This is a genomic window from Paenibacillus sp. S02, assembly GCF_019454065.1.
GTDB classification, from domain to species: domain Bacteria; phylum Bacillota; class Bacilli; order Paenibacillales; family Paenibacillaceae; genus Paenibacillus; species Paenibacillus polymyxa_B.
Genome location: NZ_CP073682.1, coordinates 4,625,269 through 4,682,939 on the forward strand (window position 1 = coordinate 4,625,269; position 57,671 = coordinate 4,682,939).

General features: G+C 45.9%; 44 protein-coding genes, 1 tRNA gene and 3 riboswitches (2 of these 48 only partly in view). Of the genes, 18 read left to right on the forward strand and 27 right to left on the reverse strand.

Features of this window, described 5'->3' with window-relative positions; all coding sequences use genetic code 11:
* The 3 genes from clpP to KAI36_RS20505 all read right to left on the reverse strand — a co-directional run.
* On the reverse strand, window positions 1–118 hold the 5' portion of the coding sequence (clpP, locus tag KAI36_RS20495) for an ATP-dependent Clp endopeptidase proteolytic subunit ClpP (RefSeq protein WP_016324659.1). It extends 473 nt beyond the left edge of the window; the window shows 118 of its 591 coding nt (coding positions 1–118); the start codon lies at window positions 116–118; its stop codon lies off the left edge, out of view.
* A gap of 411 nt (window positions 119–529) precedes the next feature.
* Window positions 530–1,843: a trigger factor gene (tig, locus tag KAI36_RS20500; protein WP_028541569.1), complete on the reverse strand. Its 1,314-nt coding sequence runs from the start codon at window positions 1,841–1,843 to the stop codon at window positions 530–532.
* Between the two features lie 143 nt (window positions 1,844–1,986).
* Window positions 1,987–2,895 (reverse strand): hypothetical protein, encoded by a 909-nt coding sequence (locus KAI36_RS20505; protein ID WP_220025863.1) that lies wholly within the window; start codon window positions 2,893–2,895, stop codon window positions 1,987–1,989.
* A gap of 257 nt (window positions 2,896–3,152) precedes the next feature.
* Here KAI36_RS20505 and KAI36_RS20510 point away from each other — a divergent pair.
* From KAI36_RS20510 to KAI36_RS20520, 3 genes are all read left to right on the forward strand, one after another.
* A tRNA-Arg gene (locus KAI36_RS20510) sits at window positions 3,153–3,226 on the forward strand.
* Window positions 3,227–3,539: 313 nt separating this feature from the next.
* A complete protein-coding gene (locus tag KAI36_RS20515; protein WP_220025864.1) occupies window positions 3,540–4,619 on the forward strand; it encodes a hypothetical protein in 1,080 nt (359 codons plus the stop codon).
* A gap of 16 nt (window positions 4,620–4,635) precedes the next feature.
* Window positions 4,636–5,400: an exodeoxyribonuclease III gene (locus tag KAI36_RS20520; RefSeq protein WP_220025865.1), complete on the forward strand. Its 765-nt coding sequence runs from the start codon at window positions 4,636–4,638 to the stop codon at window positions 5,398–5,400.
* An 85-nt stretch (window positions 5,401–5,485) separates the two neighbouring features.
* Here the strand turns inward: KAI36_RS20520 and KAI36_RS20525 are convergent, their stop codons facing one another.
* From KAI36_RS20525 to KAI36_RS20545, 5 genes are all read right to left on the reverse strand, one after another.
* Window positions 5,486–8,719: a cellobiose phosphorylase gene (locus KAI36_RS20525; RefSeq protein ID WP_220025866.1), complete on the reverse strand. Its 3,234-nt coding sequence runs from the start codon at window positions 8,717–8,719 to the stop codon at window positions 5,486–5,488.
* 18 nt (window positions 8,720–8,737) lie between these two features.
* Window positions 8,738–10,084, reverse strand: coding sequence for a GH1 family beta-glucosidase (locus KAI36_RS20530; RefSeq protein ID WP_220025867.1), 1,347 nt, complete (start codon window positions 10,082–10,084; stop codon window positions 8,738–8,740).
* A 23-nt stretch (window positions 10,085–10,107) separates the two neighbouring features.
* A complete protein-coding gene (locus KAI36_RS20535) occupies window positions 10,108–10,926 on the reverse strand; it encodes a carbohydrate ABC transporter permease (protein WP_220025868.1) in 819 nt (272 codons plus the stop codon).
* Window positions 10,926–11,819 carry a carbohydrate ABC transporter permease gene (locus KAI36_RS20540; protein WP_025721484.1) on the reverse strand — a complete coding sequence of 298 codons (894 nt, stop codon included), beginning with the start codon at window positions 11,817–11,819 and terminating at the stop codon, window positions 10,926–10,928. Before KAI36_RS20540 ends, KAI36_RS20535 begins: the two co-directional genes overlap by 1 nt.
* Window positions 11,820–11,892: 73 nt before the next feature.
* The gene (locus KAI36_RS20545; RefSeq protein WP_220025869.1) at window positions 11,893–13,221 is read right to left on the reverse strand and encodes an ABC transporter substrate-binding protein; all 1,329 of its coding nucleotides are present in this window, start codon (window positions 13,219–13,221) and stop codon (window positions 11,893–11,895) included.
* Between the two features lie 285 nt (window positions 13,222–13,506).
* Here KAI36_RS20545 and KAI36_RS20550 point away from each other — a divergent pair, with 285 nt between their 5' ends.
* On the forward strand, window positions 13,507–14,547 hold the full coding sequence (locus tag KAI36_RS20550; RefSeq protein WP_023989982.1) for a LacI family DNA-binding transcriptional regulator: 1,041 nt from the start codon (window positions 13,507–13,509) through the stop codon (window positions 14,545–14,547).
* A gap of 85 nt (window positions 14,548–14,632) precedes the next feature.
* Here KAI36_RS20550 and glpK read toward each other — a convergent pair whose 3' ends face one another.
* Both glpK and KAI36_RS20560 read right to left on the reverse strand, forming a co-directional pair.
* Window positions 14,633–16,126, reverse strand: coding sequence for a glycerol kinase GlpK (glpK, locus tag KAI36_RS20555; protein WP_025721477.1), 1,494 nt, complete (start codon window positions 16,124–16,126; stop codon window positions 14,633–14,635).
* 32 nt (window positions 16,127–16,158) lie between these two features.
* Window positions 16,159–16,983 carry an MIP/aquaporin family protein gene (locus KAI36_RS20560; RefSeq protein ID WP_220025870.1) on the reverse strand — a complete coding sequence of 275 codons (825 nt, stop codon included), beginning with the start codon at window positions 16,981–16,983 and terminating at the stop codon, window positions 16,159–16,161.
* 316 nt (window positions 16,984–17,299) lie between these two features.
* On the opposite strand from KAI36_RS20560, the gene KAI36_RS20565 reads away from it, so the two are divergent.
* Window positions 17,300–18,778, forward strand: a complete 1,479-nt coding sequence (locus tag KAI36_RS20565; protein ID WP_220025871.1) for a PTS transporter subunit EIIC — start codon at window positions 17,300–17,302, stop codon at window positions 18,776–18,778.
* Window positions 18,779–18,912: 134 nt separating this feature from the next.
* On the opposite strand, the gene KAI36_RS20570 is transcribed toward KAI36_RS20565, so the two are convergent.
* The 7 genes from KAI36_RS20570 to KAI36_RS20600 all read right to left on the reverse strand — a co-directional run bounded on the left by KAI36_RS20570 (window position 18,913) and on the right by KAI36_RS20600 (window position 26,078).
* The gene (locus KAI36_RS20570) at window positions 18,913–20,058 is read right to left on the reverse strand and encodes an acyltransferase (protein WP_220025872.1); all 1,146 of its coding nucleotides are present in this window, start codon (window positions 20,056–20,058) and stop codon (window positions 18,913–18,915) included.
* 79 nt (window positions 20,059–20,137) lie between these two features.
* On the reverse strand, window positions 20,138–20,758 hold the full coding sequence (locus KAI36_RS20575; protein WP_220025873.1) for a malonate decarboxylase holo-ACP synthase: 621 nt from the start codon (window positions 20,756–20,758) through the stop codon (window positions 20,138–20,140).
* Window positions 20,752–22,425, reverse strand: coding sequence for a biotin-independent malonate decarboxylase subunit beta (gene mdcD, locus KAI36_RS20580; RefSeq protein ID WP_220025874.1), 1,674 nt, complete (start codon window positions 22,423–22,425; stop codon window positions 20,752–20,754). The genes KAI36_RS20575 and mdcD overlap by 7 nt, the downstream gene beginning before the upstream one ends.
* Window positions 22,415–22,714 (reverse strand): malonate decarboxylase subunit delta, encoded by a 300-nt coding sequence (locus tag KAI36_RS20585; protein WP_220025875.1) that lies wholly within the window; start codon window positions 22,712–22,714, stop codon window positions 22,415–22,417. Before KAI36_RS20585 ends, mdcD begins: the two co-directional genes overlap by 11 nt.
* 28 nt (window positions 22,715–22,742) lie before the next feature.
* Complete coding sequence (locus tag KAI36_RS20590; protein ID WP_220025876.1) at window positions 22,743–23,567, reverse strand: triphosphoribosyl-dephospho-CoA synthase; 825 nt, start codon at window positions 23,565–23,567, stop codon at window positions 22,743–22,745.
* A gap of 4 nt (window positions 23,568–23,571) precedes the next feature.
* The gene (gene mdcA, locus KAI36_RS20595; RefSeq protein WP_025721461.1) at window positions 23,572–25,218 is read right to left on the reverse strand and encodes a malonate decarboxylase subunit alpha; all 1,647 of its coding nucleotides are present in this window, start codon (window positions 25,216–25,218) and stop codon (window positions 23,572–23,574) included.
* A complete protein-coding gene (locus KAI36_RS20600) occupies window positions 25,215–26,078 on the reverse strand; it encodes an ACP S-malonyltransferase (protein ID WP_220025877.1) in 864 nt (287 codons plus the stop codon). Before KAI36_RS20600 ends, mdcA begins: the two co-directional genes overlap by 4 nt.
* A gap of 173 nt (window positions 26,079–26,251) precedes the next feature.
* Between KAI36_RS20600 and KAI36_RS20605 the strand changes: the two genes are divergently transcribed.
* The 5 genes from KAI36_RS20605 (at window position 26,252) to KAI36_RS20625 (ending at window position 31,715) form a co-directional block, all read left to right on the forward strand.
* Window positions 26,252–27,124, forward strand: a complete 873-nt coding sequence (locus KAI36_RS20605) for a LysR family transcriptional regulator (RefSeq protein WP_220025878.1) — start codon at window positions 26,252–26,254, stop codon at window positions 27,122–27,124.
* Window positions 27,125–27,353: 229 nt separating this feature from the next.
* Window positions 27,354–28,637: an ABC transporter substrate-binding protein gene (locus KAI36_RS20610; RefSeq protein WP_104497860.1), complete on the forward strand. Its 1,284-nt coding sequence runs from the start codon at window positions 27,354–27,356 to the stop codon at window positions 28,635–28,637.
* Between the two features lie 31 nt (window positions 28,638–28,668).
* Window positions 28,669–29,544: a carbohydrate ABC transporter permease gene (locus KAI36_RS20615; RefSeq protein ID WP_220028176.1), complete on the forward strand. Its 876-nt coding sequence runs from the start codon at window positions 28,669–28,671 to the stop codon at window positions 29,542–29,544.
* 22 nt (window positions 29,545–29,566) lie between these two features.
* Window positions 29,567–30,394, forward strand: coding sequence for a carbohydrate ABC transporter permease (locus tag KAI36_RS20620; RefSeq protein WP_023989996.1), 828 nt, complete (start codon window positions 29,567–29,569; stop codon window positions 30,392–30,394).
* 148 nt (window positions 30,395–30,542) lie between these two features.
* On the forward strand, window positions 30,543–31,715 hold the full coding sequence (locus tag KAI36_RS20625) for an iron-containing alcohol dehydrogenase (RefSeq protein WP_220025879.1): 1,173 nt from the start codon (window positions 30,543–30,545) through the stop codon (window positions 31,713–31,715).
* A gap of 57 nt (window positions 31,716–31,772) precedes the next feature.
* On the opposite strand, the gene KAI36_RS20630 is transcribed toward KAI36_RS20625, so the two are convergent.
* Together KAI36_RS20630 and KAI36_RS20635 are read right to left on the reverse strand one after the other, a co-directional pair.
* Window positions 31,773–33,191, reverse strand: coding sequence for an alanine/glycine:cation symporter family protein (locus KAI36_RS20630; RefSeq protein WP_346730190.1), 1,419 nt, complete (start codon window positions 33,189–33,191; stop codon window positions 31,773–31,775).
* 159 nt (window positions 33,192–33,350) lie between these two features.
* Window positions 33,351–33,445, reverse strand: a riboswitch (glycine riboswitch).
* 18 nt (window positions 33,446–33,463) lie between these two features.
* Window positions 33,464–33,540, reverse strand: a riboswitch (glycine riboswitch).
* Window positions 33,541–33,708: 168 nt separating this feature from the next.
* A complete protein-coding gene (locus KAI36_RS20635) occupies window positions 33,709–35,166 on the reverse strand; it encodes a glycoside hydrolase family 1 protein (RefSeq protein WP_069079901.1) in 1,458 nt (485 codons plus the stop codon).
* 211 nt (window positions 35,167–35,377) lie between these two features.
* On the opposite strand from KAI36_RS20635, the gene KAI36_RS20640 reads away from it, so the two are divergent.
* The 4 genes from KAI36_RS20640 to KAI36_RS20655 all read left to right on the forward strand — a co-directional run bounded on the left by KAI36_RS20640 (window position 35,378) and on the right by KAI36_RS20655 (window position 40,164).
* Complete coding sequence (locus KAI36_RS20640) at window positions 35,378–36,349, forward strand: LacI family DNA-binding transcriptional regulator (protein WP_025722860.1); 972 nt, start codon at window positions 35,378–35,380, stop codon at window positions 36,347–36,349.
* A 233-nt stretch (window positions 36,350–36,582) separates the two neighbouring features.
* A complete protein-coding gene (gene licT, locus KAI36_RS20645; protein WP_023990001.1) occupies window positions 36,583–37,425 on the forward strand; it encodes a BglG family transcription antiterminator LicT in 843 nt (280 codons plus the stop codon).
* Window positions 37,426–37,656: 231 nt separating this feature from the next.
* Entirely contained in the window at window positions 37,657–39,513 is a 1,857-nt protein-coding gene (locus KAI36_RS20650) for a beta-glucoside-specific PTS transporter subunit IIABC (protein ID WP_220025881.1), read from the forward strand.
* A 135-nt stretch (window positions 39,514–39,648) separates the two neighbouring features.
* Entirely contained in the window at window positions 39,649–40,164 is a 516-nt protein-coding gene (locus tag KAI36_RS20655) for a thioredoxin family protein (protein WP_220025882.1), read from the forward strand.
* Between the two features lie 191 nt (window positions 40,165–40,355).
* Here the strand turns inward: KAI36_RS20655 and KAI36_RS20660 are convergent, their stop codons facing one another.
* Window positions 40,356–41,714, reverse strand: coding sequence for a sugar phosphate nucleotidyltransferase (locus KAI36_RS20660; protein WP_220025883.1), 1,359 nt, complete (start codon window positions 41,712–41,714; stop codon window positions 40,356–40,358).
* A gap of 160 nt (window positions 41,715–41,874) precedes the next feature.
* On the opposite strand from KAI36_RS20660, the gene KAI36_RS20665 reads away from it, so the two are divergent.
* Window positions 41,875–42,570 (forward strand): response regulator transcription factor, encoded by a 696-nt coding sequence (locus tag KAI36_RS20665; RefSeq protein ID WP_023990005.1) that lies wholly within the window; start codon window positions 41,875–41,877, stop codon window positions 42,568–42,570.
* A 41-nt stretch (window positions 42,571–42,611) separates the two neighbouring features.
* On the opposite strand, the gene KAI36_RS20670 is transcribed toward KAI36_RS20665, so the two are convergent.
* From KAI36_RS20670 to KAI36_RS20680, 3 genes are read right to left on the reverse strand one after another with little or no spacing between them, the layout of a single operon-like run.
* Window positions 42,612–47,039 (reverse strand): polysaccharide biosynthesis protein, encoded by a 4,428-nt coding sequence (locus KAI36_RS20670; protein ID WP_220025884.1) that lies wholly within the window; start codon window positions 47,037–47,039, stop codon window positions 42,612–42,614.
* Between the two features lie 50 nt (window positions 47,040–47,089).
* Entirely contained in the window at window positions 47,090–48,826 is a 1,737-nt protein-coding gene (locus tag KAI36_RS20675; RefSeq protein WP_220025885.1) for an ATP-binding protein, read from the reverse strand.
* The gene (locus tag KAI36_RS20680; protein WP_023990008.1) at window positions 48,823–49,272 is read right to left on the reverse strand and encodes a hypothetical protein; all 450 of its coding nucleotides are present in this window, start codon (window positions 49,270–49,272) and stop codon (window positions 48,823–48,825) included. The genes KAI36_RS20675 and KAI36_RS20680 overlap by 4 nt, the downstream gene beginning before the upstream one ends.
* Window positions 49,273–49,317: 45 nt before the next feature.
* Between KAI36_RS20680 and KAI36_RS20685 the strand changes: the two genes are divergently transcribed.
* Window positions 49,318–50,022 carry a response regulator gene (locus tag KAI36_RS20685; protein ID WP_220025886.1) on the forward strand — a complete coding sequence of 235 codons (705 nt, stop codon included), beginning with the start codon at window positions 49,318–49,320 and terminating at the stop codon, window positions 50,020–50,022.
* Here KAI36_RS20685 and KAI36_RS20690 read toward each other — a convergent pair.
* From KAI36_RS20690 to KAI36_RS20705, 4 genes are read right to left on the reverse strand one after another with little or no spacing between them, the layout of a single operon-like run.
* Window positions 49,990–50,901: a glycosyltransferase family 2 protein gene (locus tag KAI36_RS20690; protein WP_025720380.1), complete on the reverse strand. Its 912-nt coding sequence runs from the start codon at window positions 50,899–50,901 to the stop codon at window positions 49,990–49,992. The two genes, KAI36_RS20685 and KAI36_RS20690, sit on opposite strands and share 33 nt — an antisense overlap.
* Entirely contained in the window at window positions 50,861–52,087 is a 1,227-nt protein-coding gene (locus KAI36_RS20695; protein ID WP_013311660.1) for a glycosyltransferase family 4 protein, read from the reverse strand. Before KAI36_RS20695 ends, KAI36_RS20690 begins: the two co-directional genes overlap by 41 nt.
* Window positions 52,071–53,336: a polysaccharide biosynthesis protein gene (locus KAI36_RS20700; protein WP_220025887.1), complete on the reverse strand. Its 1,266-nt coding sequence runs from the start codon at window positions 53,334–53,336 to the stop codon at window positions 52,071–52,073. Before KAI36_RS20700 ends, KAI36_RS20695 begins: the two co-directional genes overlap by 17 nt.
* Before the next feature lie 4 nt (window positions 53,337–53,340).
* The gene (locus tag KAI36_RS20705) at window positions 53,341–54,462 is read right to left on the reverse strand and encodes a glycosyltransferase (protein ID WP_028541542.1); all 1,122 of its coding nucleotides are present in this window, start codon (window positions 54,460–54,462) and stop codon (window positions 53,341–53,343) included.
* A 505-nt stretch (window positions 54,463–54,967) separates the two neighbouring features.
* On the opposite strand from KAI36_RS20705, the gene KAI36_RS20710 reads away from it, so the two are divergent.
* Together KAI36_RS20710 and tenA are read left to right on the forward strand one after the other, a co-directional pair.
* Window positions 54,968–56,689, forward strand: a complete 1,722-nt coding sequence (locus KAI36_RS20710; RefSeq protein WP_220025888.1) for an NAD-dependent malic enzyme — start codon at window positions 54,968–54,970, stop codon at window positions 56,687–56,689.
* Between the two features lie 171 nt (window positions 56,690–56,860).
* Window positions 56,861–56,963, forward strand: a riboswitch (TPP riboswitch).
* A 134-nt stretch (window positions 56,964–57,097) separates the two neighbouring features.
* Window positions 57,098–57,671 carry the 5' portion of a thiaminase II gene (gene tenA, locus KAI36_RS20715; protein ID WP_220025889.1) on the forward strand. It continues 116 nt past the right edge of the window, so the window shows 574 of its 690 coding nt (coding positions 1–574); its start codon is at window positions 57,098–57,100; its stop codon lies beyond the right edge, outside the window.

Below are 57,671 nucleotides of genomic sequence, written 5' to 3' on the forward strand. Positions count from 1 at the left end.
CATCGTCATCAATCGGGCCACTTAGGAAAATAATACGATCCTTAAGCAACCGCGAGTAAATATCGTAAGATCGTTCTCCTCGATTCGTTTGTTCCACAACCATAGGGACGAGACTCATCACGACCAACCTCTTTTCTTTATTAAAATGAACACCTGTATTCATCCGCTTCCTTATGTCCCATTAAAACGGAAGCAGCAAGCATGAAACGTGAACACCTTACAAAATATTTTAACATGTTCAGAGTCTCGTGTCATATTTGCATGCGCTCATATATGCAGTGCGGGCTGTTTACAGTACACTCTGCCGAGACCTTCTCATATTTAACCATGTTTCGTATGTATGTGCAAATATACGGTAGTGACTTATGTAAAACAAGAAAACACGACTCACAGCACTTTCCATAAACGACTAAAATTTGGGTTACCTAAGGTAAAAATAAGGCACGTAACTTTCACTACGTGCCTTATCCCTATCTAATTGCTACGTTGCAGCTTGTTACAGCATACTCCGTATATTTTATCGTCTGAATTATTCAGCAGCTTCAACTGGCGCTTCTACTTCTTTGCTGTTTTCCACCAACAAAGCAATTGTTTTGCGCAGTGAAATTTCTTCTTTCAGGTTAGCGAACGATCCGTTACCTTCCAGAATGCTGCGGATTTCCTCAACTGAACGTTTGTAAGCTTCAGCCATGTTTTTCAGTTCTTCATCAATTTCCGCTTCGGAAACTTCGATGTTTTCTGCTTTAGCCACTTGCTCCAGCACGAGGTTGTTACGTACGCGCTTCTCAGCATCAGCTTTCATTTGCTCTTCCAGGTCTTCCTTGCTTTGACCAGAGAATCCGAGGAACATTTCAAGGTTCATACCTTGGCTACGCAAACGGTTGTCGAAATCGCGAACCATGTTTTGCACTTCGCTCTTCACCATTGCTTCAGGAATGTCGATTGTTGCATTTTCAGCAACTTTCTCCACTACAGCACCCTCGCGGGCTGCTTTAGCTTCGTTTTCCTTACGATCCAACAATTGCTTTTTCAAGTCTTCCTTGAATTCAGCCAGTGTGTCAAATTCGCTTACATCTTTAGCAAATTCATCGTCCAGTTCAGGAAGAACTTTGCGTTTCAGTTCGTGAACTTTCACTTTGAATACCGCTTGTTTGCCAGCGAGGTCAGCAGAATGGTAGTTCTCAGGGAACGTTACTTCAACGTCCTTGGAATCGCCAGTGTGCAAACCAACCACTTGCTCTTCAAAACCAGGGATAAATGTGTTAGAGCCCAGTTCCAAAGAATACTTCTCAGCTTGTCCGCCTTCGAACGGTACACCGTCCACGGAACCGTCGAAGTCAATAATAGCTGTATCACCGGATTGAGCAGCATCTTCATCAACGACAACCAATTCAGCATGACGTTGTTGCAGGCGCTCCAGTTCTTGAGCCAGTTCTTCGTCGCTTACTTCGAGTTTGCTTACAGGCACTTCTACGCCTTTGTAATCGCCCAAAGTTACTTCAGGTTTAACAGTAACCTTCGCTTTGAACTTGAAAGATTCGCCTTTAGCAAATTGATCAATTTCAACGTCAGGGCTGTCAACCGGGAAGATGTCCGTTTGCTCTACAGCTTGGCTGTAAGCTTCTGGCAACAGGATGTCAATTGCATCCTGGTACAGACTTTCAATACCATAGCGTTTTTCAAAAATAGGACGTGGTACTTTACCTTTACGGAATCCTGGTACACTTACTTGTTTTGCCACTTTATTAAAAGCTTTGTCGAGTGCAGCGGCTACACGATCCGCGTCAACCTCAACTTCAAGAACCCCAAGGTTCTTCTCTATTTTCTCCCAAGTTGCTTTCATTTTATGCTTTCCCCTCCAACAAAATCTTCACTTAGTTTTCATTACAATCAACGCACACAAAATAACCACTATAGTATATCTAACATTACTGTCTTTTTCAAGAGCAGCCCTTTGAATGCTTCACAGGTAAACGTTTCCGGTCATTAAGGAGTGTTCATTCCCGCCGCTACGAATAGTCGCATCGACCGATACGCCTGCTCAAAACGGAAGCGCAACGCATCTGTAATGCCATATATAGCACGGGTTTCTTCCTCATTATTATTTCCGTTCAAACTTTCCGAAACTGTCTGATGGAGTGCTGCAGCCCAAATATCCGGCATTCCGTCCTCTTCCACCAACATTGATCTATAATCTTTCGTACCGTATACTGCCATCACAAACTGTGACCACAGCTCCTGTGCAAAATAGAATAGTGTAGGCTCGTGCACCTCAGTCTGATCGGCCACCCGTTCTAAAATACGCATAATCGACTCTGGAAAATCACCTGGCTGTAACGGAACCGTTTCAATGTCGATTTCCGCTTGTTCATCACCCCGTATGATTTCTATCGTCCCTTCCGTTCCGCGTCGTCGCATGGTCTGTAGAACACGGAATTGAAGTAAAGGATGGATTTCCCGTTCCGTAATCCAGCGAAGCAAGGCATCGTCGATTTCTGGCAGTTCCAGATAGGACAACTGCTCCAATGCTAAAATCGTCTGTTCGGATAAGGGTTCATCCATAGCCATCCGCAACAGCTTGTTGCCGTAGCCTGCATCCTGCTCCTGCTTAAAGCGTGCATGACGGCGAGCTAACTCTACTTCACTGACTTCTTCTTCCACAGCGTCCGTTACCGCCCCGCTGTCAGCGTACTGTGGAAATGCAGCTTCCAGCCATTGTAATAGAGCGTTCCATTCATCGTATTGCTTCTGCTCCTGTCCCTGACACTGCATTAAAAAACGCAGCATCGCCATCGCCTCTCCGTAACGTTCGTTTTCAAGCATCACAGTAAGTTGAATTTGATAATAGTCCAGTGTCTTCGGAAACAATACAATATTATTTTCTTTTGTCGTCACCTTGGAGTCCTTTATTCAAGGCACCCCCTCTCCTTCGCAAGCTCAAGTATTTGTAGATTATATGAGAAACAGTAGCCGAAGTCCAACCACTCGTCTTACACATATTCACCTGTATTCTAACATACCCTTTTATAAGGCAAAAAAAACTACTTCTACTCAGAATTTATGCTGTATAAAGCCTAAATAAGCGATATATGCAAAATAAGACTTGAATTTCTTTTGTCCATATGATATATTAATATTCGCTTGAATTTTATGTCCCAGTAGCTCAGCTGGATAGAGCAACGGCCTTCTAAGCCGTCGGTCGGGGGTTCGAATCCCTCCTGGGACGTCATAACAAGATGCTTCCATAATGGAGGCTTTTTTTGTTTTCATAAGGTAACCCACGGGGGAACGTCGGGCTATCGGCATCATTTAGCCTATACTTCGCATCTACCATAGGGAGAGTATCTCTCTTGATAAATTACACCAAAAAATGCTTCCGCAAGGGAGCTTTTTTTCATTATAGATAATGTAGAAAGAATAGTCTGCCCAACGCTACTTTAGGCGTTGGTTTCAAGTCTCTACTCTTTCAAAAAAACGCAGAAATTGCTATCATCTATCATGTTGCACCATTTTTAAGTAAAGGAGGTAGGCTGACTCCCTTGACTACGAATAAACTCCAAAAGTCGCGGGAAATTCATCGTTTTGTTGCCACTTTGCTTTCCATATTAGGTACTGGATTGGGTATGTTTTATCTCGCCATTCCTTCCTATATGATTGAAGGAGCGGCTCTTATCATCACACAGGGAATTCTGATCTATTTTACAATGTTTTCTCTCGGATACCTGCTTATTATCTCGGGACCGTTGGCCATTTTTTTTCACATTATAGGCATTGTTTTTACAGTACGATCTTTTCAAATTCCACACCATGCGGAGAGAGCACCGACGGGTGTATCCTTGCCTTCCAAATGGCGCACTTTACTCAGTCTCGCTTTGGGAGCTACACTTCTACTTCTTGCAGTCACAATGAAATACGTAGATATTATCGAGCCTTTTACACAAACAGGTGAAAATAAACGCAACGTAGCCGCAGAATCAGAGCAATATCTGGAGCAGAAATACGGAGAGGACTTTCAAATTCAAAATATTAGCTATCATAGTATTCCCTCCACTGAATATACCATGGAGGCGATCTCTAATCGTCATCCTTCCGTCCTCTTTAACATGACTAAGCGTCCTTATGAGGATGTCCCATTTAGAGAAAATTATCTTAACACCCTTTGGGAGAGCCAACTGGACATGAAACTCAAACCCGTTATACAGAAGCTTTACGATGATTCAGCCGCTGTTCATTCTGGGGTGCAAGAAGGGACTACGGATAAAATGATCAAAGAATACGACGATTTTAAACTGAATCCCGAAGCGGTCGGCGATCAGTATATTCGTATAATTGTATTCGAGGATCTAACTGACTCAGGATTGCCATTGGAAAAAGAACGGGTATTACAAACCGCGAAAGTTCTCAAGACAGTGTTGGCCGGAAATAAAACCTCATTAGATATCGAATACTTCCCTTCGACTATGAATACCAAACGAAACCTTAAGGCAATAGAAATAAACGATTATATGTTTGGTCAGGACCATTTTGATGAAAAGACCTATGAAGTCCAGATAGAAGACATTTATAAACTTATGTCAACAAAGGATATACAAATCACATCGCTTGACCGCGTGAATTAGCAAGGAGATTAATCAAATGAAATTAATATCTTGGAATGTAAATGGCTTAAGAGCCTGTGTGACCAAAGGGTTTTATACTTATCTAAAAGAAACAAATGCCGATATTTTTTGCGTACAGGAAACGAAGCTTCAAGAAGGTCAAATCCTTATGGAGAACATGGAGGAATACACACAATACTGGAATTATGCTGAGAAAAAAGGATATTCCGGCACGGCTATTTTCACCAAAATCAAGCCGCTCTCTGTGCATTATGGACTTGAGGAAAATGAAGAACCGGAGGGCCGAACCATTACTCTGGAATTCGAAAAATTTTATCTCGTCAATGTGTACACACCAAATACCAAACGGGACTTATCCCGACTGCCCTACAGACTGGAATGGGAAGACCGTTTTCGCAGCTACCTGCAACAACTGGATGCTTTGAAGCCTGTCATCGTTTGTGGAGACTTGAACGTAGCTCATCAGGAGATCGACCTCAAAAATGCCAAAGCTAACTACGGAAATGCCGGATTTACGCCTGAGGAACGGGAACGCATGTCACAGCTACTAGACGCCGGATTTATAGATACCTTTAGATACTTTTATCCTGATCGGACGGATGTTTATTCCTGGTGGTCCTACATGCCAAAGGTGAGAGAACGGAATATCGGCTGGCGGATTGATTACTTCCTCGTCTCGGAGAGACTTCGTCCGCTATTGATGGATGCGAGCATTGATTGTCATATTACAGGCAGTGACCACTGCCCTGTGATATTGGATTTGCAAGATATTTCAGCATAGTCCCCCTGCCTGACACAATAATTTATGAAGTCTTAAAAAGCCGTCATGCTCTGTTATTGCAGCATGACGGCTTTAATTAATGGAGCTATGTCCCCAAATATACCTCGATACGGGAAATCAAGCGATCTCTCACATCTTGTGCCTCTTTTTGATCTAATACAGCCTGGCTTATCGTCTTCTTTTCGCCACTGGCGTAATGCAGTACATACTGGGTCACTATGCATTCCGGTGCATAAGTATCCTTGCGATCCGTATTAAAATAAGTCACCTGGCAGCTTCCGAGAAAACAGAAAGATAACTCACCTGTAGCTGTGAATAGCCAGCCTGGCAGCTTGGGCTCCAGTCTCAAGGATAGGCCCCTATGATCATAGCCAAACGGCTGCCCGCCGGTCATCATCCATATCCACATATGAATAAATTCTGCCGTAGATCCGCTCAGCCTCGCAATATATCCCGTTCCATGCAAACTTGCATCAGGATTAGCCATACTAGCAATAAAGGAGCTATTCTCCAGCGTGCTTCTTCCGTAGACCTCTGGGTCCATAAAAGGCGGTAACGCTTTTTTAATGTCTGAAAAAAATTCAGTGTATAGCCCCGCCCTTAAGCATTCAAGTAAATATTTAAATTCCATATGCATAAATATAGATTCATTTTCCAGCCAACCCGGCGTAAAAGCTCTGGAACGACCGAGTTCGAATGGCTGCCCCGCCAGACTTTCATTCACCTTATACATGCCCAGCTTCCTGTCGTAAAGTCCACTCTGCCTGATTTGCCGATACAGCTTCTGCCCATTTACAATGTCACCAACCACTTTCATAGCCCGGGTCGGTCCCTCCAGAAAATATGGTGTATCCTTACGTTCGAAGGAATGTATGTTTACGAGCTTGCCCCCGGAGTCATCCTCCTGTACCTCGAATTCTCTGGCTTCATAATAAAAGAAGGTTGGGTATATCCCCTCACCGATAAGCAGAGCCTTATCCATCCCCTGTTGGAGCTTACGTTCAGCCTGGCGCAAAAACACCAGCACATCATCAAACGCTAGTGGTGTTTCTACCCCTTCAAATCCAAAACGAACTGTTTCTCGATACGCTTCTCTAGCATCCGAAATTCGTGACCAGAAGCTGTAATCCTTGCTTTCATTCCTGTAATCAGCCTCATCAGAAGCGTGGTAGTATTCCTCCATTGTGAGCCTCAGCTGTTGGATCAACTTAGCAACTTCTCGCGGCAGCCGTAGCACAGAATCGCCCGAAAGCTTCACCTGTGCATTTATTAAAAATCTTACGAGTCGCTGTAATTCACACAGTTCACTGAATCCAGAAGCAAACAGCCCCGGAAGTCCGTTCATGGAATCATTCCATCCCGGCTTGCCCGCCTCCATCTCAATTCCCAAGCCCTCCGGGTCCAGCGTGGACAGCTTGATGGCTGCCAATGACAGCAGCTTTTCATATAAATTAGACTTATAAATCTCTCCGCTTCCATGTTCGGTTCGAACCCAATGAACATCACGATCCCGGGCGTGCAGCTGAGCTTCTTTCTCCTTGCTCTCTACGACCGCCCCGTACTGACGGATACGTCCGTCCTTCATCTGCACGTATTTGTTTCGACGTGGCTGTACCCATGCGGGACTGTCGTAATACATGTACTCTCGGGTCGCGAGCAAGAGTTCCTCTTGTTTGTCCGGATAGATACTTAGATAACTTTCGATTAGATCCATGTTATAAGTCCAATGGTCGATCCAGAAACCTTCACCAAAATCAGCCTCATAGCATTGTTCGGAATGCTTGAGAGCTTCGGTTACAAACGTCTCAACCGTTTGCTTTAGCGCGATGTTGTCATGAATGATATGTTGAATCAGCTCACCCGGGGTGAACGACGATTGGAAAAAAGCACGCAAAGACGAATGATCTGCCACCTCCACCTGTCCTAGCAACGGTTCCAACTCTCGTATTTGAAAGCTACACCCCTTTACAACAAGCGGATTATAGCCGTCTGGCTGAATCAGGCTCATAAACAAACGGATATTGAAATCTCCTATGCCGGGGTTAAACCACACATCATTTCTCCGGTTCTGGTTCGCATCGCGAAAATTACCATTTCCTTGAGAATAATATCCCGCCTGGAGCTTAAAGAAATTATAGTCCCGTTCCAGATCCCCATGCTTGCGCGAAAATACATGATATACAAATGGTTGCTCGGTGCCGTTGTCCAGCAGCAATGGATAACCACCGCGCAAAAGGTTATCCAGATAGTTCTGACGGCAGTATTCGTCAAATAACGGAATGGATGTCCGCGTTGCCATTTCATCCGTCAACTCTTCGATCAACGCTTTGGCTTCCTCCGTCTTCCGCTCAATATAAGACATGGTTGCAATTTCCGTAATCCGTTCATTGATAGAGTGAATATCATTCACATGCCCAATGATCGTACAGTGATTGACGGCAGTACCTGCCGCTAGTCGTGCTGTGTAGCCGCTAAACCCACAAGGCACTTTATTCGTCGTCACAGCCTGCTGTGAAACCAAGTCTTCGACGCGTGTATGGATAAAGCGATCCGGGAAGGTGAGTGCCGTATTTTGACCAAATATTACGGACGGATCAACAATTGGACTCAATAGCCTGGTCTTGCCCTCCTTCTCCACAAAGCTGTACATAAAATGTCCCGCTTCAATTTGATGAATCTCACTTGTATCCGCTGTACTTCCACGTATCTTATAGTAAGGAATGCTATTGTTGAGATTATACACATCCATCCAGCTTTTCAGTGTATGTCCAAGCTCCTTGTATGCCGCATTATCAATACCGAAGGGCAGCACGGCAGGCATGCCGTCTAGCACCTCCAGTTCAAGCTCTTGAGCGGAATGATTGACAATCTCCACCTTGCGCACCAAAGCAGCGTAACTTTCATGAGGAAGCGTGAAATATTGCACACGTACCTCAAGCCCTATGTCTGGATTGGAGCTATGTATTTCCAGCATGTGGCGGGATATCAGCATTTTTTGCTGTTCACGCTCCATAGGATGCACAGCCGAAAATGGCTCCACATAGCTCCACTCATCCTGCATCTTCACCTTTAAAAACGTTCGAAAGCCATGTATCGGCACGAGACTATAGCTGCGGTTGGCCGGAAAAAACTCCATGATTGCTCCATTTTTATCCTCCACACCAAAGCTCGCAATTCCTTGTCCACGATTAACATAATACGCCCACAGAGGAATCCCCTGAACCCCAGCAATACCGGGTAGAAAACTGGAAAAGGGCTTGGCCTGCGCATAATTCTCAATCACAAAACGTCCTTGATCGTCAAAATAATACTGCTGCATCGTATCCCCCTTTTCTATTTAAAACCCGTTATTCGCCATCACTTGTTTGAACCACAGCGCACTTTGTTTGGGTATCCGTTCCTGTGTGTCGTAATTGATGTGTATAATACCGAAACGTTTGCTGTATCCCCAGGCCCATTCAAAGTTATCGAGGAATGACCAGACAAAATAGCCCTTAAGCTGACCTCCCTCCCCAATAAAGCGATGGCATGCCTTTAAATGTTCCTCAATGTAATGCTGACGCCCAATGTCCTCAATCTTTCCATTCACCAGTTCGTCCTTCATCGCTGCTCCGTTTTCCGTAATCAGGATAGGTAATCCCTTGGTAAAATCCTTCTCAATCCGCGTTAGCAGCTTATAAAAGGATTCAGGGTGAATCTCCCATCCCATATCCGTTACCGGTTCCTCTATGGAAATCTGCTCGACCTGAAGCAACGAAGCGTCTGTAGTCGCTCGAATGATACTGCGGGCGTAGTAGTTGATGCCAAAAAAATCCCCTGGCTGCTGAATCAGCTCCATATCACCAGGCTGTACAAAATCCAATCCGTTCAAGTGCCCCCCGTACCATTCCACCATATCCTCAGGGTATTTCCCGTTAAACAATGGCTCGGCAAACCAACGATTAATAAAGCCATCCCGCCGGAGAGCAGCGGCTACATCTTCGGGGTGTTCAGAGGCTGCATCAACATGCTCCATGTTTAGCGTAATACCGATGTTGCCCGTCAGGCCCTTTTCCTTGTGTAAGTTCATGGCTATCCCGTGACACATCAGAATATGATGAGCGGCAGTAAAGGCTTCCCTCCAGTTCTCATGGCCGGGGGCATGCTCGCCTGTGCCATAGCCCAAAATAGAGGCGCAATAGGGCTCATTTATCGTATTCCACCAGCTTATACGCTGTCCAAATCGATCCATGATTACAGAGGCATACGTTTTAAAATGTTGGATAATCTCTCGCTGCGTCCAACCGCCCTCGTCCTCAATCCACTGCGGTAGATCCCAATGATACAGCGTCAGCATTGGAATTAGCCCGGCCGACTCAATCTCATCCAGCAGACGCTCATAGAAGAGTAGCCCCTGTTCGTTAACCACGCCGGGTGCGGGAATAATGCGCGGCCAGGCTACGGAAAAACGGTAATGTAAAAAGCCAAGTTGCTTCATTAATTGCACGTCTTCCTTAAAGCGGTGAAAATGGTCACAAGCCACATCTCCGCAGTCCCCTCCTATCACCTTCCCGGGTGCTCGACAGAAAGTATCCCAAATAGAAGGCGTTCTCCCTTCCTCATCCACGCCACCTTCAATTTGATAAGAAGAGGTCGAAGTTCCCCACATAAACGTGGTGGGGAATGTATAGGTATTCTCACTCATACTCGGTATCATCCTTTCAGGAATCAAGACTTCACAGCTCCGGCCATTGCACCGCCGACAATAAAGCGCTGGAGGAAAATATACAAAATAACGAGCGGTAGTGTAACAATCAGAATGCCGCAAGCGAGCAGCGGCCAGTTGTTCATGTATTGTCCGTAGAAGGAGAACAATCCCTTGGTCACTGGCTGATAAGCAGGATCAGACAAATAAATAGTAGGACCTATAATGTCGTTCCACGCCCCAATAGCTGTCAAAATAATGCCTGTCGCCAACACCGGCTTCATCAGCGGGACAAGAATCGTAAACAAATATCGTGAATATCCGCACCCGTCCATTGCAGCCGCTTCATCCAGCTCTCGGGAGACAGACTTGATATATCCCACAAACATCAGGAAAGCGATGCCGGTACCTGTTGTTTTCAGTAAGATAAAACCAAGCTGGGTATTGTAAAGTCCCAGGCTATTAATGAGAGCAAACTGCGGAATCAGCGGATTCGGGAGATACATGGATATCAGGAAAAACACATAAAAGAAGGTGCTGAACTTAACATATCCCCGTGCCAGCGGAAAAGCCGCAAACACGGATATAATCAGCGTTAATAACGTAGATACGCCTGTATACAAAATGCTGTTCCACATGTATTGAGAGAAATCCCCTTTTTCCCAAGCATCCATAAAATTCTCCAAGCGTATACTCTTGGCTAGAGCTACAGGATCCATCAGATACTCACTTTGAGTCTTCATCGATACATTAAAAAGGTAGAAAAGCGGGAATACATACAACGAAAGCATGAGCAGTACGATGATGTAGCTCAGTATTTTGGCTCCTTTGGTACTGCTCATTACATTTCCACCTCTCTTCTACGTAAGTAATACAGGGCAATCATCGATACCGTAAACACGAACACGAACTGGATCATAGCAACTGCGGAAGCAAGGCCGTAATCTGATGTCCCAGAGCCAAAGGCTGTGGCATATACATCAAACGCAAGTGTCGTCGTGTTGAATTTACCACCTGTCAGCACATAAATAATGTCAAAGGTCTGCAATGCGCCGATAATGGACAGCAGCATATTGACGGTAAAGGACGGGGCAATCATCGGAAAGGTAATATTTTTGAACGCTTTCCATCCAGAGGCACCGTCCATGTACCCTGCTTCATATAAGTCACTGGGGATGGATTGGAGTCCGGCTAAGAAAATAGTCATCGAGTAACCCATGTACATCCAAATTTGCACAAAAATAATCAACTCAAATGCAATATCATAATCCCCGAAGAAGTTGGAGCTGGTTCCAAAAAAGTTCATCAAGGCTTGCGCAGGTCCCCCAAGCGGATTGGCAAGCAGCTGCCAGATCAGGCCGGATACCGTTACCCCGAGCACAACGGGTAGGAAAAATACAGAGCGATATAACACATCCCCTTTGAGCTTCTTATTAATAAGGATGGCCATGAACAGCCCCACTGCATTTTGAATCACAACCACCGCTACGGCAAAATATAAGGAACGGCCAATGGAAGCGATGCGATCTCCAGAATCGGAGGAGGTGAAAAAGGTCGTGTAATTCTCGAATCCTATAAAATTCCACGTCTGTCCCGGAACCCCGGTAGCATCTGTAAAGGAAAAAAGCACGGTTACCATAGAGGGTCCAAAACCAAGAAGCAAATAGAGCAGCACCGGAATACTTAGCAAAAGATAGGGCATTATCCGGGCCGCACCCTTTCCGAAGGGATACATGGGTCTCACACCTTTTTACATTATTATGGGAGCTTTGCAGTTGCCCATTTGTTTTCCTGTAAAATCTATAGATTTATTTAGGGGCTGCCGCATCCCAGTCTGCCTGAGATTTCTGGGCAAGCTCCAAAGGCGTCTTTAGCGGACCAGCAGGCGCCAAAAATTCCGCATGTACGCTGGCTTCCTTAATGTACTGTCCAACATTCTTACGATTGATAAATAGCTGATCCCAAGAGAGCTTGAAGTTTTCCAGTGAAGGTTGGATTTCATTAACAAAGTCGCTGCTTATCTTCACATCAGACTGTGTTGGCAAAAATCCAGCAGCGTTCACAAAATCCGTGTAGTTCTGCTTCTCGGAGAGCATTTCAAGCCATTTGATTGCATAATCCTTGTTTGGTGATTTTTCCAATACCATCCAGGTCATATCATACTTGCCTGCAAGGTTTTTATTTTGGGCCGGATCGTTACTGCCCGGAATCGGGAAATAACCAAATTTCAGCTCTGGATTGGCTGTCTGGATCGTAGTTGCATCCCACGTACCATCCGCAATCATAGCTACACGCCCTGAGGCAAACAAACTTGGCAAGGTTCCATAGTCAATCCCCATAAATCCACCAATGGCGTTGTTCATCAAAACTTGTGTTTTTTCCAGCACTTCAAGCTGGACGGGGTCTGTCAGCTTCGTCTTACCTGTCCACAGCCCTTTGATATATTCCAGCTGATCATCATGGATAGAGGCTTGAAGCCCTTGGACAGCAAGGTTAATAGGCCATACATCCTTACCGCCAAAACCAAGCGGTTCTACACCATTATCCTTGAGCACCTTCATCACATTCACCAGTTCGTCCCATGTCGTCGGCACAGTAAGATTATATTTTTCAAAAATATCTTTGTTGTAAAACAGACCTGTCAGGGCCACCTTTCCCATGTTTACACCATATACTTTGTCGTTGTAGGTCATGGCATTTTTGACATCTGTAGGATTATAGTTTTTGATAAAAGCTTGATCCGACAGATCTGCAATGAGTCCTCCCTCAATCCACTGCTTCCACATCGGATCAGCCGCTCCCTTAGACCATTCCTGCGGTGCGCCTACGAAGCTGAATTTCAAAGGAATAATGTCTGCATCACCGGTTGAACCAGCATTCATACGCGTTTGCATCAGTTGATCATAAGTTGAATCAGCAGGAACCGTCGTGTACTCCACCTGAACATCGGGATACTTCTCTTCAAACTTTTTATTAAATTCCTTTATATAGTTATTAATGTTTTCTTGCTGCCAATGAATAATCTTTAACGTGACCTTTTTATTCCCGTTCTGTCCAGCTTCACCACCTTTGCCGCAAGCAGCCAATACCACTATTAAAGCGGTTACAAGAAGTAAAGAAAAACACTTTTTCAGCATTGCAAAATTCCCCCCTGTAATCTTAGAATAAATGCATTCACTTTTACGAAAGCGGTTTAGTTAATTACAGCTACTATTATGTATCGGATAGCCTGTATTTGTAAATAGAGATTTGTAAATTATCAAAAAAAACACAAATTATCGTTATTACTCTTTAAAATATTAGGCAACATCCTTTATTAGTACTGTTGACTCACTTCTATGAGGTAGCATAGAATACGAGTAATCATTAAGTTTGAAAAGCAAAGTCAATTTAACTAAATCAGTTTAGTTACGGAGGATTCCATGAATATAAAAACAATAGCTAGCATGGCAGGCGTTTCAGTGGCAACGGTTTCGAAAATCATTAACAATTACACGGACATCAGTGAGGAAACCCGGCAGCGGGTACTTAAAATCATGGAGGAGACAGGCTATAGACCCTCCTCCTCGGCTAAAACGCTTGCTACCAAAAAATCTAATCTGGTAGGCGTTATATTTGCCGGCAAGCTGAATGTTGATTTTAGTCATCCTTTTTTTGTAGATATCATTAATGTCTTCAAAAAACAGATTGGCCTGCTCGGTTACGATCTGCTGTTTTTTTCAAATGAGAAATTTCTGGATAATGGAGAGGACTATTTGGCTCGATCGAAATATTTTTCAGTGGACGGGTGCATTATTATTGCTGGAGATGAGGTGGAGAAGAGTGTTTTTGATCTCGACGCCAGCCCTATCCCCTGCATCGGTGTCGATATTGAACTAACCGGAGCTAGTTCCTGCTATATCATGTCCGACAATCAGAAGATTTCAATGAAGGTTGTTGAGCACTTTTACATGAATGGATACCGCGAAATGGGTTTTATAGGCATTGAACGCCCCTCCTTGGTTATTAAAGAGAGAGAGGAGGCCTTTATCGCTTCACTAAAACGGTTTAGTCTTGATGTCAGACCTGAATGGATCGTGTATGGTAAGGACTACGCGGCAGAAGATGGATACCAGATCGCGAAGGCGTGGATACAGCAAGGAAATTTACCAAAAGCTATTTTTGCGGCTACCGACTTACTTGCTTTTGGTGCCATACGTGCTTTCAAGGAAAGCGGCTTGAGGGTACCCGAGGATATTGCTGTAGTGGGATGTGATGATATAGAAGCCTGTCGTTATACCGAGCCTCCACTGACGACTGTAAAACAAGACAAGCAAAAAATAGGCCGTCTAGCCGCTATGGTGCTGTTTGACCTGATGAATAAACAAATGGATACGAAATGTATTAAAGTAGAGCCGGAACTGGTCATTCGTAGCTCCTGCGGAGCCCGGCAACATTGGAACCATACGAAGGTCAAGAGTTAGCACATGCCTTAAAAAAGATGACTTCTGATAAATTCAGAAGTCATCTTTTTGCAGTTTAATATTCAGAGACCCATCGCTTAATCTATTACTTGTAGGCCATCGTCGCATTCACAGCCTTTTTCCAGCCTTCATACAAATTTTCACGTGTTGATTCATCCATATCCGGGGCAAAAGAGGTTTCCACCCTCACCCGCTTGCGAAGTTCATCCGTGCTCTTCCAATATCCAATAGCCAAACCTGCCAGACATGCAGCTCCCAGTGCCGTCGTCTCATGGATAACTGGCCGCTCCACTGTTGCATCCAAAATATCGCTCTGGAATTGCATCAGAAAATTGTTCAATACAGCTCCTCCATCCACCCGCAGCGTCTTCACTGCAATACCTGAATCAATCTCCATGGCTGTAAGCACATCCTTGGTCTGATAAGCGAGTGACTCCAATGTGGCGCGGATAAAATGCTCCTTCGTGGTCCCGCGTGTCAGGCCGAACATCGCTCCGCGCACCTCGCTATCCCAGTAGGGGCTGCCCAGTCCGACAAAAGCGGGTACAAGATACACTCCTTCTGTAGACGAAACACGGGCGGCATAAGGCTCACTGTCCTTCGCTTCACGGAACATGCGCAGCCCGTCTCGCAGCCACTGGATCGCCGACCCCGCTACAAACACACTCCCCTCGAGTGCGTATTGTACTTTGCCTTCCTCCAGTCCCCAAGCGATGGTCGTAATCAGACCGTGCTTGGATTCAACAGGCTGATCCCCCGTATTCATCAGCATGAAGCAGCCTGTGCCGTAAGTATTTTTGATCATCCCTTTTTCGTAACATGCCTGACCAAACAAAGCTGCCTGCTGGTCACCTGCTGCACCGGCGATCGGTACATTCTGACCAAAGAAATGATAATCCACGGTGTGCGCATATACCTCGGAAGAAGGTCTTACCTCAGGTAGCATGATTTTCGGAACACCCAGAATGTCCAGCAGCTCTTCGTCCCACTTTAGTTCATAAATGTTGTACATCAGCGTCCTGGCTGCATTGGAGTAGTCTGTTACATGTGCCGTTCCGCCGGATAATTTCCAGATCAGCCACGAGTCAATCGTACCGAATAACAGGTCACCTCGTTCTGCCTTTTCCCGAGCGCCCTCCACATGGTCCAGTATCCACTTTACTTTAGTGCCTGAAAAATACGGGTCGATCAACAGCCCTGTTTTGCTGTGAAACAGCTCCTCGTGCCCTTGCCGCTTCAATTCTTCACAGATGTCCGAGGTTTGGCGTGATTGCCATACGAGTACGTTATACACAGGCACTCCTGTATTTTTGTCCCACACAGCCACCGATTCTCGCTGATTGGTAATGCCGATGGCAGCCACTTGATTTGCTTTTACACCGGATTCGGAAAGACAGGAAGCAATGACTCCGAGAATAGAGCTCCAGATTTCATTCGCATTCTGCTCCACCCAGCCGGGATGAGGAAAATATTGCGGAAATTCTCGCTGAGCCGAGTACACTACATCTCCTTCGCTATTGAACAAAATCGCTCTTGAGCTTGTCGTTCCCTGATCTAGTGACAGAATATATTTTCCCATTGTTCATCTCTCCCCGTGTAAATCCATCGTTTTTACGCTGTAAGTTTGTGATCCGTTTTATGACTTTTATAAGTACGACTCATACGGAAGGTAATCAAGAGTACAATCACGATGATCCCTAGTAAAATCCAGAAAGCCGGAGTTACACTCCCCTTAAAAACAGCCTGATAAAATAGCCCTGCGAAAGATCCACCCAACAGCGGCCCTACAATGGGCACCCAGGCATATTTCCAATTGGATGCTCCTTTACCGGGAATCGGTAGTAAATAATACATCAGACGCGGCCCAAAATCTCTCGCTGGATTGATGGCATAGCCCGTTGTGCCTCCAAAGGATAAACCGATACTGACAACCAAAAAACCCACAATCAGCGGTTTCAATCCCCCTGTAAATGAATTGGCACCAAATGACTGCAGAGCAAGAACAAAGATGAAAGTACCTATCATTTCACTAAGCACGTTGGCAAACGGATGATCAATAGCCGGTCCTGTCGCAAACACACTGAGTTTGGTTGCTGTGTCCTCCGTCTCTTTCCAGTGAGGCCAATAATGCAAAACGACGATTATCGCACCCGCCATGGCCCCGAGAAGCTGAGCCACAATATAGCCAGGAACGTCCTGCCATGGAAAAATGCCCTGAAATGCCAACGCCAGTGTCACTGCCGGATTCAAATGCGCTCCGCTGATTTCACCCACTGCATACACCCCAATAGCAACCGCGAGCCCCCATCCCATTCCAATCACAATCCAGCCGGAAGCGTGAGCAAATGACTTTTTCAGGGACACCCCTGCGCACACTCCGCCACCTAGGGCAATAAGAATCATTGTCCCTATGAATTCGGCTGCGTATGGCGACATATAACCTACCTCCTCAATAGATCATCCGATTTCGATCGCTTTCATCGCGCAAAAAAAGAAAAGCCATCACAAACTAACCCTGTGCTGTACCATGGGTGTCTGCGTGGCTCTCTTGTCTCCGTCACGATTATTAACTTAAATTTGATACTATATAAGCATGTAAGCGATGTCAACTTCGGATTTACGTCTTTTCATAGCTTAAAATAATCGTTGACCATGTTAGATTATCCGATTTATGATGTAAAAAAATGGTTTAATGTAAGGGTTTCAGGATGAATACGACACTCCCAAACTCGGTGAAGAAGGGAAGAATGTTATGCTGAAATTTCTGCAAAAAATCGGCAAGTCGCTAATGCTTCCAGTAGCCACTCTACCCGCCGCAGGGATTTTGCAAGGATTAGCACTGATTAATTATGAAACGGATATACCACTTGGTCCCGGAGTTGGCGGATTTCTGAATCATTATGTCACTCCTTTTCTGAACGAGGGGGCGGGGGCCATCTTCGGTAACCTGGCGCTCATTTTCTCCATCGGTGTTGCCATTGGTCTGGCAGGCGACGCAGTAGCCGCATTATCGGCAGTCATTGCCTATATGGTGCTGACCCGTATTTTGGCGGCAGTGCCGGGTATATTTGCATATATTCCAGACGACGTCAAGCTGGACATGGGCGTATTGGGTGGTATTTTTATCGGTGGTTGGTCTGCTTTTCTGTTTAAAAAATATCACAATATTCAGCTCCCAGATTGGCTTGGCTTCTTCTCGGGCAAACGTTTTGTCCCCATGATCACCGCCTTCACGACCATGATTCTGGCCATTCTGCTCGGTATGATCTGGAGTCCGATACAAGATGGGATTGCAGTCTTCGGCAACTGGATTGTCGGCTTTGGCGGAATCGGATCAATGGTATTCATGATTGCCAATCGGCTGCTGATCCCGCTCGGTTTGCATCATGTGTTGAACTCGATCGCATGGTTTCAAATTGGTGACTACACCAATGCTGCCGGTGAGGTCGTTCATGGTGACCTGACGCGTTTTTTCGCAGGCGATACATCGGCGGGTATATTCATGTCCGGCTTCTTCCCCATTATGATGTTCGCTCTCCCAGCAGCAGCCCTCGCATTCATCCATACGGCCAAACCGGAAAAACGTAAAGCCGTCGCTTCCATTTTCATCGGTTCTGCGCTGGCATCGTTCCTGACCGGAATTACCGAGCCCCTCGAATTTTCGTTTATGTTCATTGCACCATTGCTTTACGGCGTTCATGCTCTGCTGACAGGCCTGAGTGGCCTGGTCGTATACCTATTGGATGTCAAACTCGGCTTTTCTTTTTCAGCAGGGCTCATTGACTATCTGGTCAATATGAAACTCTCCACCCACCCATTGCGAATGATCCCGGTCGGGCTTGTCTTCGCCCTCATTTATTACTTTCTGTTCCGATTTATCATTCTCAAATTCAACCTAAAAACTCCTGGGCGTGAAGATGATGTGGAAGACAGTCTCCTGTCTGAGGTTAACGAAACTATACCCGATGGAAAGGCAAGCACCACATCCGATACTCAGTCCAGTCAGGCAGGCAGAATACTAACCTATCTCGGCGGTTCAGACAATATCCAAAGCATTGATGCCTGCATCACACGGCTGCGTCTTGTCGTCAAAGACGACAAAGCGGTTAATGATCAAGCTCTCAAGCAGCTCGGAGCATCGGGAATCATCAGGCTTGGTAACGGTACCCTGCAGGTTATTTTCGGGACTCGGTCCGAAATTCTGAAAGATGAAATACAGCGGTTGATGTAAGTAAGTTCAGGTTCACAAAAAGGGTATCTCTTCAATCATCGAGATACCCTTTTGGGTTGCCGTCAATCTGTCAATAACTTAGGTAAACCTAAATTATAGTGTGATATATACGTTGTTACATGCGTTATACTCTTTTAGGTACTTATCTTAGATTGGTGCTGTGCGCTCTTTTTTTGTTTCAACAATAACCATTCACGACATACCTTTACCTTTATCCGCGCAAAGGCATAGACGACGCCGAAGGAGCAGGCTACAGTCGTCAGATAAACCAAAAGCAGCGCCACGAAGAAAGGAAGCTGGGTTATCAAGTCACCGAACAAGCGCAGCACGATGACCAACATGAATACGTTCGCTGTAAAGGCTCGGTACGCGTAAGTAGATAACCATTTGTAATAGGGAAGTGAACGGGAATTCACGCTGATCAAATGTCTTGCCAGCATGTAAATCAGGAAAATCACTACCAGACTGTACAAGGTCATGGACGGCTTCAGATAAATCAGATTTCCGAAGGACATATCCTCAAATCCAAAACCGAAAAATTCGTGATTTGTCCAAATGAGAATAAGAAGCATTACCGGAATGAGTATGAACTGAATCCGGCGAAGCACTCCGTCGAACTGTTTCTTATATACCCAAGCGATTCCACCTAGTAAAGCATAAATAAAATAACTAACGAAAAAGCGGTCAAGGTAACGCAGACTAATCGCATATGCTCCTTGGAATACGAAGGTATCGTACATCCATAGCCACGCTCCGAAGATCACGAAGCTCACAATAAGCAGCGGAATGACCCGCTTAGGCTTAGCCAAGTATTTGTAGCAGATGAAAATAAGGACTGGCATCAGCAATTGAAATTGCAACATCATCACCGTGTACCAAAACTGTGATGATGCATTACCGAGCACAAATGACTCGATAAGCGTCCGGAATGATGTAACGTGCTGATTAACCTGAATTTCCGGGAAGAAAATTAAGCCAGCCGCTGCCCACAGTAAATAAGGGATCACGAGCTCCCCGAATTTTTCCTTGTAAAAATGGGATACCTTCGTATGCTGATTATTTTTCACCATCCCATATACAATGGCAAAAATAAAGACTGGCGCAGTATACTTTACTATATTGAAAATGACGCCTAATAAGGCTAGGTTATCGTTAGTGTGTGCATACTTCAGAAACATCCCCAGAACGCTTTGCAAGATCGCTCCGCTGACGGCAAATACCTTTAAGATGTCGCTCTCATTAATATTAATATTAATATTCCGCTCTTCAGTGTTTTCCATAATACGCACTTCCCCTTTGACAGCTTGCCTGAAGCCAAATGGTCGTGCATTCCTCCCTTTTGCCGTTGATTATAGCTCCTTATTGCCAAGGATTACGAACGAGCTTGGGACCCGAAGAAGTTCGCAGCACCACAGTGCTGGCCCGTCTCTCAAGAATTTCGCGCAGGACGTAGGCACCGTCTCTTGTCACCAATTGAATGTCAATTCGAACACCCAGATGCTCCAACTTGTGCACAAGTCTTTCAGCTGCTGCATAATCAATAACCTCTGAACCATCTATAACAAGGTCAAGATCACTCGTTTCCTTCACAGTCGGGTATTGCGTTACTATTTCGAATCCTGCGCTCCCCGCTGGCCCCCAGCGCCAATCCGCCATCATTTCTGCTAACAAGTCCATCAACTGAAGAACAGGCTGCTGCCGTCTCTCTGTAGGCAAGGAGTTCCACATCTGACGTTTCACTATCACATAGGGAGACACGAGCTGGGACACCCCCTTCGGGTCCAGGAATGCAGCTTCCCGTTGATTTCGCTCCTGTCCACGTACTCCGACGGGAATATAACCATCCGCCGACGGCTCAGCTCGGCGAACGACCACAAAGGGGGTCCGCCTCAGCGAGGCGGTTACCCACTCCTTGTCTTCATATAAGGAGAGATATTTCAAATTGGACACTTCAATCAGATCATGTGGATGAATTACCATTGCCCCAAAAGCGCATCTCGAACGCCACGGGTTGCAGTCCGTCCGCCCGCCATAGCTTCCTTGGTCTGCAATCGGAAGCTAAGGTCGCGGGGCGCTCCTTTCGTACTCTCGATTGCCTCGGAAACGGTCTTTTCCACAATGGCTACATCGCTGCTCTGTGGATCGTCTGCATGGATACCGCTCAGCATCTGATATAATGCCCCCAGGGTACTGTAGCTACGAACGTCGTAGGCCATAGCTGGAACCTTCTTGGTAGCTTCATCAAGCTCGGCAATCGTCCGCTTGGTAATTCGAGCAGCAGAAGCCTTGGACATGGCCTGAATATTGACCTTGCTGTCATCCAGTGCGATCAAGCGATTCGATTGCAGCCCATGCGCGAGGAAGCCTCCGGAAATCGCGTTACCGACAATCACACCGATGACGGGATGGCCTTCTAATCTAGCGGTTGCGTAAGCATCTGCACTTGCAGCTAGGGCAAGACTGATACCGACCATTTCTTCCTTATAGCCATAGGCTTGACTCGGTACATCAATAATGGCAATGATTGGACGCTTCGTTTCCTTTTTCTCATCTTGACGGATTGCGTCCCTAATGATTTGAGCCACCGTCCAGCCTTCAAGCATACCCACCTCGCCGTTTCTGACGCGGGGGAATCGATTGGAGGCATTCGGAACAATGGCGATATATCTGCACAGCTGTCCGTTCTTATCCACGTCTGCCGCAAGCACTGAAGGAACATCGCTGGTTGGGTGAGCAATGCCTGTCAAGCGGGAGAACCAGCGATAACCTCTACTATCCGAAATGTCGGACGCGCCCTCTTTTACCAGCGGGACAGGCTGCTGCACAGGCTGTATCTGCGTGTAAAATTCGCGATAGCGCTCAGGTGTCCAAGCTTCTGTAGGATCAAGAGTGTTTAACAGGGTCAGATAGAAATCAATTTGCTCTGTTTTAGCAGCCTTCGCCGGTGCCTTGAGCGCAGTATCAATTGCTTCGATAACGGCATCCGTCGTATCTTCCACCATTACGTCAATCAATCCGGTTTGGAAGCGCTGATTGGCTCCGATTGTGTTCCAAATTAAGGCTTTATCGCTGGCATCGAACTCCATTACCCCTGCTTCCTGCTCTATGACCTCCGGTCCGTTGAGACCAAGGCGCGCTTTCTTCGTAGCAATCAGAGTGGTAAACAATTCTGCAGTAATGGACATCCCCCCAAATGCTCCTACGCGGCCCGGGATCAGTCCGACAACAGGAACGTATTTACGCAGGGCAACGATCTGGGTGGCAATCTCCGAAATCGACAACAACCCATAGTTTGCTTCCTGTAGCCGAACCCCCCCTGTATCGAAGATCATGACGGGATATAGTTTGTTCCCTTTCTTATTCTCTTCCAGTGCCAGTTCGAGCGCTCCGGAAATTTTGGCGCCGCTGACTTCTCCAATCCCCCCTCCTTGAAAAGCGCCTTCCATCGAAATGATCAAGACCTTCTGCTTGTGTATTTCTCCAAGAGCCAGAATGATCCCGTCGTCGCTCTGAGGAACAATGCCTTGCGGCTCTAGGTGGGGGGATTGGATTTTGTCCAACGGCCCAAGTATCTCACGGAAAGACCCTTCGTCCAGCAGCGCTTTGGCTCTCTCGCGTCCATTCAGCTCTACAAAACTATTCTGCATAATCTAGCACCTCCAGCACTTGCGTAAATCTAAGCATTACAACACCCGGAGTAGCTCCGAAGTCATGAACTGTAATATTGGCAGTAATCGAATAACGGTTAAGAAAACGGGTCAGAACATTCTCCCATACTTGTTCAAATCCTTCACTGCCTGTTAAAATGCTGACATTGGTGGTCTGGCCTTTTACAGGCTCTACAATAATCTCCAAATCTCCCGAACCGACCACACCGATGTGTGCCGGCTTACAGATGGGCTTCGTAGTCTGGTATTGAAACTGTAATTTTTCCATCCTTCAGAAACACCTCCAATTCAAAGTATCAATCGATTAGAAATAATGTGGCAGCTAGCAAATCGGCACTGCCTCCGGGTGAGAGCTGTCTAACATTGCAATACTCGGACAAGCGGTAAAGCAGCTTTCTGCCCGACTGGGTTCTTAATCCATCTGCTGCAAGGAACGCTGTGGCCATACGCTGAATCGCCATCAGATCCGTCAACTGACCGCGGTGCAGGATGCAGGTATCATCCACACATGCCATCAAGGCCAATAAAGCTTCTATGCGTGCTTCCAGCTCTGTCTTCCCACAAGCCCTGGCGCGCAGCAAAGCAGGCAAAGCTTCGTCCCGGATGTGCGGAAAGCCTAACTTCGCTTCTTCCTCTGCCCCCACTACCGCGTATTTCTTCTTAACTGTTCGTCCATTCGTCTGCTGCATCGGGCGGTACCGGTCATGGAACGATGCGATTCTTCCTGCAATGCTCATAATCTGATGAGGGTCCCGCTCCTTTGGAAAGGCTGCCTGTGCACTCGTTAAAAGCCCCAGCGCCCAAATGGCGCCCTTATGTGTATTGACACCATTCGTCGCCCTGAGCATCACCTTTTCGCCTTCCCGCCCGATTAGAGCGATCTGCTCGCGCAAGGTCTGGTCCACAGGGTGAAGGTATGACACATTGGCTATCTCCCGAAACGTATCCTCCAATGCTCTTGCGGATGCAAGCATAAGATCGATGGACATATCTGTATGAGAGCCATTGTCTCTGGCATCGACAAGTCCAGGCTTGGGCGTAAGAAGAGCCTCTTCCACCAGTGCCTTTACAGCTTTGGCAGCCAGAGAAGCCGCGAAGGCTGAATGATTCAACGTGAGCATGACTTTAAGACCAGCTCCGGAATTTAGCCGGTGGATCATACAATCCGTCTGACCAATCTACGAGGTCGTTAATCGTCTGTGCTGCCAGCATCGAGCGCTTGGCTTGTCTGCGCATGATCCCAAGATCCTCCGGATAGGCCACGATCCCTCTGTCACGCAACAGGCTTACATCGCTCTCATTACTTTCCATTCCTAAAGGTGTTACGCCTCCGATTGCCGCGAGAGCCTGCTTTCTCTCCTCTATGCTGTCTGTCTTGTAGAGGTATGCAATGCCTTCCTCGGTAAGAACGTGGGTGACATCATCCCCGTAAATCATGACCGGCGTAATGGCGAGGCCAGATTCATCCTTCACCTTGATGGCATCTAGCGAATCCACAAACACTGGCTTTTTGTTGGCACCATAGGTTTCAATCATCTGCACGACCAATTTCCGGCCTTTGGAGAGTTCCGTCGGGCGCTCGATCATGTCAAGCCAGGCAGGCGTCGCATGTCGCCGTCCCCGAGGATCATGCCCCATATTCGGTGCTCCTCCAAAACCGGACAGTCTGCCGGAAGTAACGGTAGACGAATTGCCTGCACTGTCCATTTGTAGTGTTGATCCGATAAACATATCTACAGCGAATTGGCCTGCAACCTGACACATTGCGCGGTTGGAGCGCATAGATCCGTCCTTGCCGACGAAGAACACATCTGAACGAGCCGCAATGTATTTCTCCATACCGACCTCGCCTCCAAAGCTGTGAATGCTTTCGACCCAACCGGATTCAATCGCCGGAATCAAAGTCGGATGCGGATTCAGGGCCCAATGCTTGGCAATCTTCCCTTTCAGGCCAAGCTGTTCACCATAGGTCGGCAGCAGAAGCTCAATCGCTGCAGTATTAAAGCCAATGCCGTGATTAAGCGACTGCACCTGATGTTTTCCATAAATGCCCTTGATTGCCATCATCCCCATCAGGATTTGCAGTTCAGTAATATTCTGCGGATCACGGGTAAACAGTGCTTCCAGTGCGTACGGTTTTTCGGCCTGTACAATGACGTCGACCCAGGACGCTGGAATATCGGTTCGCGGCAGCTCGTCCACGATTTCGTTAACCTGCACGATCACGATCCCATCCTTGAAAGCGGCCGCTTCCACGATCGTCGGAGTTTCTTCCGTATTGTTTCCGGTATACAGATTGCCCTCGCGATCTGATTTGTCTGCCGCTACCAGCACCACATCTGGAATAAGGTCAATGAAGAGACGTCCGAACAATTCCAAATACGTATGGATGTCACCGAGCTGAAGCGTCCCATCATCAATCATTTGCGCAACACGCAGGCTTTGGGAGCCACTGTAGGAGAAGTCCAGCTTCCCGGCGATGCCTTTCTCGAAAATATCCAAATGCTCGGGTCTTGAAATGCTAGACATTATCATATGCAGGTCATGCACCTTGCCAGGATCGACTTCCAGCAGCTTCTGGGAAAGGAAAGACGCTTGCTTCTGGTTATCTCCTTCCAGGACGACCTTCGCACCTGGATCAATTAGCGCCTCCATCAGATCGACAATTCGGGAGGAGTCGATATATTTTCCGTCCAGCCACTTTTCTACCTTTCCTAACTTTTCCTGCTTTTTATCACGTTTTTGTGACCAGGATCGCAGTACTTTATTCATTCTTCTTGCTCCTTCCATTTTTTAATCAAATACTGAGTCGCTTCCAGACCGATTTCGTCCACGGCCACTTGCCGGGTACTCTTGTGGGCTTGCTTGACAAGTCCGGAAAGCGTATGGCCCGGTGGCATTTCGATGAAACAATCAGCTCCCGATTCGACGCAAACAGCCGCCATATCCATCCACTGGACGGGATTTGCTACGTTTAGGGCAAGATCCTCTGCAATTTTTTCCTTGGAGTTCGTCTTTCTGCCCGTATGATTTACCAAATATGGTATTTGAGCGTCCCGCAAAGAAAAAGTGTGTATTGTCAGCAATAGCTTATTGGCTACCTCTGACATCAGCGGGGAGTGTGAAGGAATCGGAACCTTCAAAAGCGCCGTCTTAGCGCTCCCAAGCTCTTTCACATGCATAAATGCTTTATTTAACCCTACCAATGATCCGGATACGACGATTTGTTGCTCTGCGTTTATATTCGAGAGGTAGACTGGCGTCGCCTCACTATGGGAGAGAAGCACGGCTTGTTGAACTTCTGCCTTCGTAAGCCCCATAATCACACCCATTCCATAGCCTTCAGGGAAGGCTTCTTCCATCAACCGGGCACGGAGCCATACGATCCGAAGCGCATCCTCGAACGAGAGAACTCCCGCGATGACCGCCGCAGGAAATGCACCAATGGAATGCCCTGCCACAAATTGAGGCCGGATCCCCTGCTCGATCAAGCGGTAGGCTATTGCCGTTTCCTTAACGAAGAGTGCCGTCTGAATCCAGACCGTTGAGCCCATAGCCTTCTCATCATCACGAAGTTCAGTTCCGATGATACTTGTTGCCTTTTTCACATACTCGGGTACATCTTGCAGCATTCCAGGAACCTGTGACCCCTGGCCGGGAAATGTAAAAACGATGTTCAGAATCTCACCACCTTTAGCGGATTCAATTTCTTACATTGTCAATTGTAATAAGAGAGCAAATACCTGTAAAATATATATATTCACATATAATCGATAACCTAGTGGTTATAAAGGAGCTATCCATAATGGATTATTTGCAGCTTAAGTATTTTCAAGTAACCTCGAAGTATGAGCATGTCACACGTGCCGCGAACGAGTTGTTTATCTCACAGCCTGCCTTAAGTAAAATGATTAGAAACCTGGAGACGGAATTGGGTGTGCAGCTATTTGACCGCGAAGGAAAACATATCGTGCTGAATGAATATGGCAAGAAGTTCCTGAAAAGAGTGAATCAGTCGCTCTCAGCGCTAGAGCAAGGCATATCCGAAGTCAAAGAAATGAAGAATGAAAAGGTAGAGGTAATCACGTTATACGTCGCCGTCGGCTCTATGCTACTGCCCAACCTGGTTGGTAAGTTTCGCGATCTCTACCCTCAAATTAGATTCAACCTGACCCAGCACCCTGCGATGGTGAAGAAAGGACTGGCATACGATTTTGCGATTACGTCCGAAGAGTTGGCAGGCAACGAGCATACGATTCTGCTGGAGGAGGAGATTTTTCTTGGCGTACCAAATTCTCACCCTCTGAGCACTCAGAACACCGTATTCCTGAAAGATCTAGAGGATGAGAAGTTTATCAGCCTTACACCTGGTAATTCGCTTAGGAAAACAACGGACCGCTTTTTTACTCATATCCCTTTTGAACCGAACACCGTCTTTGAAAGTGATGATCCGGCTACGGTAAGAGGATTGATTCAAACGGGACTTGGCATCTCATTTATTCCTTCTATCCTGTGGAGAAACATCGTAACCGAAGACATCAAGCTGCTTCAAATCAGGGAACCTCGATGTATGCGAACAATCTATCTGTCTTATCCTGCTGGGGAACTGCACACCGATATAGAGAAATCGTTCTTCAAATTCATCATTGGATTTTTCCAGGATATTGCCCAGCATTGACGATTTAGATTCCTTTTGACATAATATTTGCCTTATTGTTTTATCATTCTTCGGATTAGTAGGATCAATATCTTTAGAGTATTAAATTTCTATACATGCTTTGTTTCAAATTTTTTGTTTTTGGTTAAGGCAATGCACATAAATGGGTAACAGCTTCATATGATGGAGCTAAACCATTTACAACTTGTTTAGCAGGCAGATTATCTCAGACAGCAAGGAGGGAAATGATGTGAAGACAGTACAATGGCTGGTATTATGTCTTGCTTTTCTCACGATGTTCAGTGCTTGTAGTGGACCCTCGTTCTCTGAAAGTCAATCATCTGAAACTAATTTGTCAAACGGAAAAAAGATAACGCTTACATTGTGGTACTGGAACCGTTCTATTGACGATGAACTACTCGCCCAAGCGGAAAAACAATTTCCCAATATTGAATTAAAAACTCAAAAAATAGGCGGTGACTTCAAAGCCAAACTGAAGACAACGCTCGCAGCTCGTTCCGGTGAACCAGACATCGTAGCTCTGAACGATTGGATGGTGGAGCTGTTCCCAAGTGCGGATCGTTTTTATGACTTAAAGGAACTCGGAGCAGACCGCTTAAAGGATCAATATTTGGAATGGAAATGGAATCAGGGGATCACTCCTGATGGTAAAATGATTGCATTTCCCATGGATACAGGACCTACCGCCCTCTTCTACCGAAGTGATCTGTTTGAACAAGCAGGCTTGCCTAGTGATCCTGAAAAGGTTAGTGCCTCCATTCGCACATGGGATGATTACATGGCGGCCGGAGAACAACTTCGCCAGAAATTCGGAAGCCGTTCATTCTTGGCTGACAATATTGTAAACGTTTACAATCAGGTGCTCGCTCAGCATACAAACCTTTACTTCAAGCCGGATGGCAGCTATATCGGCAATCAATCTCCTGACATCCGTCTGGGCTGGAAAACCGCTGTCGATTTCCACAAGAAGCATCTGCTCGCCAATGCGGATGGCTGGACTCCCGAATGGAACGCTTCGGTCAATAATGGAAAAATCGCCTCTTTTGTAGGGGCTATCTGGATGAAGCAAGTTCTCACAGAGGCCGCGCCGGATACAGCGGGCAAATGGAGAGTCGCCCGTGCTCCTGGAGGAGACGGCAACCTGGGTGGTTCTTTCATTTCTATCCTCAAATCCAGCAAACATCCCAAAGAAGCCTTTGAAGTCCTGACCTGGCTGCAAAACCCGGAACACCAGCTGGAAGCCTACCACAAAATCGGACTGTTCCCGTCCACTCCCGGCGTCTATAACGATCCTATCATGGGGACACCCGAGCCTTTCTTTGGTGGTCAGGCCACCGGACTCATCTTTGCCACCTCCGCACGTAATGTGAAAAGCAGCTATTTCGGCGAGCGCTATCCTGTCATCCACGGCATTGTGACCCGTCGCCTTGCTAATGTCGCCAAGCAGGATGCCAATTCCGATGCATTATGGACGGAAACCATGGATCGAATCGAACGGGAATTACAGCGATAAAAACAAAATTCAAAAAAGGCGTGTGGACATTATGCTGAGAGAAATCTGGAAGCACCGTGCCGTTTATGCTGCGATCTCGCCGTTTTATCTGCTGTTTGGCATCTTTGGACTGTTTCCGATTGGTTTTTCATTATATCTAGCGTTTCACAAATGGGACGGGATCGGAGACATGACCTACAACGGCTGGGGCAACTTTCGCTACCTTGTAACAGATCATGAATTTTGGCAGGCTGTAGGCAACACCTTTGTGATCTGGGTGTATGCAACGATTCCGATGCTATTCTTCGCACTGATTATTGCCTTTCTGCTTTATGCCCCTTTTGTGAAAATGCGCACCTTATGGCGAGTCGGATTCTTCCTGCCAAATGTGACGTCTATTGTGGCTGTTGCCATCATATTTAGTGCCTTATTTGCCAACAATTTTGGATTTCTCAACTACCTTCTGCAACTCTTGGGGCTACCCATGGTTCAATGGCTGAATGTGCCATGGGGTATCCAAATTGCCATTTCTTCTATGGTCGTATGGAGATGGATGGGCTATAACGCAATCATCTATCTGGCTGGACTCCAGAGTATTCCGCATGTGCTGTATGAGGCCGCCAAAATAGACGGGGCAACCGGAGCGCAAGCTTTTTTCCGCATCACTATCCCTATGCTACGCCCAGTCATTCTGTTTACGGTCATTACGTCCACCATCGGCGGTATGCAGCTCTTCACCGAGCCACAGGTCCTGGTCGGTAATGACGGCGGTTCCGGGGCAAGTGGTATGACCATCGTTTTATACCTGTACCGCGAGTCGTTCATTAACAACTATTTTGGATATGGTGCAGCCGTCGGATGGGGCATGTTCCTCATCATTGCTCTATTCTCCATCATAAACTGGAAACTCGTTCAAGGTAAAAAATAACGATGGGAAGGAGCTTCACAACATGATGCAGACACGCGCAAAATCCTTTGTTTTATATGCCGGATTGTTGGTGGGAATCATCCTGTCGATGTTTCCATTTTACTGGCTGATCGTCATGGCAACCCGTACAACCTCAGACATCTATCGTTTTCCACCGCAATTGTGGTTTGGCAGCCACTTCTTGGATAACATAACGAGAGTATTGCAACAGATTAATTTTGCTGGAGCCTTTTTTAATACCCTTTTTGTAGCCGGTTCGGTTACCCTATTGGTTCTGTTTTTCGATTCACTAGCAGGTTTTGCATTCGCCAAGTTTGATTTTCCGGGCAAAAAAGTGCTATTTATCGTTCTGCTAGCTACGATGATGGTCCCTTCACAACTTTCGCTTGTCCCCTCCTTTGTCATGATGGCCTCCTTTGGATGGGTAGGTACGTTCAAAGCGCTTATCATCCCGGGGATGGTAAATGCCTTCGGCATTTTCTGGATTCGTCAATATGCGGAAGAATCCATTCCAAAGGAACTGCTGGATGCGGGCCGGATGGACGGATGCAGCTTTTTTCGACTGTACTTGAATGTAGCACTGCCTATTCTACGTCCTGCGTTCGCTTTTCTCGGCGCATTTACCTTTATAGGAGCCTGGAATGATTATTTATGGCCACTAATTGTCTTAACGGATGAGCGTAAATTCACACTCCAGATTGCACTGTCACAATTGAACGGGATTTACAATACGGATTATGCGATGGTCATTGCGGGCACCCTGCTGGCTGTACTGCCACTTATTATTTTATTTCTTTTCATTAGCCGCCAGTTTATTTCCGATCTTGCCGCCGGAGCGGTCAAAGATTAGATTTACTTGAATTCCCTTATTCATTTCATGTATAATGGTTAATCGTCATTTCAAATAGCTTACATGATGAAGTTAGGTATCCAACAGGAAATCAGGTTAAGCGATTTACGATTTGAACATGAACTATGAACTGAGGGGAACTTACCAGATGAACAAATTCACATATTATAACCCCACCAAATTAATTTTTGGAGACAATCAAATTGAAGAACTGCAGCAGGAGCTGCTGAATTACGGCAAAAACATTTTGCTGGTATACGGAGGTGGAAGTGTCAAACGAAATGGTCTGTATGACCAGGTATTAAACGCGTTAGAGCCGCTACATCTGAACATTCATGAATTGTCCGGCGTAGAACCGAATCCGCGCTTGTCCACCGTTAAGAAGGGCATCGACATTTGCCGAAACGAAAAAATCGACTTCTTACTTGCAGTAGGCGGTGGAAGCGTTATTGATTGCACCAAAGCCATCGCAGCAGGGGCTGAATATGACGGCGATGTGTGGGATATTATCAACAAAAAGCACATGCCGACCCAGGCTCTGCCATTCGGTACCATCCTCACACTCGCCGCCACCGGTTCAGAAATGAATCCGGATTCTGTTATCACCAACTGGGAAACGAACGAAAAATACGTATGGGGCAGCGCGGTGACGCATCCGAAATTCTCGATTCTGGACCCAAAAAACACCTTCTCTGTGCCACGTGATCAGACGGTATATGGCATGGTGGATATGATGAGCCATGTGTTTGAGCAATATTTTCACAATGTTAAAAATACACCGTTGCAAGATCGTATGTGCTTTTCCGTGCTGCAAACCGTGATCGAAACTGCACCTAAGCTGCTGGAAGATTTGCACAACTACGTGCATCGTGAAACGATTTTATATGCCGGAACGATTGCCCTTAACGGAACACTGCAAATGGGCTACTTCGGGGACTGGGCTTCGCATACGATTGAACATGCATTATCCGCTGTATATGATATTCCTCATGCCGGCGGTCTGGCGATCCTGTTCCCCAACTGGATGAGACATACGGTGGATCAGGATGCTGCACGCATGAAGCGGCTGATGCTCAGCATATTTGATTTAGAGACCACTGGTAAAACGGATAAGGAAATTGCTTTGGAGGGGATTGATCGCCTGAGTGCATTCTGGACAAGTCTCGGTGCCCCTTCCACCCTGGCCGATTACAATATTAATGATGAGCAATTGGAAAAAGTCGCAAACATTGCAGCCCGTGAAATGGAATACGGAGGCTTCGGTAATTATAAAAAGCTGAATCAAGAAGATATTTCAGCTATTTTGCACGCATCGTTATAACATTTAAAAGGGAGTGTCCTCAAGCCTGTGATGGCTGAGAGCACTCCCTTTTGAAATTTATGAATTAACCGTTTGTCCTTTTTCTTCTACTTGAATAGCTGCCCCTACACTGGCACCTGCAAGAATGCCCTTTTTCTTATTAGAATTCAGAGAATCCATATAGGTTCGGGTTTCTGCGACTACAATTCCTGATAAGCCGAGCAGTGCAATCAGGTTCGGGAAAGCCATCATTGCGTTAAAGATATCTGCCAGCAGCCAAATCGCATCCAGTTTAATGAACGCGCCCCCGGCAACCAGTACGATGAACAGATAACGGTATGGCTTAATCCACTTGACCCCAAGCAAATATTCAACACAGCGTTCCCCGTAATAGTTCCAGCCGAGCATGGTGGTGAACGCGAACATAATCAGAATGATTGTGAGCAGTTCTGCCCCCAGCGGGAATGCGCTGGAAAATGCTTGCTGAGTCATCAGGCCCGCATCGGTAGGCCCGCTCCACACACCACTAACCAGTAGCGTCAACCCAGTCATCACACAAATAACCATCGTATCAATAAACACGCCTGTCATGGAAATTAGCCCTTGCTCCGCAGGCCATTTGGTTTTGGCAGCTGCAGCTGCAATCGGTGCGCTTCCCAATCCGGCCTCATTGGCAAAAATACCTCTGGCTACCCCACTTCGCATCGCTAGCATAATCGTAGCTCCGGCAAATCCGCCCGTTGCAGATGTAGTTGAAAATGCCGAATGGAGCACCAGCGCAATTGCGGCAGGAAGTTGGTCAGCAAACCGAATCAGTACGATGAGACAGATCAGTACGTACAAGCCTGTTTTAAAAGGAACGACCTTCGTCGATACCTTGGCAATGCTTTTGAGTCCTCCAATAGTAACAAGTCCTGTAAGGATAGCAATAATCAGTGCTGTTACAATGGGCGGAACGCCAAAACTGTTTTCAGTCGAAGATACAATCGCTTTGACCTGCGGAAACGTTCCAATCCCGAACAACGCTACCAGCATGCCTGAAAAAGCAAACAGCATCGCCAGCGGTTTAAAACGGCGTCCCAGACCTTTCTCAATATAATACATCGGGCCGCCGGAAAATTGCCCATTCCGATCCTTCACCCGGTATTTTACCGCAAGTACACCTTCCGCATATTTCGTCGCCATCCCAAAAAAGGCGGCAACGACCATCCAGAACAAGGCACCCGGCCCGCCCAGCTTAATGGCTGTCGCTACGCCGACAATACTTCCTGTGCCAACTGTAGCCGCCAACGCTGTACTCAAAGCCGCAAAACTACTTACATCCCCGCTGCCTTCATTCGGTGCCTTACCGATCAGCTTGATCGCCAGGGGCAGGCGGAATACCTGCAGCATCTTCAAACGTATGGTCAGCCACAACCCCGTTCCCATGACAAGAATGATGAGAGGCGCCCCCCATATCCAACTGCTAATCGCTTCTAACACATGTACCAAATTCATTTCAACCCGCTCCTCCAGCATATTAGAAAACAAAAAAGAGTCAAATCCGCTGATTCGACTCCTGGAGAGGTTAAAGGCACGAAAAAATACAACCATCTTGCGCAGGTTTCTGCCTCTAATAGCTTATAAAAAAGCCTAGGGCATTCCCTGTCACAGGTTATTCGCGTCTCTGTCCTTTTGCCTGAGAGTTTAAGCAGATGTTCTCTGCGGTGCACCTTCGGCGCCCAATTAAGGGTCTCTCCAGAGTTCTGTCCGTTTACGGTCCCCGCTTGTTGCTGTAATCAGCCTAAGCACCTGAGAGTTTTGCCCCTTCGGTCGGAACTTTCGTTCCATCTCCCGCAAACATCAACCAGACATATGAAATTTTTATTTATTATACAGAAAACTTTCAGCTTATTACAAGTGAAAAGTTTGTGAAACCCTCTGAAATATTATTATTATGTCTATCAAAAAAGCGGGTACAGCAGATTGCATCCTTAGGATGTCCTCTGCTATACCCGCCCGAGACGATATGGAATTACAATTCTTCACCATTGGTTGCAATCACATTTTTATACCAGTTAAATGAGTCCTTTTTGGAGCGTTTGAGCGTTCCGTTACCGTCATCATCCAGATCAACGTAAATAAATCCGTAGCGCTTGGACATTTCGGAAGTAGACATGCTCACAAGGTCGATAGGACCCCAGCTGGTGTAGCCAAGCAGATCAACACCGTCGGCAATCGCTTCCTTCATTTGAACAATATGCTGACGCAAGTAATCAATACGATATGTGTCATGCACAGATCCGTCTTCTTCTACCTTATCATAAGCACCTAGGCCATTTTCCACGATAAATAGCGGCTTTTGGTAGCGGTCATATAACGTGTTCAGCGTAACACGCAGACCGATCGGATCAATTTGCCATCCCCAGTCAGAGGACTGTAAATATGGATTTTTCACGCCACCAATCAGGTTTCCTGCTGCTTTCTCACCTTCTGGACCTGCAGAAACGGTCAAGGTCATGTAATAGCTGAATGAGATATAGTCGACCGTGTTATTTTTTAAAATTTCGGCATCCCCTGGTTCTGTGTGTATAACAACATTATTTTCTTCAAAATAACGATTCATGTAGTTGGAATATTCCCCACGGGCATGCACATCCGTAAAGAACAGGTTCATCTGATTTTCATGCTGGGCTTTCAGTATATCCTCTGGGTTACACGTATGTGGATAGCTTTCCAAACGAGCTAGCATACAGCCGATTTGAGAGCCCGGGATGATCTCATGTCCTCGTTTTGTCGCCAGTGCACTAGCTACAAATTGATGATGCAGTGCTTGGTATATCGCTTGTTGTTTGTTTTCTACGCGGTCAATAACCACCCCGCCACCGGTAAACGGACTCATGGTCATTACATTGATTTCATTAAAGGTCAGCCAGTATTTTACTTTATCCTTATAGCGTGTGAACACCGTTTCGGCATAATTTACGTAGTGCTGTATAACTTCACGACCCAGCCAGCCATTATACTTCTGAGTCAAACCCAGCGGTGTCTCATAATGTGACAATGTTACCAGCGGTTCAATACCATATTTGCGCAGCTCATCAAATACATTGTCGTAGAATTGCAGTCCCGCTTCATTCGGCTCGGCATCATAGCCATTCGGAAAAATCCGCGACCAGTTGATGGACATACGAAATACCTTAAAGCCCATTTCCGCGAACAATGCAATATCTTCTTTGTAGTGGTGGAAGAAGTCCACACCTTCACGCTTTGGAAAACGGGCATTGACTTTGCCTGCCAAAATGTCTTCGAGTCGCTCGGACGAAATCTCCATAGCATGATCGTTCTTGCGCTCTGCTTTGGGTACATAGGCAACCATGTCCGCACTGGACAATCCTTTTCCATCTACGTCAAAAGCGCCTTCCAATTGGTTAGCTGCGGTTGCACCACCCCACAAGAAGTTTTTCGGAAATCCTTTTAGCGTCTTCGTCATGGTATAAAAACCCTTTCCGTATTTAAGATTTTTACTTTGGTCAAGTAATCCCATCATGTGCTGCAAATGTGAATCAATACCTAACGGTAACCGTTCTCCTTTGAAAAGCATTGACAGATGCTTTAAAATAGACGTAATGCCTTCATAAGCATCCTAATCGTTGTAACGCGTTTCATGTCAAGTATTTTTTTCTTATGTGAGGAGAAGCACCATGTCGAATCTTGATCAAATTGCAAAACTGGCGGGCTTTTCCAAAGCTACGGTATCCAGAGTATTAAATCAGTCACCCCATGTCAGTCACGAAACAAGAACTAAGATTTTGAAAATCATGCAGGAATTAGATTATGTTCCTAATCGGAATGCCATTTCTCTATCCAAGGGTCAGACGCTTCAGATCGGTATCATTACTTCAACTATTAATGAAATTGTTCTCGCTTTTCTGGACAGCTTTGTAGAAGTAGCCGGCCAGTATGAATTCCAAACCATTATTTATACTTCGGGAGAAGACAAAAAGAAAGAACTTCAAGCCTTTGAGGATTTAAAAAGAAAAAGAGTCGATGCGCTGGTCATCATTTCCTGCGTGAATGACACTGATTTTTTGAGCACCTATTGCAAATATGGCCCGATCGTTTCGTGGCAACGAATGGAGCATACCGATATTCGCTCCGTCGCTATGGATCAGTATGAAGGATATATGTTAGCACTCAAACATTTGATACAAAAAGGCTATACTCGTATAGCCAATGCTTTTGGTCGTCCGAGCAGCATCAATACCCATAGCAGACAACGAGCCTACGAACAAATCATGAGTGAGCACAATCTGCCAGTGTTGCAACACTGGAATCACTCTTCTATTTATAATATCCGTGATGGCGAACAGGTCGTACGGGATTTGTTACAGCGTCGGGAAGAATTCCCAGAGGCTATTTTATGTGCTAACGATTATGTAGCAGTGGGCATTCTCTGCGAAGCACGCAGACAACGGCTGAACGTACCAGAAGATCTGGCGATTGTCGGATTCGATAACACGGAGCTGGCGCATACAATGGGGATTACAACGATTCAAAACCCCATCATGGCTCAAGCACAAAATGCTTTTTTCATGCTTTCCCCTCAGCTGATTGGACGCCAAATGGAGCTTCATTCGCTAGAGTACAGCCTCATTGAACGTACGACCACGTAAGGTAACGATTTACTTGCAAATTAGGCAAAAGGGCCTTGATATGAAATATTTTTTGTCGAATCAGAATAAAATATGTTGAAATCGCTTTTTTTTGTGCTACAATAGCACTATATCGAAGGATTGTGACCGGTGATGCGGGCAATGCCTGAGTTCAATTGAGTGCTATTGCTAACAATAGTGTTGAATTGTGCTTAGGCATTTTTTATTGGTAAAGGATGGGAGGGGGAACTTCAATGATTATTGAGAAGGTGCTCAATAACAACGTCCTATTGACTAAAAACGATAAAGGCAAAGAGGTCATCGTGATGGGAAGAGGTATTTCCTTCAAAAAGGTGGCTGGCGATCAAGTCGATGATGATAAAATAGATAAGATTTTCATGTTAAATGAAAACGAGTTCACGGCTAAACTAACTGAGCTGCTGAACGATATTCCAGTGTCTCATCTGGAGGTCGTGAATGAAATCGTAACCCATGCAACGGAAGTGCTGGATACGGAGTTAAGCGATAATATTTATTTAACGTTGACCGACCATATTCATTTTGCCATACAACGGCAAGAAAAAGGACTGGCACTCCAAAACGCGATGCTGTATGAAATTAAACGCTTTTACAAAAAAGAATTTGCAGTTGGACTGGATGCTCTCCAAAAAATTGAAAATACGCTCGGAGTAAAATTGGGCGAAGATGAAGCGGGATTTATTGCATTGCATATGGTGAATGCACGGATCGACGGTAACGAAATGAAATCTACACTGAAAATGACCGAGATTGTCCAACATATATTGAACATTATTACGTATCATTACGGAATTGTGCTGGATGAGTCTTCTTTTAGCTATTCGAGATTTTTGACACATTTGCAATATTTTGCGATGCGAGTGATTCGCAAAGAAGTCATTCACAGTGGTGAAGAATTTTTGTACAACCAGGTGAAGCAGACGTATACCGAAGCTTTTGCTTGTGCCCAAAAGATCAATGAGTATCTGGAAAAAACATACGATCAATATTTAAGCAAGGATGAATACGTATATCTAACTATCCATATTCATCGGGTAACTGAGCGTAATAACATATAAGACTAACAACTTCATACCCTCATCGTTCATGGATTGTGACTGGTAAGGCAGGCAAAACCTAAACTGATGGTGAAATCGACGTTCCTCTATAGGAGAGAGTGCGTAGTTTTACCACGAGTTTAGGTTTTTCTTGTTTACAAGTTTAAAAAGATGCACGCCGGCGCATCTTAGCAACAGGTGTAAACGGTAAATCCTATCAGTAGCAAGAATAACCCATAAGGAGTTTTGAACATGAGTGATAAAGAGCTATCCAAAAAAATAGTGACCCTCGTTGGTGGCGAAGAGAATGTCAACTCGGTATTCCATTGCGCCACACGCTTGAGATTCAAATTAAATGATCGTACAAAAGCAGACAAAGCCGCACTGGAAGCAACCCCTGGTGTCATTACAGTAGTGGAAAGCAGCGGCCAGTTTCAAGTGGTTATCGGCAACAATGTAGGTCAAGTATTTGAGCATATGATGGCAGAAACGAATTTACAGGATGCGGACAATCCAAATGCGAAAAAGGAAGAGTCTTCCGAAAAAACGAATTTTCTCGGCAAAGCGGTCGATATCATTTCCAGCATTTTTTCGCCTCTCTTGGGCGCTCTTGCCGGAGCCGGTTTGCTCAAAGGGATTCTGGCATTAATTTTGTCACTCCATTGGATTAATGATAAAAGCGGTACGTATCTGATCCTAAGCGCTGCTTCGGACAGCGTATTTTATTTCCTGCCAGTATTTCTGGCTGTTACATCGTCCCGTAAATTTAAGACAAACACCTTTGTATCGGTGGCAATCGCCGGAGCTCTGGTCTATCCGGCGGTTATAGCGGCAGTAAGCAACCCAGAAAGATTGGCGTTTCTAGGTATTCCGATCATTCTGATTAATTACAGTTCTAGTGTTATTCCAATTATTCTCGCGGTCTGGGTTCAGTCCTATGTGGAACGCTGGTTCAATTCCTTTATCCATCAATCGGTAAAAAATATTATCGTACCGATGCTGGCTCTGCTGGTCGTTATTCCGTTGACATTCCTGGCCTTTGGTCCAATAGGTAACCTGATCAGTCAAGGCTTGGCAAACGGTTTTACATGGGTATACAATTTAAGTCCATTGATCGCTGGGGCTGTTGCTGGAGCGTTCTGGCAAGTGTTTGTTATCTTCGGTGTGCATTGGGGCTTCGTTCCTATTATGCTGTCGAATATTGCAACATTGGGTTATGACACGATGCTTCCGATGCTTACAGCAGCCGTACTTTCTCAGGCTGGTGCAACATTAGGGGTATTCCTGAAATCCCGAAATACTCAAATGAAGGCTTTGGCAGGTTCCTCTACGCTGGCGGCTGTTTTTGGGATTACAGAACCAACGATTTATGGCGTAACTTTGAAATTGAAAAAGCCATTCATTTATGCTTGTATTTCTGGTGGTATTGGCGGTGCTATTATCGCTTCCGGCGGAGCGACTGCAAAATCCTTCTCCCTTCCTAGTTTGCTGGCACTGCCTACTTATTTTGGAGCTGGATTCTTGTGGGTTGTCATCGGCTTGCTCGTTGCCTTTGTACTTGCATTAGTGCTGGTTATGATTTTGGGCTTTGATGATCCAAAAGAAGAAACTGCAAAAACAGAAGCCGCACCCGTAAAAAAAGAAGCGGCAATCGAGAAGGAAATTCTCGTAAGCCCACTGCAAGGTAAAGTATTGCCTTTGGAACAATCTTCTGATGTTGCTTTTGCTTCAGGTGCTATGGGGAAAGGAATCCTGATTGATCCTACAGAGGGCGTGCTGACATCTCCTGTCAATGGAACGATTACGACAGTATTCCCGACCGGACATGCAATCGGTATTACTTCCAATGACGGAGCAGAAATTCTGATTCACGTTGGTGTTAATACAGTGAAGCTCAAAGGACAATTCTTTGACAAGCGCGTCAAGGAAGGCGATGTGGTTAAGCAAGGACAACTGTTGCTTGAATTTGATATCGAGCAAATTAAGGCGGCAGGCTATACAACGGCTACGCCGATTATCGTAACAAATTCCGCTCAATACCTGGATGTGCTGAACACAATGGAATCTGAAGTGAAGCGTGAGGATTACTTGTTAACTGTTGTGGTCTAACGTTTTAACTTTCAGACTAAAGAAGCTTTCCCAATGGAAAGCTTCTTTTTTTATACATAATGAGACAAGTGTTACAGCTAAAAATGGAAATATCATTTATTGTAAGTGTAAGAATGTAAAAAAAGGAGGATTTCTGTGAAAAAAGGATATATCGCCGGGTTAAGTGTCATTGTGTTGCTTGTCATTGGTATCGCTATTTCAGCTGTCGTTAAATTTCAAGACCTAGAGCAGGTTGTTCAACAAAAAGACAAAGAAATCCAAGCGAGCAAAAGCAATTACCCAGAAATATATGACCACTTGAATGCGGTTACATTTGATGGTTTTAAGAGTTTGATTCAACAGGATCACAGTGTATTTGTCTATGTCGGCAGACCGAGTTGTGGCGACTGCAATCGGTTTGAGCCTAATTTTAACAAGATGATCGAACAGTATAATCTAGGCTCTAAAATTACTTTTTTGAACGTTCACAAAATCCATAAGGACAAGCCCCAATGGAATAAATTCAAAGAGGATTACAACGTTAAATACACCCCCACCATTGCAGAATTCAGAAACGGCAAGCTGGTTGATAAAATAGAATGGACGCCTAAAAGAGACCTCAGTACGGACGCTGTAAAAGAGTGGCTGACTTCCAAGAAAATTATTTTATAAGTCTCTATTCAATTCATTACAAACACAAAGAAATGTTTATGCAAAAAAAGGTATTCATTCGTGTAGCGCATGAATACCTTTTTTAGGAATGTACAGGTTATCTAAGCTCTAATAAAAAATAGTTCCTACTACTCTTCACTGCCTTCTGATAAACCTCGTTCGTATCTATCAGTCCCTATATTGTAGACACTTCATAGAGTATGGTCGTCAATCGAATCAGGAAATTCATATCGGATAATATCCGTTTCGGATACGATATGTCCGATTTGTGACTCAATGAATTCTAAATCTCCCTCTACTGCCCCTATAAAATGCTTTGTACCGGGTTCTATCACGATGACCTCACCAGGGCTGACTGTCTGTGTCACGCCATTGATAGAGACACTTCCGGTTCCAGAAACTATGGTCCAAACTTCTTTACGAAACTGATGCTCATGATAGCTGATAAATCTCCCGTTTGAAATGACCACGCGTTTGGTCACTGTCTGCAATCCACTTGCCGCCTGTTGATGGGATAATACGGTTTGCTTTCCCCAGAAGCGCTCCTCAAAACGCGGGCCGATTTCAATTTCTGCCACCATGTCCTTAATTCCTGTTGACGACTGCCGATCCGTAACCAGCACGCCATCTGGACCAGCAACGACAATAATGTCTGGAACATTCCAGATGCTAACCGGAATCTCCAGTTCATTGATGATATGCGAGTCATGTGAAGCTTCTGAAATATATCCCGGGCCACTCAGCTTCGAACTTACTTCCCGTACCAACGAATCCCATGTGCCCAAGTCTCTCCATTCTCCATGATATGGGAGCACGGAGAGCTTATGAGTATGCTCTACTACCGCAATATCGAAGCTAGTTTTAGGCAAGTCTGCATAATTTGTCGAAAGAGATTCATAGTCGGCTGGTAAACCCATTTGCTCCAGAATATCCAACAAAAAGCCCAGTCTAAAAGCAAACACCCCGCAATTCCATAAGGCCCCTTCACGGATCAACGCTTCTGAACGGATCAGATCCGGCTTTTCAACAAATGAACTAACCCTGTAATATGGCTGGTCAAGTGAAGGAGAGGCTGAAGGCACAATATATCCGTATTTATCTGAGGGCTCCGTTGGGGCAGCCCCCATTAATGCGATATGGCTTCCTGATTGCTCTAATATCAAAGGAAGCCTACGCAGATGCTCGAAAAATTCATCCCCCGCATACCCGTCCACAGGCATGACCCCTACGATCTCATCGCGTGATGCGCCTGCAACGTCATGCAAGTAGGCCGTAGCCAGGGAAATGGCCGGGAAGGTATCCCGTTGAGTCGGCTCCTCAATCACTACAGCATCTCCGCCAATTTGCCCCCGAATCAGCTCGGCCTGAGTTCCACTCGTTGAAAAATAGGCCTCATCTGCCAAATTCGCCTCATCTAATTGCCTCCATATTCGTTGCAGCATGCTTTCTGGACGTTCATCATGACGTAAAATAGAAAGAAACTGCTTGGGGCGGTTCACATTGGATAAGGGCCATAGACGTTTACCCGAACCTCCAGATAATAAAATCATTCGCAAAGATGCAACCTTCTTCCTCTAAATTAATATTTTTCTTTCATTATAGGACTGTTCGATTTTCGCATTTCTGCCGAATACATAAGTATGTATTATCGTGGAAAATACATACTTATGCAATGTAATTGTATCTTTATCCGTACAGGAGATGTCAGTCATGCCCATAAAAATACTCATCATTGAAGATCAAAAAAGTTTGGCAGATATGATTGCTCTTCATCTTCAGGAGGAAGGCTATCATACCGAGCTTATTTATGACTCTAAACTTGCAATTCCTACACTTATGCGTTTTAAGCCCGATATTATTGTGACCGCTCTGATGTTTTCCGGTAAAGTCGAATGTGCGCTGATCAGCCAAATCCGTCAATTTACCACGGTCCCTATGCTGGTCATCTCTAATAACACCCTGCTGAATATAAGAATAAAGGCTCTGGACGACGGAGCAGATGACTTCTTATGCAAGCCCTTCAGCCTGATAGAGTTAAATGCCCGCATCAAAGCCCTGCTGCGCCGCTGCGGTCCCAACATGCCCATTGAATCGCAAACGGTAACTCAAAAGCTTAAAAAGGTAAGGGTTTGGGTGAATGATTACCGTCATAGCCTGTTAGTCGATGACCAAGAAATAGAAGTCACTCAAATTGAATTTTCCATTATAAAAGAGATGTCCTGCAATCCAGGTAAAGTCTTTACCCGCAGCGAGCTGATGGATCGGATCAAAGGCGGAGATGGCGCTTATCTGGATCGTACCATCGACGTACATATTTCCAGCCTTCGCAAAAAAATAGAACGTGACCCTAAAAATCCTCAGCATATCCGTACCGTCTGGGGCAGAGGCTACAAATATGAGATGTAGCCGTATCATGGCTACCATTTCCCCACTGAGCAGCTTGCTTTTTATGGAAGGTTTCGCTTCTTCCATCGCCGATAAGGAAGAAAACAAGCTGCTCCACCCAGTATCCCTATGAGGAACAGTACCCAGCCGAAACGGTAGGCGGAAGCCAGAATAACGACGACTTTCCCGTTCCCGTTACCATTGGTAATGAATCCGGTAGTCACTCCATTGACGGACAGACGGGCTCGCTGATTTTCGCTACCCAGCCTGAACTCCCACAGTGGATTGGGTGATTCGGTCTCCCGGATCAGCACCTGCTCATGCGTTGGATTATATAGCGTAAAACTGCGTTCCATGGAATTTTCACGAGTAGCCTGAATGCTTTCCGAAGCATGTGGAGCCATAAAAAAGGTATCCATATCCGTTCCCTCAAACAACGTAAATTGATCCACAGTGATCATCGCTTGATAAGGGATGATGGAATATTGCTTCATTTGAAATAAGCCTGACTGCTTCTTGTGCGCATGCGCTAAAATTTGAAACTGCATCATGGCGGTTCCTTCCGGAGCCTTCACAATTTGATCATAATGATTCCATTGTTCCTTATCTCTCTCCTCCACCTCATCAATATAGGAGGTTTGGAGAACCTGGGACGCTTTATTCAAAAAAATGACCTTCATGTGCCGACTTCCAATTTGTTCTGATCGCGCATCCAACTGCACGACATACTCTTGCAGCGGCTCTGCCTTCATTTTCTTGGACGCATAAATATTCCAGTCACAGGAATAGCTAGGTGCGTAACGGATAGAGAGTCCTTCGTCCATGGTTGATAGGTTCGTCTGGCCAGGTCGTATATCCGCTACACATCCGACATCCGTGCCTAATGACTCCTTCGTGTTCTCTTCAGGCATTACCTTCACTTCCTGCGCAGCCATTCGATGAATATCTCCAAAGCTACTCAATGACGGTACTTGGCTGTCCAGCACAAGGGTTAAGTGATACTTTCCCTTGGTAAGGAACAAATTTTTGAATTCTACTCGGCCATAGTCATTCAGCAGACCGGGAATTTGTATGATTTTCTTGGCAAAACCATCCCGATCTGGCACCGTTTCAATAACCTGCTTTTCGGATAAAGAGGTCGCGGGTAGCCGCTTATACGACTCCTCCGTACGAATCGTTCTCGTCAGCACCTTTCCCGTCTCTTCATTCACCCACTTCATCGTTAATGACCCATGGTATCCTGCGGGTAGATTAGCCAAAATAGCTGTGGCATAGGTTCCCGTTTTAGCGACTTCCACATCCCTGCTTAACGTCCCCTTCTGATAGCTGATTCCCCGCCCCATACTAAGTCTTGGTAAAGCACGTTCCGTCTGCACATTCCCTTGGGCGTTAAAATCGCTCTCTGCCTCCAAGGTGAAAAAAAGCTTGCCCCGCTTCAATGCCTGCTCCACTGGAAAAGATAGCTGATCTAGCTGATCCACAGGGACAATCGCAAATTGATTGATCGCATTAAAGCCTTGCAGATTATTAACCGTGACTGGAGTATCTCCTTTTGGAAAAACATGTTCTCCCAGATCCACCCATTGAAATTGGTTTAAACCATCATCCTGAGTCTTGATACTAACCACTTTGTCCGGCAGTGTGACTTGTAATTTTCCGCCTGCCTTATTCATAAACACTCTAGCATATACATGCGAGGTTTGAGGTTGATCCAGTTTTTTGTGCATCGTAAACGTGTTAGGCTTGCTATATTGCCCCAAATCACGCAACTGGATATCATGAATCCACCAGTAATTTTTTTGCTGTGGACGCTGTAGGGTTAACAAATCCATTCGCATCCAATAGCTGCCGGGCGGCGACACGTATTCCCCGTAAAATTTCACACTGTCAAAATTATATCCCTCCGAAGGCGCCACGACATAGCTAACCCCCAGTTCACGCATTTGCTTATCGTAAAATCTCATTTTCACATGCATTTTGTTCGTCCCGCGACCGGAAACAGTAATTTGGAACTGATACGGATTATTTTCCTTGGCTTCCAGCAAACCCGATCTAGCGACCTGCCATATATTACTCGGGTCTCCCTTCATAATTTCGCCATGCAGAGTTGGCACATCATTCAATTCCTCACGGGGATTAGCCTGCACACTGAATAACTGCGGATTATCCGGCTTGAAGAAGGTTTCGGTCCGCAACATGGAATCAAAGTCCACGACCGTCTTCCCATCGATGCTGCTCATCTGATACGGGGCCACATCCAGCTTCTTACTGGCAAAGGTGACCGCAATCCCTGCATCCATTTCCATATCGAACGGAAAGTTCCGTATATTTTGGGAGGATAAATACCATAACCAATCGTTAGTCGAGGCAAAGGTTTTGGACCATTTTAAAAAGGCATTACCATCCTCAATGGCATCAAAAGGCCGTAAGTAATCCTCTGCTGGAAGCTGTGACAACAACAAGTCATTAAAAGACGCCGCTTCCACATAATCCCCTTTGTTAATCATCTGGATGGTTTTTAGCTCAGGCTTTAACGCACTGAACAGCACCCCAAAACGGCTAAAATCAAAACCAGGCAGATGACTGTAGCTCTCCAGTCGGCTAAAACCGTAAGGTGTTACAATTTTACTCGCAAGGATGTTCATATAGGGCGGTGTCTGATCGAGATTGAATATGGAAAATAGCCCGTTCTGGTACGTACGTTTCAGCCCGGTCTGACCTTCCAGCTGAGACAGGTGGAAATCCTGCCGCTTCTCCTGCCCCACATATTCATCATGGTAGACCAACTGATTGACCCCAAAGGTAGAGAACAGCCAGCCTAATCGAGAGCTTAATCCGTTGTCCATGACATACTGCAGAAAATTCATATAGTATGTAATGCCGGGATCATTCCCCTCATGATGAAAGATCGTATTTTTAGGAGAAGAGTATACCTGAAAATCTCCAGTTGCCTTTTCGTTTGCGGTCTTCCCTTTATTCCATTTGGGCGTGGCTACTCCGTTATAGCTCTGAATCATATTGTCAGCAATCGGAAAGTATAATGCCTTGCTATCGAAACGATCCGGGTCAGTCAGCTTTTCAGCCATTTGACTATAAGCCTCCGGCACTTGTACCGGCTTGTAGTACCCCTCAATGAATTGAGTACGCAAGGGAGCAAAATATACCCCGAGGCACAAGACAACGATAACTACTGCTAGCTTTTTATATACACGCTGCAACGGGGATGATCCGAACCATTCCATAAATTGAATAACACCAAAGGTCAACAACACCCCGAAATTAAGGGCAATCAGTCCAATAAATTTGTTAGGATCACGGAAAACCGAACCAATCACAGGGGTTTTCGTAACCAAAATGACAAACCACTTGGCAATGGATGGGAACGTCGTCCCGGTAGCTGCAACCAGAAACAGCAACGTAAGTAGCGAGAAGATCAGAATAATCGGATTTTTATGTGAACGTATCACCATTGCATACCCGATCAATAGCAACAAAAATCCCCCTCCTACATAAAACATGCTAGGCAGTGAGGAAAAGGAAAACATAGGCCACCAATAGCTCAGTAAATAACCTACGTTATATAAACTGCTGTTGCGGCTGAACAGAGATAACGTATCCACGACGTTGATATTATGCTGAGACGCTTGAGCGTCCATCAACATGCTACCGACATATAGAGACAACCAATAAAAACTGAGCAGACCGAAAAATACGCCAAAAATGATCCCTTTACGCAAAAAATTGCCGTATAACGGCTGCAAATAGGTACGACCGGCCTTACGGTGGGTCCAGGTCAGCTTGATCAATAGCAACATGGTGAACAATCCCAAATAAATCATGCCGAAGAAAAAATAATGAATTGCCGCAGCACTAACGGTGAATACCGCAGCCAACAGGAACAGGTCGATCCAGTTACGCTGATACAACTTGTGGGGATGATAGTTTTTAATTTGTTGAATTTGAAACTTGGGGTCCACCGCACTGAAAAAGAATCGCAGCATTAACGGAAATAAACTATATCCACAGAGCAAATAAATATGCTGAATGCGGAAAATAACCCACGGATTCAGCGCATAAAACAACGAGCCGACCATGATGGCAAAAATACGGGTCTTCGTAAAGCTTGGTGAATAATACACGCTGACCAGTCGCTTGGCAAAGGCATACATCGAAAATGCCGAAACAAATAACAAGCCTGTAATAAACGACTTGAGCAAGACCGGGCCGCTTTCGTCAAATAAGAGTGACAGTCCATAGAAGGGCAAGATGTACAGGATACGTGGAGCATTGAACAAGGTCGAGGTAGACCATCGCTCGTTCCATACTCCGGTTATTTCCTCCAGATACCGATGAGAGGTGGCTCCAAAAGCAATGTCGCTAAACACAATTTGCCCTGGTCCATAGATGGGTGCAAGATATGCAACAATCGCAATCAGCATCAACATCATTGCCGCCATATCGTAGCGGTAGCGAAATATCCATTTTTTCATGCTTGTCCCCCTCTCTTGAACTTCTCGTATATCTGTCGGTTATCTTGGGCCTATCTCCTCAAACGAACGATTGCCTGCAAGCCCTGATCGGTATTACGCAGCTTTAAACGACCGCCTATAGTCTTCAGGTATGCATCCATATGATACAGGCTGAACGCATGCTCCTGGGAGTTTTGGGAATAGTCTGGCTGGAAATAGCTCCAACGCATTTTATCATCAATCCCGCCGCCCGTGTCTTCAATGTTAATAATAATTTCTCCTTCTTCCAGCCGTGAGCTAACCTTAAGCACTTGAGATTGTCGCTTGGATCGCAGACCTGTTCGGCCTTTTTCCTGATTCTCAGGCTGCTCCCCACCTTGGCCCATGGCCTGAACTGCATTTTCCAGCAGCCCCTGAATCGTTTTGTACAGCATGGGTGCTTGTGCTGCAATCGATGGAACAGGCTCTTGCCGCAAAATCACTTGAATGTTCTTCATGTTCAATGAACGGTTTGCCCATTTCAGCGACTCAGACAATACTTCATTCATATCTGTAAAGCTAATTCCACTATTATCATGCATTTTCTCTTCCAGCTCATCGCGCAAGCTACGGACTCCCGTCAGTAACTCTCCCAGTGAGGATTCCTGTCTGAGACGACCCTTGATGAAATTTTCATTCAACTCGCGAAAATACTCCAGTTCCTCATGGGAGGCTCCTTTCCCCTGACTGGAAGCCGCTTCAAACCGGTTTGCTAGATCATGATAAAATCCCAGCAGCTTCAAATCATCACCGCCTGTGAGACGGCTAGTCTGCTCTTGCAGTTCTTGTAGCTGCTGCTCAATCGTCTGCATTAACGGCAAATAATACGTGTCCTGCTGCTGTCGCATATCTTCATCTCGCCGTTGGTCACGCACCTGATTGTTCACGATGGCATCCTTTACAATTCTTTTGCGGAACTGTACGAGCATGGCCCACAGAATGAACAATATCAGAACCATGACCATCCACAACTGTTTGCGAAAGGAGCTGATTCGCTGAGCTGTATCTTCGCTGACATCCTTAACCGATATGTAAAGGGCCTCTTCCCCTATGCGGCTGAATCCTATTCCGTGTTTCTCACCGTCATCTTCAATGACACCTGTATTGCCCTCCAGCAGCCTACGGGTTACGCTCGTGATGTCCGTTCGGTTAATATCCGGAGTACTTCGGGAAGCTACGACCTTAAATTGACCGTTATAAAATAAAGTCTCATGCTGGTTAACCGGTTTACTTTTAATAATCCCGCTGAGCATATCAGCGTCAACCGTACGCACCATAAAACCGCCCATTTGCGCTCCTTGAATCCTGCATGCTATATACTGGGCAGGCTGATGATCCTCTGTCACAAAAGAGCTTACTGCACAACCATTTTGCAGCCATTTAATCTGCTGGACCGCACTTTTCATCTCACGATTGTCTCGTCCGACCATCACATGATACTGCTCATCCAGCACATAAAAGTCCCCGCCGCTTTCACGCTTAAACCCCGCAGGATACTGGCGTGTTCCCTGATTCAGCATATCTCTGCCCAGACTGGACGACAGCTCCTTCAGTTCAGCCTGCCATGCGGCATAACGCTCGGTTATGCTGCTGGAAAGTTCCTGTACCTCATACTGGAGCTGCTCGTTCTGAATCTCCGCCAAGTGAACACTGAATTGTCGCACAACAAACCATTGAAGCACAGCGGCCAAAAACACAGTCACACCCAGAACGATCAGGTACAGGATCAGCTTTTGCCAACCTGGTTTCAACAAAGCCCATTGCTTCATGCTTCCCTGTCCCCTCCATTCTGTTCAAGACGGCTCAAAATAGCCTGCATCAGGCATTCCAACTCGTAGCTGACCAGCGGTAGCCGTGCGCACAGCAACCGGGGAGTACGGCGCTGGAGTGCAGCAAACCTCGCAGCGGTTTCCGTTGCCCCGTCCGTCAGTAGGATCAACTCGCATGTTTTTGCGATATATAAGCGATCCAGCTCTTCCTCGCCGTATTCTCGCAGATCAACAACGTAAATATCATGACGATCGTCCATATGCTGAAGTGCGCTGGAGACAGCCAGAGTCACTCCTGTATGCCGTGCAGCATGATACTGATGAAGGAGACGCATACCTTTTTCCCAGAGGGCATGTTCAGCCGAATCAAATCGTTCACAAAAAAGACGCAACGCCCGTTCTGTATTGACATCTTTCAAAAATGCCAAAACGCTGATATTATACATGTAGTTCCTCATTTCTTACTTCCTGATTGGAGTTGCGCAGTTCTTATGACACCCCAAAACATTCTATTTGTTGACGACAGCCCTATGGTTCTGTCCCTGCTTGAACGGGCCTTGACGCAAGAAGCATTCACCTTACATACCGCTCACACGCCCAAAGAAGCCTTACAAGTGCTGGAACAGCACCCGATTGATGTGGTCGTTTCCGATCTGCTCATGCCTGGTCTGGATGGGATTACCTTCCTTCGCATGATTAAGAAGGATTATCCACATATCGTACGAATCATTTTGTCTGGTCACCTGCATACGCAGTCCATTTTATCGGCGATTAATCAAGTCGGTGTGTTCCGTTTTTTGACGAAACCGCTGGAACTGGATGATGATACGCTAAAAAAAATACTGTATGAGGCGCTTGATCAGGCCAAACTCAACCGAAACAACCTACATGAAGACCAGAACGTAGCTTCCGACCTGTCAGTTTTTATAGACAGCATTTTGAATGCACCGTACCGACCCTATGTGCTGCTGAATGAACAAGATATCGTAACCGCTGTACACATTGCACTCGCTGAGCTGTATCCTGTCGGCTGCTCACTACGTCATCCTGACGGGGAAGGTATTCAGTTAACCACGCATTCATTATATATACCGTATGAGGAGTCGGAATCTTCCGATCCCGACTTGTACACGCTGGATACACTGACCCTCAGCCATTCATCGTTACGCCTTATCCGACTTAGCGAGATCGCCTGAGTGACGGGTGCCGCCCTTTAACACGGCGGCTACCCCAATCACAGTCAGGCATACATACATCCACAACATCCCCATCGTCAGCAAGGGGTGACGGATATAGTTTTTCAAATTCCCCCATGTATACAGCACCGGACGGAAGAAATACCAACGTTCCAGTGCCTTTCGTAATCCTCCCTCTTCAGATGACATCGTACGATCCATCACCGAAAAGTAGTAGGCTTTTTTACGTAATACATCGTGCAGATACACCTGTTTTTCATCATGGTATACCCGTGTAAATACCGCCCGGCGAATGACTCCGCCAGACTCTATATAACGCAAGGTTGGCTGTATTTCTTCAAAAGCAATCTGCTCCGCATTAAACCCGCCCGTCGATTCGTAAGCGCTCATTCGCCAGAAGCGTGCGGCTTCAATGGAGCGTTTTCCCAAGGTCTCACCCGCGTTGTTAATCACATTTCGCTCAAAAACTTTCACTTTGGAAAAAAAATTGTTTGCTTCCGAATACGCCTCTTCCGGAACGACCAAGGCGCCAATATCCTGATGATCGTCAAAAAAGTCAATGCTCTGCTGAATCAGATGTTCGGCTAAAATCATATCGGAATCCAATACAAATATGTATTCGGCACCCAAGCGTTTCGCTTCCTCAACCGCCCTGACCCTAGCGACTCCCCGCTCCCCATGGGGAAGCTCCAATACCGTTACGGGTACTGAACTCCCTGCCGACAGCATACGAATCGTCTCAACGGTCCGGTCATTGGAGCCATCATCAGCAATTACAATATGCAGATCCTTGTAATTTTGCCCCATACAGCTTCGCAAACAAGGCTCTATCGTCCGTTCATTGTTGTACGTGGAGAAGAGAATGACCACTTTGTCCACTCTGTTCCGCCTCCTCTACCCAATCTTCCATCAACTGCTCAAACGCAGCAGCCGTATGATCAAAATGGAATCTTAACGCATATTGATACGCCCGCTCACGGATGGCCATGTAATCTTCGCCACCCTTCGCTGCTCTTTCCATTTGTTCAGATAATCCCCGGATGTCGCCGTGAAAGCATAGATACCCGCTTTTCCCGAAATCCGTTGCATCCACCAGACCCGGTGAATTGCTGACAATGCTGGGGGTTCCAACGGCTGCCGCTTCGGTAATCGTCAACCCCCAGCCTTCACGCAAGGAAGGAAACACCAGCGCGTGGGCACGACTCATCAGCTCCAGCTTATGCTCAGCTGAAACAAATCCGTAAAAGGTAATATCGGCTTGCGATCGCCCCTGTTCATCCGGTTCTCCGTATGTCAATCCATATCGTTTCATAATCGGCAACAATTGTTCTGCCACATAGGTTTTATCGGTTTTTCCGGCAATCCATAACATAGCCTGAGGGAACTTTTCCTTGAGCTGCCCAAAGGCCTCAACGACCAGATCAATGCCTTTATATTTGACGAAGCGCCCAGCGTACATGAAGGTTGGATTAGGCTCCTTCGTTAAAAATTGTTCACGCGGCCAATGATCAAACTCAATGCCTTCCGGTAAAAGATGGACACGATCCGGGTGAAAGCCCAGCTTAAGTAGATCATATCGAGTAGACGGAGATACCGTAAGCGTCCGATCCTTACGAGCCAGCTTAAGCATCAAAGGCTCCATATGAAACCCAATAACATTTAGCGGGAATTTGGCGTTCTCAAACCATATTTCCCTTGTTAGCTGATGTATGAAAAAAATCCGCTTGGATGCCTCCACCCAAAACCGGGTAAAGAATTGATGCGTATTTGCCTGGTTAATCACATAATCGATCTTCCCTCGATGACGACGGTAATAGCGCATCGCATAATAAATAACACTGTATATGTTCCCTTTTCGAATATACGTAATACCGTCAATAACTTCATGCTCAGGCATCCCCTCAAATTGGGGTGAAAAATGAATGAACTGGAAGCGGCCTTGCTGTGAGCGTTTAAGCATTTCGTGGGTGAAAATTTCTGCTCCCCCACTTTTAGGTGAACGAATGTCACGCCAGGAAAGCAATAGAACTACGGTTTTACCGTCCTGTTCATGTATGGTATTCATGGGGTAAATCCCCCTTTATCTTTATTTTGAACAAATGCACATAGGCGTCTATCACAAAGTAGAGAGCCATAGCCCCGTAAACTATGAACTCAGATAGCAAAAAATCTACCGGATCTGTGTGGGCAATATGAAAGGCTACTAATAAAGCCGCGGCTCCTGCCATCAGACTGAACATAAATTTGCGTCTGCCCACCAATACGTGCACATGCACAAAAAACAGCACGATGGAAAATAGCCAGTACACCCATCCTCCCCATGGAATATAGGCCTCGGCCGATTGGTAAGAGGCTCCGAATAATATGGGAATAGAGGAAGGGAACACAAAGGTCGTGCCCACATATACACAGATTGCAGCTATAGCCATTAAACCGGCATAGACGGCAATCAACTTGCCCAAAGCTTGGCGGTCATGTCCCTGCGCACCGATCTTTGGAATAAAGGCAGCAATTAGACTATACGAAACGTAATAGACCAACTGGCTGTACTTCAGCGCAATGGCATAGCTGCTAGCCTGCTCGGGAAAGTAATGCTGTACATACAACATGTCGATGGAGATACAAAACAAAATGAATAAATTCGTCATAAGGCTATCGGTGAAATCCTGACCCAATGATTTCCATAGCCCAGAAGGGATATGTTCTCCACTGTATGTGAATAAGGACAAGCCACGAGCTGAAACGATCCAGCCGTGGAGCAGCGACAGCAACATTCCTCCACAGCTCGCTAACAGTAGGGCTTCCAGCTTTAACCCCAGTGCAGCCAGAACAAAAAATAGGCTCAGCTTCCCTAATACCTCAATGTAATAGTTCACATTGAGCGCCAACATGCGTTCCCTGCCCTGTAAATCTCCGCGGCACGAACTCACAAGAATATGCAGTCCGATCAAGCCATACAGCATGAACAGCGGGCTGGATTCGACGCCTAATAGCGAACGCAGTAACGGATGAAAGATGAGTAAAATGATCATGGCAAGCACGGTTAGCACCAGAGGTGCTTTTAGTAATAGAGAACCGAGCGGTAAGCTTCGTAGCGCAAGCTTTTGGTCTCCCTTAGAGACCAGTTTGGCAGTTAATAGCTGGATGGATAAACCCAAAACGGATAAAAGCGCAAAAAGTGCCAGCAGCGCATTCGCCTGGCCATAAGCTTGTCCCGTAAGATACCAACTCGCTGCAATGTGGAAGAAAAAATTAAATCCGTTAAGCAGCACATTAAAGAGAGGGAACATCAACGATCGCAATCGGTTGTTCACGTTGTTATCTCACCCGCCGATCCAGTCGCCAAATATCAATGATAGACCGTAAAAAACGAATAGAATCCTTCCAGACATGGATGTGCGATCCATCGCGGTCAATACATTTGACGGGTAATTGCAGCACACGAAGCTGGAGTCGCTTGGCAATAAACATCATTTCTAGATCCAGCGCCAGTCCGAGCTGTTCTTTTAAATGCGGAAACATCCGTTTCACTGCAACCGAACTCATCACTTTAAGCCCAGTCTGCGAATCCACCACACCTGTTGGTAAAAAAGGACGGGAAATGACCCGCTTACCAAAGCTGACAACAGATCGCAATAAAGATCGATTCTCGGCGGTCATATCCTTGGTTCCGATCACGACATCATAATAGCCCTGCTGAACAACATTAATCATTCTGGCAATATCCTCAATAAAAAAGGAGTCGTCCGCGTCCACAAATACGTAGTAATCCGCACCAATGGTCCGCATCCCTTCCAGATACGTCCCTGCCTTACGTGTATTGCGTCCCAATTCCCTTGTTTGAAGCAGGGGGCTAAGATTCTGATTAATCCGGTTTACGGACAAGTCCGTTGCTGCCTCCAGCGCTTTAATCAAGGCATTGGTACCATCGTGGCTGCCATCATCAATGAGATAAATCGAACCTTCAATAATATGGCTGCGGATAAAGGCTTGCAGTCGTTCAGCAAAGGTTTTGACATGAACAAAACGTTGCTCTTCGTTATATACAGACAAGATAAATGCAATATGTTGGCTTTTGGTCGAATACTCGGGATAGAGCAAGCTTTGTATTTCCGAAAGCATTTCTTCGGTGTCATTGGCTTGCCAAAATAGCAGGCGCAAACGGCCTACTCCGGTGATTTGCACCATATGCTGATCACTGAACGGAATTGTTACATCCGTCACCAGTAACAATGGCATTTGCGGAAATTGGCTACGGATCTGATTGGCTTTCCGCACCGCCTGCCCCGGCTCCCTATAATCAATCAGGCAACAACATGCGTTCTCGTAGACTGAAGCTGCCTCCGTGTCCTCGCACTGTATATATTGGTAAAAACAAATCACATTGGGATAATCAATAGCCCTGTCGTTATCGCTAAAAATGGCTATAGGTCCCTGCACACAAACCTCTCCTTTTCCTCCGAATAGTTCTATTTTGTTGAAAAAGAATTAAGAATGTTTGCTTATAGGAGTTAAATTAATGTCCAAATACTTCATATTTCCTTAACAAAATAGCTGACACTCCATGATATATAAGGATATAAGAGAAGAAAAACTGATTTTCATATTTGATAAAAATAGAGTATTTAGACCTGATTCATTAGAACCAAAACCATCAGAATTAGTTAGCGCATCTATATCGAAAATTAGTTCTTTTAGATCAACAGAAAGAAATATATATGGTTATTTTGTCATAGATAAATAGAAGAATAAAACAGATTCGCACGTCCATACTATGGACAACATGTCATCTTGAGGATTTTGCAAAAATCCGATAAGCGACTTTCAATAAACAAGATATAGATCGAAATGGTTTAGTTCGTCTATATCTTGCACTTCGGAGCGACTGGAATCGAATTTTGTGAAATCCTTACAATATGAAAATGAAGAGAAGGAGGGTCTTTCTATGGAAGCATTTTATGTCAATCGCGATGGGTCATTATCTACTCCATTACGGGGAAAGGATGTGTTGGCAAATCCTCTTTTGAACAAAGGTGTCGCTTTTACAGAAGAAGAACGCAAAGAGCTGGGTTTGGAAGGAATCCTTCCTCCAACCGTCCTTTCATTGGAGAAACAGAGCGTACGGGCATATCAGCAGTTTCTCGCACAACCCACCATGCTGCGTAAAAATGCTTCTCTCAACGACCTTCACAACCGAAATGTCGTACTCTACTACCGGCTGCTAACCGATCATTTAAGTGAAATGCTGCCCGTAGTCTACACGCCAACCGTAGGAACCGCGATTCAAGAATATAGTCACGAGTACAACCGCCCTGGAGGCGTATATTTATCGATAGATAACCCGAACGGTATTGGACAAGCATTCTATAATTCTGGTTTGAGCGGCCATGATGTGGATCTGATCGTCGTGACTGATTCCGAAAGTATTTTGGGGATTGGTGACTGGGGCGTCGGGGGGATTAACATTGCGATTGGCAAGCTTGCAGTGTATACGGCTGCGGCAGGCATTCATCCCGGGCGGGTGCTGCCAATTGTACTGGATGTAGGCACGAATAATGAAAAGCTGCTGAATGATCCACTGTACATCGGAAACCGCCATAAACGGGTTCGCGGAGAAGCCTATAACCAGTTTATTGATACTTTTATCAGCAAAACGTTAGCGCAATTCCCGAAGGCGCTTTTACATTGGGAAGATGTGGGTAGCGTAAATGCGCGCCATATTATAGGAAAATACGGTCAAAGCATACTCACCTTCAACGATGATATACAAGGTACAGGAGCGGTGACCCTGGCTGCGATTCTTTCGGCGGTGGGTGTCACCAAGACTCCGCTGCGTGAACAAAAAATACTTGTTTTCGGCCCAGGGGCTGCAGGGATCGGTAACGCTGACCAAATTCGGGGCGCTATGATCGAGGATGGCCTTTCCGCAGATGATTCATTCAAGTCCTTTTGGGCCTTTGATTATCGTGGGCTGTTAACGGAAGATATGGAAGACGTATTGGAGTATCAGAAACCGTATGTGCGCAAAAAGGATGAAGTCAGCTCATGGACCCGGTCAGGTGACGGCAAAATACCGCTACTGGAGGTCATCCGTCAGGTGAAGCCTACGATATTGATTGGAACTTCCGGTGTAGCAGGTGCCTTTTCTGAAGAGATCATCAAGGAGATGGCGAAGCATGTAGAACGCCCGATCATTATGCCCATGTCCAATCCTACAAACCTTGCAGAAGCAGTACCCGAGGATTTGATCCGGTGGACAGATGGCAGAGCACTGATCGCAACCGGAAGTCCTTTTGAGCCCGTCACCTATAACGATACAAATTTTGAGATTGGACAGGCGAACAATGCCTTTGTTTTTCCGGGACTGGGTCTGGGTGCGATTGTGGTTAAAGCCAAAAGGATTACCCCTGCGATGTTTACAGCCGCAGCAGTTGCTGTTGCCAATGGTGTAGATTCGAATAAGCCTGGCGGTGCGCTACTCCCTCATATCCGAAAATTACGCGAAGTTTCGTACACTGTTGCGATTGCGGTTGCAAAAGCCGCGATTCAGGATCAGGTAGCGCAGGCGCACATTTCAGATGTGGAACAAGCTATACAAGATGCAATGTGGAAACCGGAATATGCCAAGGTCAAAGCAGTGGAAAGTGTAATTCATCATCCTCACTAACACTCCGTTTAGGGAAGAGATTACCTTGTTCAGACAGGCAGAATACGTCAGGTCAAGCCCGCTCACTAGATTAGATGGAATTTATGTCTTCACAAAAAATGTGTAGTTCATATTTGCACACTATGTTTGACATAGCGTATGAACGTATGTACAGTAATAGTCAATAGAATAGAAGTCCACTAGGGGAGCCACTATGGCTGAGACAAGAACGTATCTTGGACCCTTTGAACCTGATCTAGTTCGTACTAGCGTAGGAAAGTGGAGCCTTCGTATATAAGGTTTCAAGCGTTTTTTGCGCATTGGGCCTATGTTGAAGCCGCTCCATTTTTCCGGGGCGGCTTTTTAGCGTTGTTCCGGAATTGTATCCTTACAGGACTTCTTGCTCTTCAATTAATGGAGGTGGGGAAATTGAGTTTTACACAAGAACTCCGTCGGCAGGCGGACGGCATTTTTCAAGCGATTTTTGAGCATCCCTTTGTGAGAGGCATTGCTGAAGGAAGTTTGACAAGGGGACAGCTGATTCACTATGTAAAACAGGACTTTGAATATTTGAACGCCTACATGCGGATATACGGCATCGCAATCTCCAAATCCACGAATCGGGAGGACATGGCTGTATTTAATGAACAAATCTCTTTTATTCTCCACAGCGAGGTTCATCCGCATCAAAATTTTTGTGCTATCGCAGGGGTGACCTATGAAGAGTTGCAGGGATATCCACTCGCTCCGTCGGCCCATCACTATATCCGTCACATGCTGACAGTTGCGCATGAGGGCAGCCTGGGCGAGATCTTGGCTGTGTTGCTGCCATGTATGTGGACGTATGCCGAGATTGGTCGCAGGCTGCTGGATGAAGTAAAGCCGGATGAGTCCCATCCGTTCTATGAATGGATGGGCTTCTATGGAGACCAGCTTGATGATACAACACTCAAGTTCCGAGAACGTGTAGATGCTTGGGCGGAAGGCGCAACGGCTGCTGAGC

Excerpts from the sequence above, each read along its gene's own strand:
- KAI36_RS20590 (WP_220025876.1), bottom strand. The coding sequence starts at position 23,567 with ATGCTCACGTTGAATCATTCAGCCTTCGCGGCTTCTCTGGCTGCCAAA.
- KAI36_RS20660 (WP_220025883.1), bottom strand. The coding sequence starts at position 41,714 with ATGATTTTATTATCTGGAGGTTCGGGTAAACGTCTATGGCCCTTATCC.
- KAI36_RS20575 (WP_220025873.1), bottom strand. The coding sequence starts at position 20,758 with ATGGTAATTCATCCACATGATCTGATTGAAGTGTCCAATTTGAAATAT.
- KAI36_RS20670 (WP_220025884.1), bottom strand. The coding sequence starts at position 47,039 with ATGAAAAAATGGATATTTCGCTACCGCTACGATATGGCGGCAATGATG.
- KAI36_RS20570 (WP_220025872.1), bottom strand. The coding sequence starts at position 20,058 with ATGGAAAACACTGAAGAGCGGAATATTAATATTAATATTAATGAGAGC.
- KAI36_RS20710 (WP_220025888.1), top strand. The coding sequence starts at position 54,968 with ATGGAAGCATTTTATGTCAATCGCGATGGGTCATTATCTACTCCATTA.
- KAI36_RS20695 (WP_013311660.1), bottom strand. The coding sequence starts at position 52,087 with ATGAATACCATACATGAACAGGACGGTAAAACCGTAGTTCTATTGCTT.
- KAI36_RS20540 (WP_025721484.1), bottom strand. The coding sequence starts at position 11,819 with ATGTATCCCTTCGGAAAGGGTGCGGCCCGGATAATGCCCTATCTTTTG.
- tig (WP_028541569.1), bottom strand. The coding sequence starts at position 1,843 with ATGAAAGCAACTTGGGAGAAAATAGAGAAGAACCTTGGGGTTCTTGAA.
- KAI36_RS20615 (WP_220028176.1), top strand. The coding sequence starts at position 28,669 with ATGCTGAGAGAAATCTGGAAGCACCGTGCCGTTTATGCTGCGATCTCG.
- KAI36_RS20565 (WP_220025871.1), top strand. The coding sequence starts at position 17,300 with ATGCTGAAATTTCTGCAAAAAATCGGCAAGTCGCTAATGCTTCCAGTA.
- KAI36_RS20680 (WP_023990008.1), bottom strand. The coding sequence starts at position 49,272 with ATGTATAATATCAGCGTTTTGGCATTTTTGAAAGATGTCAATACAGAA.
- KAI36_RS20530 (WP_220025867.1), bottom strand. The coding sequence starts at position 10,084 with ATGAGTGAGAATACCTATACATTCCCCACCACGTTTATGTGGGGAACT.
- KAI36_RS20665 (WP_023990005.1), top strand. The coding sequence starts at position 41,875 with ATGCCCATAAAAATACTCATCATTGAAGATCAAAAAAGTTTGGCAGAT.
- KAI36_RS20685 (WP_220025886.1), top strand. The coding sequence starts at position 49,318 with ATGACACCCCAAAACATTCTATTTGTTGACGACAGCCCTATGGTTCTG.
- KAI36_RS20630 (WP_346730190.1), bottom strand. The coding sequence starts at position 33,191 with ATGAATTTGGTACATGTGTTAGAAGCGATTAGCAGTTGGATATGGGGG.
- KAI36_RS20675 (WP_220025885.1), bottom strand. The coding sequence starts at position 48,826 with ATGAAGCAATGGGCTTTGTTGAAACCAGGTTGGCAAAAGCTGATCCTG.
- KAI36_RS20605 (WP_220025878.1), top strand. The coding sequence starts at position 26,252 with ATGGATTATTTGCAGCTTAAGTATTTTCAAGTAACCTCGAAGTATGAG.
- KAI36_RS20520 (WP_220025865.1), top strand. The coding sequence starts at position 4,636 with ATGAAATTAATATCTTGGAATGTAAATGGCTTAAGAGCCTGTGTGACC.
- KAI36_RS20640 (WP_025722860.1), top strand. The coding sequence starts at position 35,378 with ATGTCGAATCTTGATCAAATTGCAAAACTGGCGGGCTTTTCCAAAGCT.
- mdcA (WP_025721461.1), bottom strand. The coding sequence starts at position 25,218 with ATGAATAAAGTACTGCGATCCTGGTCACAAAAACGTGATAAAAAGCAG.
- licT (WP_023990001.1), top strand. The coding sequence starts at position 36,583 with ATGATTATTGAGAAGGTGCTCAATAACAACGTCCTATTGACTAAAAAC.
- KAI36_RS20585 (WP_220025875.1), bottom strand. The coding sequence starts at position 22,714 with ATGGAAAAATTACAGTTTCAATACCAGACTACGAAGCCCATCTGTAAG.
- glpK (WP_025721477.1), bottom strand. The coding sequence starts at position 16,126 with ATGGGAAAATATATTCTGTCACTAGATCAGGGAACGACAAGCTCAAGA.
- KAI36_RS20650 (WP_220025881.1), top strand. The coding sequence starts at position 37,657 with ATGAGTGATAAAGAGCTATCCAAAAAAATAGTGACCCTCGTTGGTGGC.
- KAI36_RS20550 (WP_023989982.1), top strand. The coding sequence starts at position 13,507 with ATGAATATAAAAACAATAGCTAGCATGGCAGGCGTTTCAGTGGCAACG.
- KAI36_RS20635 (WP_069079901.1), bottom strand. The coding sequence starts at position 35,166 with ATGACGAAGACGCTAAAAGGATTTCCGAAAAACTTCTTGTGGGGTGGT.
- KAI36_RS20600 (WP_220025877.1), bottom strand. The coding sequence starts at position 26,078 with ATGCTGCAAGATGTACCCGAGTATGTGAAAAAGGCAACAAGTATCATC.
- KAI36_RS20620 (WP_023989996.1), top strand. The coding sequence starts at position 29,567 with ATGATGCAGACACGCGCAAAATCCTTTGTTTTATATGCCGGATTGTTG.
- KAI36_RS20545 (WP_220025869.1), bottom strand. The coding sequence starts at position 13,221 with ATGCTGAAAAAGTGTTTTTCTTTACTTCTTGTAACCGCTTTAATAGTG.
- KAI36_RS20525 (WP_220025866.1), bottom strand. The coding sequence starts at position 8,719 with ATGCAGCAGTATTATTTTGACGATCAAGGACGTTTTGTGATTGAGAAT.
- mdcD (WP_220025874.1), bottom strand. The coding sequence starts at position 22,425 with ATGCAGAATAGTTTTGTAGAGCTGAATGGACGCGAGAGAGCCAAAGCG.
- KAI36_RS20560 (WP_220025870.1), bottom strand. The coding sequence starts at position 16,983 with ATGTCGCCATACGCAGCCGAATTCATAGGGACAATGATTCTTATTGCC.
- KAI36_RS20625 (WP_220025879.1), top strand. The coding sequence starts at position 30,543 with ATGAACAAATTCACATATTATAACCCCACCAAATTAATTTTTGGAGAC.
- KAI36_RS20535 (WP_220025868.1), bottom strand. The coding sequence starts at position 10,926 with ATGAGCAGTACCAAAGGAGCCAAAATACTGAGCTACATCATCGTACTG.